We start from the raw sequence: 43,548 nt of genomic DNA, 5'->3' as shown, positions 1-43,548 counted from the left end.
GGTTGGCCGAACCGGCCAACCAGGACGCTCAGTCACGCGCCCGCATCCAACCGGGGTGTCAGACCGGTCCGGTCGGTGCGGAGCGGGCCGGAGGCCAACCCCAGCAGCCCGGTGCCGACGAGCAGGGCGGCGCAGGCGGCAGTGACGATCGTCGGACCGGCAAGGTCGGCAAGCGTGCCGAGCAGGTTGTTCATGAGGAGCAGGGCGAGACTCTGTACGAGTACGAGTACGGCCTGCACACGGGACAGGTGGCTTGCGGGAGCCGCTGTGAGGATCAGCGGTGCGATGTGCGCAGAGAACATCCCGTTTCCCACGCCAATGACCAGGGCGGCGGCTGTCGCTGCGCCCACGCCCGGTGCGAGCGCGAGTGTGAGTACTCCCAGCCCCGCCAGCGCGAGCGCGCTTGCCGAAAGGAGCCCCGGGCGGCCCATCGGCCCGCGCTTCACGACAACCGCGGTGACAGCCACCATGCCTACCCCTTGCGCTCCCACCACGAGCCCAATGGCTCCCGCGCTCCACTGCTCCTGGCGTGCGAGCAGGGGGAGGAGCAGCGGGAGTACGGGCAGGAGAAGGCCCGCCGCGGCTCCGGTGAGACACAGCCCCGGGCGCAGCACGGGGTGGGAGAACGCCACACGCACACCGTCCATGGCGTCCTTGAGGAGACTGGACGGACCCGAGGGCGGCACATGGTGTCGTGGCCGGACGGCCACCAGCACGAGCAGGGTGAGGGCGAAGGTGACGGCGTTGACCAGAGCGGCGCCTGCCAGACCGGCGAGGCCGACCAGTACACCGCCGAGTGGGCCACCTCCCATGTTGACGACCTGACCACCGATCTGCCGGAGAGACAGAGCGCGAGGAAGCTGCTCCTTTGCCACCAAGCGGCGAGGCATGGATCCGGAAGCCGGCAGGTAGAAGGCGTCGACGACACCGACGGCTATGCCCGTTGCGATGAGCAGGAGTGGTGGCGCCCCCAGGTGAAAGGCGACCGCGGCCAAGACGAGTGAGAAGACCAGCATCGCCGCGTCGCCCGTTATCAGTACGCGGCGCGCGCTGAATCGATCGCTGACCGCACCCCCGATGAGCAGGAGAAGGACGCGGGGAAGCGTGATGGCGCTCAGAGTCAGTCCTGCGACCGTGCCGCCGTGCTCGCTCGCGGCCCAGCCGAGGGCGAAGTAGAAGACCGAGTTGCCTGCCAGGGACACCAGGATTCCGGCGAGCCACAGCAGGTAGGAGCGGGGCAGCCGGTCCCGGCCCCGCACCTCGTCAGGGTCCCGCGCCTCGTCCTGGTCCCGCGCCTCGTCCTGGTCTCGCACCTTGTCAGCTGATGGGTGGGAGACGGCTTTGTGGGGCTTGGTGGAGGGGCGCGAGAGGTCGCCGTCAGGTGCTGACATCGAGCACCCCCGGCTTGGTCCGAGTGGGGATTGAGATCACGGACCGCACGGTCTCAGACGGCACTGACACTGGAGCTGTTGCTTCTGCGGCCAGTGCTCTTGGGAGAGCTGACTCCCGCCTGCCCGGCCGATGAGGTGTCTGCCGAGACAGGGGGCTTTCGCGTCGACGGCCGCCGGGACGTCACCTGGCTCGCAATGCCTCGGGGCCCCGGCCACGGGTGGGCGGTGAGCAGTACTTGGAAGCATGCTGGCTGCATGATGACCGTGCTGCTTGTAGCCGACGACGACATGATCAGGTCCTTGCGCCCGCTGATCCATCACGGCCCGCACTACCGGGTGATCTCCCACGCCTCCGGCCCCTCTGTCGCCCTGGCTCAGGCAAGGGCCCTGCTCCCGGACATCGTCGTCATCGACACCGCCGTTCCCGGTACCCCGGCAGAGCTTGCCGCGGCATTTCGCGAGCTGCGCCACTTGGACCCTCCCAGTGGCGTCATCTGGCATGTATCGGCGGAACCTTCCGTCCCATCGCGTCTGCTCGAAGAAACCGAAGGCTGCGTCCACACCGTCCGGCACGGCGACCAGGCCGCGCTACGCGCCGCACTGCGCACCATCGGCCTGCGCCGCGCCAGCTGTGACCCCGATCAGCCCGCTGTGTGAACGGGGGCCACGGGCCGATGACCTGCCGCCAGGCGGCCTGGGAGCGGCAGGAACGGGCAGCGGCACCCGGCGGCAGGTTCCAGGGGCGGGAGTGCGAAGCGCCGCTGAAGGGCAACAGGTGAGGAAAGCGTTGGTGATCAGAGTCCGAGAGGGGTGGATGAACCGCTCCCAGGCGCTTTGACACCCCGGCCCGACGTCCCATGAGAGAGAAGCCAGTGGTTCTGAAAACGTTCGGCTGGTCGTTCGCGGTCACCGCGCTCGGCCTGGTCGCGGCGGTGTTTTACGGCGGGTGGACGGCCATCGGGGTCGTTGCGATTCTGGCAGTCCTCGAGATCTCGCTGTCGTTCGACAACGCGGTGATCAACGCCGGGATCCTGAAGAAGATGAGCGCCTTCTGGCAGAAGATCTTCCTCACCATCGGTGTGCTGATCGCGGTCTTCGGGATGCGACTGGTCTTCCCCGTTCTGATCGTCTCCGTCAGCGCCAGGATCGGCCCGATCGAGGCTGTGCGTCTCGCGGTCAACGACAAGGATCAGTACCAGCAGCTGGTGACCGACGCGCATCCCTCGATCGCCGCGTTCGGTGGCATGTTCCTGCTGATGATCTTCCTCGACTTCATTTTCGCGGACCGTGACATCAAGTGGCTCGGCTGGCTTGAGCGGCCGCTGGCCAAGCTCGGCAAGATCGACATGCTGTCGGTGTGCATCGCGCTCATCGTGCTCATGATCTCCGCGATGACTGTCGCCACGCAGGCCCACCAGCACGGCGGCACACACGTGGACAAGTCCGAGACGGTGCTCCTGTCCGGTGTCGCCGGCCTCATCACCTACCTCGTCGTGGGCGGTCTCTCCGGCTTCTTCGAGCGCCGCCTGGAGGACGAGGAGGAGCGGGAACAGGAGGCCGAGAAGGAGGCCAAGAGGAGCGGCAGCGGCGCGCCCGCGGTGGTGTTGGCCGGCAAGGCCGCCTTCTTCATGTTCCTCTACTTGGAGGTCCTGGACGCGTCGTTCTCCTTCGACGGCGTCATCGGCGCCTTCGCCATCACCAACGACATCGTGCTCATGGCCCTGGGTCTTGGCACGGGCGCGATGTACGTCCGTTCGCTCACCGTCTACCTGGTCCGCCAGGGCACCCTCGACGACTACGTCTACCTGGAGCACGGCGCGCACTACGCGATCGGCGCCCTCGCCGCCATCCTCATGGTGACGATCCAGTACGAGATCAATGAGATCATCACCGGCCTCGTCGGCGTCGTACTGATCGCCTCGTCCTTCTGGTCGTCGGTCCGCCGCAACAAGAGGATCGCGGCAGCCGAGAGGGACGTCGGCAGCGAAGCGACACGAAGCGGGGACCGACAGCCATGACGGCGAGGCCCGGCCTCGCGGCCTGGCCCGCGACCCCGCCCGCGCCTTCCTGCGCCCCGGCCCTTCGGCCGACCCACGCTCAGAACCGCCGACACCGTGAGCGGGATGTGGGCTGCGGGAACCGGGGAGTCGGCAGGGCTGGTGATCCAGCAATCGCCGATCGGCTCGTCACTCGTACCGGTACTTCAGTGAATCCGCCTCCGCCTGCTCGATGTCGGCGATCGTCAGCTTGGGCATCCGCAGCTGGGCCAGTGTCACCTCGGCCGAGGTCGGCTGGGCGTCCGTCGGCAGCCACTGCTCCGGCTTCCAGGCCCCGCTGCGCAGCAGCGACTTGGGGCAGTGCGGGTAGACCTCCTCGATCCCCAGCACGAGCGCGCTGGCCGGCGGCTTGCCCACGGCTGTCAGCTGCGACAGCAGCTCCGGGCGGGTGGAGACGCAGGCCCGACCGTTCACCCTGAGCGTCGTGGTACGCCCCGGGATGAGGAACAGCAGTCCGGCTCGCCCGGTGGCGATGACGTTCTGCAGGGTGTCCAGACGCTTGTTGCCGGTCGCGTCCGGTATCGCCACCGTCCGTGCGTCCAGGACGGCGACGAACCCGGCGGGGCCGCCGCGCGGGGAAACATCACAGTTGCCCTCGGCGTCCGCGCTGGCGATCAGGACCAGCGATGAGCATTCGATCAACCGCCGGGTCTGCTCGGTGAGTTCGCTCATCTGCTTGCGCAGTGCCGCGTCCTTGGGGAGTTCGTAGGCCTGGCGCAGCGCCTCCTGGTCCTGCACGGCGTCGTGGCGAAGCGAGTCGAAGGCACTGGCCACCAAGGGTGAGGTCATGGCCCGACCCTAAGGGGCCGATCTGCGCTCGCTGTTGGCGGGGGCGGGCGGGGAGGTGAAGACTCCGGCCCGCGGCGACCCTCCGGAGCAAGGCCGTGTCAGTGCTCCTTCTCAGAGGCCGGCCGTTGGTGCCGCCGCTCGATCCGGGCGCGGGCGGCGTCGTGGGCGTCGCGCAGAAGCCGTACGACCGTGCTCGTCGTCCGCTCGTCGGGATTGACGACACAGACCCAGCCGAGGACGCCGTAGACCGGATGCGGCATCACGATGTCGGCGGCTGCGTGGTCGCGCGAGTTGTTCAAACCGCGCGGATGCTCCCCGGTGAGCTCCTGGAACGTCGCACGGTCGACGTGGATGTTCACGCGCCAGCGGCCCGGAGGGTCGAGATCGGAAGCGGTGTCGTCGGGATAGTCCTTGGTGACGATCGTTCCGTACGGCTGGATATTCGTGGGCATCTGGCCGTCGGGGCCGTAGTAGAAGAACGCGTCGCCCCATGCCTGCTCGGGAAAATCGCTGCCCGGTTTCGGGACGAACACGAACGCGCCGTCGAAGCCGCGGACGGTAGCGATGATCTGTTCCATACTCATGGTTCAAGCATCACCTTCAAGTGCTTATGTGGGGTTGCATGGTGGGTGAACCCACGAGCGGTGGACATGGACCACAAGCAGTGCTCAGAACCGTCGACGTCGCCAGAGAGTCGGGCTACTCGGTGCAGCAGGTTCGCGACCTGGAGCGCCTCGGGGTGATTCCGCCGGCAGCTCGATCGAGCAACGGCTACCGTTCCTACGCACCCGTTCACGTGCATGCCCTGCGCGCCTATCGCGGACTCGCGAGTGCCGTGGGGCCTGTCCTGGCTCGCCAGACGCTCACGGAACTGCGCACGGTGACAATCGAAGTGGCAGCCGCGGCGGTCAGTGCGGTGCATGTTCGGCTCGCGCGGGAACGGGAGGAGGTTCTGCGTGCGCAGGAAGCGCTGCGTGCGATCCGTGCCGAAGCCCACACCGGCGAGTTCGAACACGCGGGTGACGCCATGACGGTCACGGAGCTTGCCGGAGCACTTGGTGTACGTACCTCAACGCTGCGGTTCTGGGAGCAGGAAGGGCTGCTCGCCCCCGAGCGCGTGACCACACTACGGGCACGTCGCTACGGCCTCGCGGCGATCAGAGCAGCCCGCATCGTCGCGGCCCTGCGCGGCGCCGGCTACGGCATTCCCGCCGTGCGCGACATCATGGGCTCCCTGCACGAGTTCGACGGCCCCGGGGAGGCACAGATCGTCCTGCGACAGCGCCTCGACCAGATCGCCCGACGAACCGTGGCGCTGCTCCACGCGGGCACGGACCTGGCAGCCGTCGTCACATCCGCACAGAACCCGCCGCCGCCCTAGAACGGCCCGACGGACCATGTGCGGCCGAGCGCCGCCCGATCTCGTGAAGGCAGTCATGAACGAACGCGACCTCCTGCTCAACGAACTCGCTCAGGGGCTTCGTCCGATGCCTGAGGGAGTCGCATGGTTCGACGGGCTCGACCCGGCAGAACAGTCCGAGGCCCTGCTGCACCTGCGCCACCATTGCGTCCAGGCACGCGCTGTCGCCGAGGATGCCCAGGAGAGCATCCGGCGTGCCGGGCTGCGCCCCACGCACACCCCGGCCGTGCTGATCTCCTCGCCGGGCCGGATCGATCATCAGCTGGGAAAGATCGCTGGTCTCACGCCGCTCGATGAACGCCGGAAAGCGTTCAGACTCCTGATCGCGGTGCTCACGGTCGCCGACACACGGCGGCGCGAGCGCTTTTGCTCCGGCGGCTGCGGTCACTGGTGGCACAACCTGTCCGCCGCTGGCTAGGTGTGCTGTTCGGGCACGTGGGGGACGCGAGCGCGGTCGCGGATGGGGAGGCATTCTTCCCGTCCTGCTCGATCCATGCCCCGTCAGGCTCGTACAACCCTTCGACCCCTTGAGTTGTCTACGGCACCGTCTAGCACAGCTCCAAGGAGAGAACCTTCATGCCCCTTCCCTTCCGTACCGTTGTTGCCGCCGCAGCCGTCACCACGCTGACCGGCGGTCTGCTCGCCGTTGGTCCGGTGGCGCCCGCGGCCGCTGCTCCTGCCAAGCTCGCCGACGACTTCAATGGTGACGGGCACCGGGACATCGCGATCGGCGCTCCGTACAAGTCCGTCAGTGGTTCGGCGGCCGCGGGTGAGGTGGTCGTGGCTCTGGGGTCGGCCGATGGTCTGACCACCCAGAAGGTCGCTCTCACGCAGAGTTCCGCGGGGGTGCCCGGTACGCCGGAGGACAGTGATCACTTCGGCATCTCGATCGCCAGCGGTGACCTGGACGGCGACGGATACGCCGACCTCGTCGTGGGCGCCGACGGCGAGGACGTGGACACCTTTGAGGGCCAGGGCAGCGTCACCATCCTGTGGGGCGGCGCCAAGCCCTTCACCAGCAGCACCACGACCACCGTGGACAATCCGCAACAGCACCAGGCCCACGGATACGACGTCGCGGTGGGGGACTTCACCGGCGACAGCGGCGCGGACCTTGCGGTGATCGAGCCGGGCGCGGCCGTCGTGTACCAGGGCGGCTTGGCCCGGGGCAGCAAGCCAACGCCTGCGTACACGCTGTCGGTTCCGGGTTCGGGCCTTCTGTACACGGAGGCTGCCGTGGGTGACGTGAACGGGGACGGCAAGGACGACCTGGCGCTGACCGGCGACGCGGGAACCGGACGACCGGGCACGGACATCTTCACGGGCCAGGAGGGCCGTCCGAACCGGATACAGCGCGTGAACGATGGCGACACCTCCGTCGCTCTCGGGGACATCAACGGCGACGGATTCGACGACATGGCCACCTCCCTCACCTGGCCCCAGTTCTTCTCCGTCGACGACCCCAGCAACGGCTCCGGCTACGTGACTGTCCGCTACGGCAGCCAGACGGGCTTCGGAGACCCGGTCACCCTGCACCAGAACAGCACCGGCGTGCCTGGTGCCAACGAGGACGGCGACAACTGGGGAGCCTCGGTGGAGATCGGTGACATCACCGGTGACGGCAAGGCCGAACTGGTGGTGGGCGCCAACGGCGAACAGCTCGGCGACCTGGACAACGCCGGCGACGTGACAGTGTTCCGCGGCTCGGCTGCGGGTGTCTCGCAGTCCTCAGTGGTGCGCATCTCCCAGGACACCACGGGAGTTCCGGGCGCCGCCGAGGCCGGGGACCTGTTCGGTGCGCAGGTCCGGATCGCCGACTACGACAACAATGGCAAGGGAGATCTGGCGGTGACAGCCTCCTTCGAGAACGACCGCAGCGGTGGCCTGTGGACCTTGCCGGGCACGTCGTCCGGCCTCACCGGATCTGGTTCCAAGTCCCTCAGCTCAGCCGACTTCGGTCTCGCGAGCGGCTCACGTTTCGGGGAGAGCCTGCACGACTGAGCCGAGCGACCCACCGGGACCCACCTCCGTGAGGAGAGAGAAGTCCGGGGAGGATGGGCGGGGTTGGCCTTTGGGCCGACCCCGCCGCCTTGTATGTGCCCCGTGGCCCCGTGGCCCCGTGGCCCCGTGCCCCGCCGCCGGCGGCCGTCACCACCCTCGGTGTCTTCACCGGGCGGATGATGCTCGACGCCGTCCCCGGCGCCAAATTCTCGGCGCAGCCCACTTTGTGGCGTCTTTCCTGCCTCGCGGTCGGCTCGCTTTGCCAGAGGTCTTGACAACTTGATTGGTCTGGACCAGCTTTGCGCACAGTAGCGGTGGCCACCGGCTCTCATCGTTCGTCCTTCGCTTCTCCCCTGGAGGCATTCCGTGGACCGTGTACGCAAGGGCAGATCCGGCGTTCGGCAGAGAATCGGTGCGGCGATCGCCGTCGGTGCGGCAGCCGCGCTCGCCGTCACCGCGCTCGCCGCGCCTGCGCAGTCGGCGGACGCCACGGCGGCGGACACCAAGGCGGCGGACGTCAACGTTGCCAAGAACGCCGGGTTCGAGTCGGACCTGAGCAACTGGACATGCACCGCGAACAGCGGTGTTGCCGTCACTTCCCCCGTGCATGGCGGCGCCAAGGCGCTCAAGGCCACCCCGGCGGGCCAGAGCAACGCCGAGTGCTCCCAGATCGTCTCGGTCAAACCCAACTCCACGTACAAGCTCAGCAGTTGGGTGCAGGGCAGTTACGTCTATCTGGGCGCCCGCGGCACAGGTACCACCGACGTGTCGACCTGGACGCCGGGCAGCTCCACCTGGCAGCAGCTCTCCACCAGCTTCACCACCGGCGCGAACACCACATCGGTCACCGTGTACACACATGGCTGGTACGGACAGAGCGCGTACTACGCCGATGACGTGAGCGTCCTCGGCCCCGACGGGGGCGGCGGCACCGACCCGGTGGAGATACCGGCTGTGCCGGCCGGCCTCAAGGCGGGAACGGCGACGTCCACGTCGGTGGACCTGTCCTGGACCCCGGTGTCCACGGCGACCGGCTACACCATCTACCGCGACGGCACCAAGGTCGCCTCGGCCGGCGGCGCCTCCACGACCGTCACCGGCCTCACGCCGGAGACCACCTACAGCTTCCAGGTGAGTGCCTCGAACGCGGCGGGGGAGTCCGCGAAGTCGACGGCTGTGTCCGTCCGGACCGCCAAGGGCGGTGGCGGAGACGGCGGCACCGTGCCCAAGCACGCGCTGACCGGCTACTGGCAGAACTTCGACAACGGCGCGACCGTGCAGAAGCTGCGGGACGTGTCCTCGCAGTACGACATCATCGCTGTCTCCTTCGCCGACGCCACCACCACACCGGGCCAGATCACCTTCAACCTCGACCCGGCCGTCGGCTACTCCTCCACCGCCGACTTCAAGGCGGACATCGCCGCGAAGCACGCCGCGGGCAAGTCGGTCATCCTGTCGGTCGGCGGCGAGAAGGGCACCATCTCGGTCAACAGCGACGCCTCCGCGACGGCCTTCGCCAACAGCGCCTACGCGCTGATGCAGGAGTACGGCTTCGACGGCGTCGACATCGACCTGGAGAACGGCCTCAACCCCACCTACATGACGAAGGCACTGCGTCAGCTCTCCGCCAAGGCGGGCTCCAAGATGGTGCTCACGATGGCACCGCAGACCATCGACATGCAGTCCACGTCGGGCGGATACTTCCAGACGGCCCTGAACGTGAAGGACATCCTCACGGTCGTCAACATGCAGTACTACAACAGCGGTTCGATGCTGGGCTGCGACGGCAAGGTCTACAGCCAGGGCAGTGTGGACTTCCTGACCGCGCTCGCCTGCATTCAGCTGGAGGGCGGTCTCGACCCCTCGCAGGTCGGCATCGGCGTCCCGGCATCGACGCGCGGCGCGGGGAGTGGTTACGTGGCCCCGTCAGTCGTGAACAACGCCCTCGACTGCCTGACCCGTGGCACCGGCTGCGGCTCGTTCAAGCCGTCGAAGACCTACCCGGCGCTGCGCGGCGCCATGACCTGGTCCACGAACTGGGACGCCACGGCCGGCAACGCATGGTCGAACGCCGTTGGCCCGAAGGTGCACAGCCTCCCGTAGGCGATCGCGGGTGCCTGGCCGGCCGACGAGCAGCCTGGCCAGGCACACCGCGTCCGGCAGTTGTCACGGCCGCCGGGAGGCCGCCTGTAAGACTCGGCGGCCTCCCTCACCCGCACCGGCCGCTGGTCCACGGCGGCGCTGCGGCGATCCGCCGGACGAGGAGCTTTGGTGGAGCAGATTGAGTCCGTCGATAAATACCTCGACAGCGGTCGCGGCATCGGGGACGCTTCGCGCGATGACCAGAATCGACGACACGCCGCCTGCGTGGGACGAGCGCACTCAGCTCACCACGTTTCTCGACTACGCACGTGACACCGCCCGCGCCAAGTGCGACGGCGTCTCCGCGGAGAATGCCCGCAAGGCGCTCCTGCCGGGCTCACCGCTGATGACCATGAGCGGAGTGATCAACCACCTCCGCTGGGTCGAGTACTACTGGTTCCAGGTGGTCTTCCTCGGCGAGGAAGACCGGGGCCCCTGGACGGATGAGGACCCCGACCGCGAGATGCGCATCGCCGTCGACTTCCCGCTCACGCAGTTGCTCGACGAGTACGCCGAACACAGTGCCCGCCACCGCGAACTGGTCGCCGGGAACGACCTGGACGAGCAGGCCCAGCGAACCATCCGCGACGGCCTCCACGTCGACCTGCGCTGGATTCTCCTCCACCTCACCGAGGAGACGGCCCGCCACAACGGGCACCTGGACATCCTGCGCGAGATGCTCGACGGCACCACGGGCGGCTAGTTCCGGCGAACCACCGTCGGGCCACAGTCCGCTGCCCTACCATCACAGCGTTCACTTCCTGGGGCGTAAATCAGGGACATATGGGGGGCTCCGAGGCTGGTCAGCAGCTCGGATCGGCGCGATGCTCGGGGCAGTATCCCCACCAGGAGGACCCGTGAAGGCCATCGCCCAGCACTCCTACGGCACCGCTGACGGCCTGGAACTGCGCGACATCGACCGCCCTGTTCCCCGGGACAACGAAGTGCTGGTTCAGGTACGCGCCGCCGGGGTGGACCCGAGCATCCTGCACCTCATGACGGGCAAGCCCTACATAGCCCGCCTCGCCCTGGGACTGCGCAAGCCGAAGAACCCGGTGCGCGGCTGGGACCTCGCCGGAGTCATCGAGTCGGTCGGTGCGAAGGTGACACGTTTCCAGGTGGGGCAGGAGGTCTTCGGCAGTGGCGACGGCTCGTTGGCTCAATACGCCTGCGCCAGTGCCGACAAACTCGCACCGAAGCCCACCAACCTCACCTTCGCGCAAGCCGCGGCCCTCCCGGTCTCCGGCGTCACCGCCTCCCAGGCCCTCACCGGCAAGACGCGCCCAGAACCAGGGCAGAAGGTCCTCGTCATCGGCGCCTCCGGCGGCGTCGGAAGCTACGCCACCCAGCTCGCCCGCTCCTGCAAGGCCGAGGTCACCGCCGTCTGCGGCCCTGGCAAGGCGGACTTCGTACAAGCCTTGGGCGCCACCGAGGTCATCGACTACACCAGCGGCGAAATCACCGACGCCAAGCACCTGTTCGACATCATCCTCGACGCCGCCGGCAACCGCCCGCTGTCCCTGCTGCGCCGCGCTCTGGCCCCGCAGGGGGTCCTGGTGATGGTCGGAGGCGAAGGTGGCGGCGACTGGGTGGGCGGCATGGGCCGCCAGCTTGCCGGTTACGCGCTCTCACCGTTCCTCGGCCAGAGGCTGCACAGCCTGATTGCCAGGGTGCGCCACCAGGACCTGCTGACCCTCAAGAAACTCGCGGAGGACGGCACGATCACGCCGGCCATCGACCGCACCTACCCACTCGGCGAAGCCGTAGCCGCGATCAAGCACTTGGAGACGGGTCATCCCCGGGGCAAGCTCGTCGTGACCATGTGAGTCGAGAGTGACCGTGACCGTCGCGCGACTCGCCATCACTCCTTTCACAGGCGGGCGAACCCTCTGTGCGCCGAGCTCGGGCTGTCGACCGGCAAGAGCAAGGTGAACCCGAGTCCGCTCTTGTGCCCGTCCCCGGCTCGGTCTCAACCCGAGGCCCCGTCACACGCGTAGCCCCTGCACGCCCTTCCGACCGTACAGTTTCAGCCCTGTTGCTGGTGGAGTGCATCCACAAGGGGGGCGGCGGCCAGAAGGGATGGCGGAGTTCCCGCCCCCAGACCCCGGGCGGGAACTCGTCATCCGGAAACCCCACGGCGTCCTCACCGCATGGTCCGCGTGGGTCGCACGACAGAAGTCCTCCGTTCGGCTGCCCCGCCCCAAACGCCTGCACCACGTCTTAGTCTGCCCCCATGACCTCAGAGGCGTTCCCAGATGCGGCTGCGAATGTGAGCACGGACTCGGAGGCGAGCTCTGCGGTGATTCTGCCCGGGCGGCGCCGCGGTTCTGTGACTCGACTCGAACAGGGCGTTCTGATCATGCAGTCACGGGCTTCTGAAAGGCGGATACCGGTCGCCGCGATCGAGCGGGTGGACATCAAGGGGCCCAAGGGGCGCAGACTTGTGGTCGTCCTCACCGCGCCGGAGGCGGGCGACCGGCGGTCGTGGACGGTGTACAGCCGCAGCGCCCCTGCCGTACAAGCCTTGGCCCAAGCACTCCGGCGGGCCCTGCCTGTTCGCGACGCGGCCCAGCCCCGGGCCTGCGGAGCTCTGTCGGCGACGCAGGCACCGGTGGAGAGGCCAGCCACCGACCGGCAGCGTGTGGCTCAGACTTTCTTGGTCGCTCTTTACCTGCTGGCAGCAGCGGCGATGCTGCTCGCCGGCCTGTTCGGCGCGTATGAGTGGTATGCGGCGCTGGCGTGTTGGTTGATCGGCTCTGTCTCAGTTCCGCTCCGCCACGGCGTGCACGCAGGCTGGGAGATGATTCGCGAGGCATGGCGGCTGCGTACCTGCGGCATTCTCGTCGAGGGGCGCAAACTGTACTCGGGCACCTACGAGTTCACCGATGCCGAGGGTCGGAGCCGCCAACTCACCGACAGCTACGAGTCTGCGGAGCGGGTGCAGATTCTTTACGATCCGACGGCTGCCGGGCAGACAGCACAGGTCGGCCGCCGAACTGCCGGCACGCTGGTCTTCGCCTCCCTCGTCTGTTTCCTGTCTCTGGCGGTGACCGTGACGTTGACAGCCATTGCCGTACTGGGGCCACTGGCTGCCCTGCACGTCGTCTCTCTTGGTCTGTAGGGAAAGCCCAGTCGGTAACCATCCAGGTCTTGCCATGTGTCCGAGTTCGTCAGAGGAGTTGAAGGTCGGCAGGCGGCCTCCCGGGCGCGGGTGAAACCGCTCAAGTCGCAGGTCGCGGAGGCGGTTGCACGACGCGGGAGCGCGGGGGCGGGAGCAGGAGTACGGCAAGGTCACCTATACGAGTGTGCAGGGCTTGTGCCCGTCCGGCGCGCCCCGTAAATTCCGCGCGTGAGAGAAGCGGTGTCCCCAGCCAGCCCGATGGCCACGATCCTGGTCGTCGACGACCATGAGCCGAACCGCTTCGCTGTGGGCAGCGTGCTGCGCAGGGTCGGTTACCGGGTACTGGAGGCCGGTTCGGCTCTTCAGGCGCTGACCGTTCTGCACGCCGCCGAGCCCTTGCCGGACGTCGCCATCATCGACGTACGAATGCCGGGCGTAAGCGGGTTCGAACTCGTGCAGCAGATGGACGCCGATCCCAAGATCCCACGCATCCCGATCATCCACATCTCCGCACAGGCCAACGATCCAGGCGACCGTATCCGCGGTCTTGAAGCGGGCGCCAGCGCCTATCTGGCTTCCCCGGTCGCACCGGAGGAACTACTGGTCACGGTCGACACGGTGCTGCTCGCGGAGCGCGAGGCACAACAAGCGCGGGAGGAACGCCGCTTCGCCTTCGACCTGCAGCACGCCTTCTTGCCCCGGGCGGAGAAACTGGCGGCGCTGGAGGGCATCGACCTCGCCGTCGGCTACGTGCCGGCGATGGACCGCGCGCAGCTCGGCGGGGACTTCTACGCGGCCTTCGCCGTCGAGCACGGGGTGCTTCTGGCCGTGGGCGACGTGGCGGGGCATTCGCTGGCCGCGGCCACGGTCATGGTCGAGCTGCGTCACGCTCTGCGTGCCTACGCTCTCGAAGGCCACGAGCCGCACCACATCCTGGACTTGATGGACCGCCTCCTGGTGCACTTTCACCCCGGGGTCACCGCGACCATGTGCCTGGTCGTCCTCGATGTGCACTCCGGTGCCATGGACATCGCCAACGCCGGACATCTTCCGCCGCTCGTCGCCTCTCCCGGCGGACAGGCGCGCTATCTGCCCGTTCGCGGCCCCCTGCTGGGTCTGAACCTGCCCCCCGAGCGGGCCACATCGGCCCGCCTCGAGCATGATCAGGTGCTGCTGATGGTCACCGACGGTCTGATCGAGCGGCCCCGCGTCGACCTCGCCGTTTCCTTGGAAGAACTGCGCAGGCGCGCCTCGCACACCCCCTGCACCCCGGACAGCCTGCGCGACGCCCTGTTGCAGCACTACAGCGGGGACGCCGACGACGACATCGCCCTGCTTGCCGTGCGCCGACAGCCGACCGACTTACCGGATGGACCGGGCTGAGTGCGTTCTTGAGTTCCCGGTCTGCCGGTGGCAGGGTGCCGTGGCGCGTGGGTACCGGGCCCGTGCGAGGAGAAAGGCGCCTGTATGAGCTACGGATGCATTGTGTCGATGAAGGCCCGGCCTGGGTTCCGCGACGATGTGATGTCTCTTCTTCTGAGCGCCGTCGACGGGCTTCGTACGGCAGGATGCGACATCTATGTGGTGGGGGCGTCCGACGAGGACGACCAGACGATCTGGGTGACGGAGGTGTGGAAGACCAAGGAGCATCACGACGCCTCGCTGCAACTGCCCGAGGCGAAGGCTGCCGTGACCGAGGCCATGCCGATGCTGACAGGGGACTTCACCAAGCAGGAAGTCGCGGTCGCCGGCGGACTGGGCCTGTGATCCGGGCTGATGTCCGTGGGACAGACGCGTCTTGACACATCGAGGATCCGGGCAGCTCGCGGAGTGATCGACCCGGTTTTCCTCGACACGCCGCTGTACCGCTGCGAGCCACTGGAGACCGTCCTTGGCTGTGCGGTGAGCATCAAGCTGGAGACCGCGAACCCCGTGCGCAGTTTCAAGGGACGTGGCACCGAGCTGGTGGCGAGCATGCTCGCCGACCGCGGGGCGCAAGGCGTGGTGTGCGCCAGTGCGGGCAACCTTGGGCAGGCCCTTGCCTGGTCCGGCCGCGGCCGGGGGCTCGACGTCACCGTGGTGGCATCCCGTTTCGCCACCCGGGCCAAGCTCGAGCGCATCCGCGCCCTGGGTGCCCGGCTGGAACTCGTGGACGGGGACCACGAAGTGGCACGCGAACGGGCGGCGGCCATCGCACACCGCGAGGGGATCCGGCTGGTCGAGGACAGCCTGGACATCGAGACCTGCGAGGGCGCGGCGACCATCGGTCTGGAACTGGCGAACCGGTCCCCGGCGTTCGACACCGTCCTGATCGCACTCGGCGGCGGGGCACTGGCCACCGGGGTGGGGCACGTGGTCAAGACCATGGTGCCCGCAGCGGAGGTCGTCTGTGTCCAGCCGCTGGGCGCGCCGGCGATGACGCACTCGTGGCGCCGGCGACGCGTCGTCACCACCGATACGACCGACACCATCGCCGACGGTGTCGCCGGACGCAGACCGATCCAGGCCGTACTGGACGACCTCCTCCTGGTGGCGGACGACTGCGTCCTGGTCCAGGAGGCGTCGATCATCGCGGGTATGAGCCTCCTCCTGGAGCACGCCGGTCTCGTCGTCGAACCCTCCGCCGCGCTGGGTATCGCCGCCGTCCTCGAAGACCGCGACCGTTTCGCCGGCCGGCACGTCGTGACCATCCTGTGTGGCAGCAACGTAGACATGGACGCCTATCACCGGTGGCTTGGAAGTCCCCCCGCTTTCACGCCATGACACGCCGACGGCACCGGAGAGCTGATAGCAACCGCGGGCGGACCAGTCGGAACCCACGACCTCACCGCGCACCCTGAAGATCACGATGGACGCCTGGGCCGGCGAGGGAACTCGCTGCGGGCGAGCGGCGAACAGGAGATGAGAGCCCAAGCTTTCATAGCGTGTTTTCTGGGAGGAGAGGTGCCGCGATGGCCGTTGAGTCGGGCGTCTGTGCGGGGGTGGAGAGTGATGCCTCGGTGATTGCGCGATCTCGGGACGAGCCCGAGGTGTTCGCGGCCCTTTTCGATCGGTATGCGGATGCGGTGCACCGCTATCTGGCCCGCAGGCTCGGCGGCGAGCCTGCCGATGACCTCATGGCGGAGACCTTCACCACCGCCTTCCGGCAGCGACACCGCTACGACCCGTCGCGGGCCACAGGCGAGGGCGCCCGGCCCTGGCTGCTGGGCATAGCGACCAACCTGGTGAGCCGGCACCGGCGCGCCGAGGCCCGGCGCTTCAAAGCCATGGCCCGCATGCCGGCCCCGGCCGATCACGAGGAGCCGTTGGCCGACCGCGCCGCGGCCCGGGTGGGGGCGCAGGCCCTGCGCCGGGAGTTGGCGGGCGCACCGGCTGCCTTGCCCGCCCGGCACCGGGATGTGTTGCTACTGGTGGCGTGGGGTGGTCTGGGCTACGAGGAGGTCGCGGCTTTGGGCGTCGGCCCTCGGGTTGCCGGGGAGTAAAAGAGTGTCCCTTGTTCGGCCGCGAGTTCGCTGACGGTCACCTCGGGGTGAGGCCAGGAAGAGTCAGATGCCGCCTTCGGGCAACCAAGTCCAGCCGTCGCCGCCGAGTTCGTCGAACGGATCACCCTTGCTGTCCGGCCAGCCGAGTGCGCCGCTGGCATGTACGGCAGGCCGGTAACCGAAGGCTGTGCCGCCGGTGTTGAGCGCCTCCTCGATCTGCTCGACGTAGTCGACAAGAGCGCCGAACTCGAACTCCACCTGCCCGTAGTCACCCCATGTCCCAAGCTGCCCGTCCTGGGGATCGAGGAAGAAGCCGGACATCGAGGAATCGAGGGTGTCGGCGGCGAAGGGAATGAGCCGGTCGTACTCCGCCTCGATGCCCTGCTGCACCGGATGCTGCATCGTCACTTCGTCGAGAGGGAACCACGCGAAGCCGGTGTGGATGCCGGGGCCGGGCAGGAAGAGAGCGGCAGCCCACTGCGCCTCCCAGGCGCGGGTCGCGCCGTCGGCCTGTGCGGGCAGTGGTCCCTCGGCGTGCGGATGCGGCCCGAACTGCTCCTGTTCGTACCCCCGGCTGCCGTCGTGCAACAGGTAGAGCGCCCGGAGGGCCGGGGGGAGGGGGAAACCCATCGCGGCCTCCCACTGCGCGATCCGGGCAGGGGAGGCGGGCGGGTTGAGCATGGCGCGTGAGGCAGGCGCGTGGCGTTCCATCCACATCGCGATCTGCTGCCACGCCCGCTGTACGCGTATGAAATCGTCGCTATCGGTCACGCCGGGGAGCGTAGCGATGGTGGCCGGGGGTGTGCATCGCCGTATGACAGAAACGCGTACGCAGGAACTCGCTCTAGGGGGCGATGCCGACGCCGTCGATCCGGCCCCACGTCCTCTCTTGCCAAGCCGTCATGGAAGGCCACTTGGAGCCGCCGGGCCGGGGAGCGACCCGTGAGGCGTAGGGGGCAGGGGTGAAGGCAGGATCGTAGAAGCACCCGGTCCCGTAGGCGCGATCGAATGCCGGGCAGGACGCCGCGATGCCCTCCGCGGTGGGCTTCTTGCCCGTGCGGACCCAACTGTCGAGTGCCGCGATGGAGTTGGCGTACTCCGAGGCGCTCAGCCCACTGTGTTCGCTCTCCTCGGTGAACGTCTGCACCAGGTGCCGGCTCCGGTGTGCACCTTCGAGGGACGCGCGGTAGGCCGCCTCGTGTTCCACGAAGACGGTCGGGTCGTCGATGGCATGCATCGTCAGAACGGGAACGGACACCTTCCCTGTCAGATCGCTGTCGTAGGACAGGTCCCGTACGGCGGTCGGGTCGGCGCTGAACCGTGCCACGCCTGCGTTGAGCGCTTTGTCGTCATGCGATCCGGAGTACCGCACTCCCGCGTTGCCGAAGGGATTGCGGCGACCGAGGCGGTCGTGCACGATGTCGCGGAACGTGAACGTCGCGAAGCGCAGGTGCGACTCCAGGCTGCGCTCAGGGATGCCCGTGACCGCCAGGATGTCGTCCAGGTTGCGTTGCTGAAGCGCGGTCCGTTCCTCGGCAGGAGAGGCGTTCCCGGTGCACTCCTGCAGGCGGGCACGCAGACCGGCGTTCGTCATCGACGAGCCCGCGCGCAGGCCCTCCCACAGCGGATACTGCGGCTCACTCGGGCGGGGATGGTTGCGGCAGTAGTACTGGTAGACCGCCCGCAGATCGACACGGTAGTCATAGCCGCGCGACCCTCCCGCCAGCAGACCGTTGGTCATCAGGGCGCCGTCGTAGGGGCCCTTCTTCGAGGCGTAAGTCTCGACCACCTTGGCGGCCACATTTCCGCCCCAGGACTGCCCGTGCACATAGGTGTGCTCAGGTGTGCCGAACTTCCGCACGAACAGGCGTCGTACGTTCTCCGTGTCAGCGGCGGCCATACGAGCGCCATACCCGCCACGGCGGTACGACGAGCCGGCCCAGGCATAGCCCTCCTTGACCATCACCGCCCAGCGCTCCAGGTCGTCGGCGCTGCGCCCGGGGTCAGAGCCGTCGCCGAGATCGGGACCGCCGTGGGCATGTACGACGAGCGAACCGTTCCAGTCGCGGGGGACAGCGATGGAGTAGTACGCGCCGTTGGTGTCCTGGCCGGTGTAACACGTCGCCTGATCCTGCAAGCCCGTGGGGCAGGCGGTCGGGTGGGGGCGGTTCGGATCGGCGGCGGCGCCGGGAGCGCCCGTGAGGGTGCCGGCCGCGACAACGACGAGGCAGGCGACGAGTGCCGCACGCCGCCGCGTGCCGAACCGCGGCCGTCGGGGGAGGGGCAACAACACTCTCAAGCTCTTCAAGACGCGGCTCCTTGTTCCTTGCACGGTGCACGATGCGCCGCGCGGAGGATGCTAAGGACGGCATGCGCCGGATAGCTACGCCTTGGTCGTTTCGGTCATAGTGTTCGACCCGCGGGCGGGAGCGCCTGTTGATGTGGGTTCCACCGACTCTCGGCGTGCGCCGACGGTCGTGCGCCTTCAGGAGACCTGCGCGGTCGGCCGGATGGGCGTGCGCGGCCCGCCCATGTCTCGCGAACCATCGCGTTCCGCGTGCGAGCGTGTGGTCGTTGCGGAGGGCTGTTCGCCGGGAGCGTCCTCGGACTGCTGGAGCACGGTGCCGCCCGGCCGGGGGCCGGTGGGTGATGCTCCGCCGGGCGTACGGCCCACCGCAGCCAGGAGCAGGACCAATAGCGCTATGGCGCCGACGGCGCGGCCGATCTGAAGGCGGTGTTCGCGGCGCTCCGTTCCTGGCCGCGGCATGGGGCTGCGATCCCTGCGCTCTGCTCGGTGCCACGCCTCGCCGATGAACCCCCTCGTGGAGTCTTCGGCGGTGTCGGTCGCGACAGGCCGGCCTGGTCGGGCAGCCCTTTCGCGTGCGGAGAGCTCCCGCGGGGCCGTACGTCGTATGGCCTGCTCATCGTCCTCGATGAACTGCCGCCACACCTCGTCGGAAAACGGTGTCTCCCCCCGAATCATGGTCGGCCTTCCCCGGTGCTCCCCAGACCCACAATAAGCAGGGAAGCACGGCGCGGCGGTGTGCAGCCGTGGGTCGTCATGCCATCGCCTTCCTCGGGGCTGCCCGCTCCGGGTGACGGACTCGATCGAAAGAGCGGACTCAAGCCCGAGTCTCTTGTGCGGCGCAATTTTTGCATAGTCTAAACGCGGGGGAGGGGCCGATGCGCGACTACGCCGATGTGCTGCTTATGCGTCATCAGGGCCCCGGTAGAGGGAATTGCCGAGGTCTCGGAAGGGGGAGGGAATTCAAGCCTCCTCAGCGCGGTAGAAAGGGGCTATGGATGAGAGCAGGGCCCCCGCTGCGCACATGGGCGATGTCGACTCGGTGACGCGTGCGGTGCTGACGGCGTCGCGACTGCTGGTCGCGGTCTCAGCCAGGTCGCTGGCCGAGGTGGAGGACCGGGTGACACTGCCCCAGTTCCGGATGCTGGTGGTCCTCTCGACGCGCGGTGCCACGAAACTCGTCGCACTCGCCGACCTGCTCCAGGTAGCCCCGTCGACGGCGATGCGCATGGTGGATCGGCTGATCGCAGTCGGGCTCGCGGACCGGCAGACCAATCCCGACAATCGGCGAGAGACGCTGCTGCGTCTCACCGACGAGGGCCGGCTCACCGTGGAGAACGTCACCGTGCGCCGCCGCCAGGAGATCGCCGCGATCGTGGAACGGCTGGAACCCGCGCAGCGAGCCGGTCTGGTCGAGGCCCTGAACGCGTTCAATGAAGCGGGCGGGGAGCCGATGGCACCAGAGCTGCAGGACGTCGAACTGCACCCGCTGGGCTGGTCGGACGTGTCCTCCGGCCACGGTGCCTGAGCGGCCCACAGCGGATGGGTGCACCGGGCTCCGGTGGGGGCGGCGTGGTTCGGACCCATGGTCGGCGGGTCGGCTCGGTGCTGGGCGGCGGCTGACGGTGGGCTCAGTCGCCCTTCTGTGAACGGCGCGGCGTCTGGGGCGACTTGGCGGCCTCGGCCTCCGCCTTGGCGTCGTTCACTGCCGCGGCGGCTTGCCTCGCGGCCTCGTCGGTTGCCTTGGCGGCGTCGAGCGTGGCCGCCGTACTCGCCGTACCCGCCGCAAGCGCGGGGGCCCGGGTCTCGTCCGGCGTGCTGTCGGCGTCGGTGGCGGCTGCTTCCTCAGTTCCCGCGGTGCTGGGAGGGCCGGTCTTGGACTGGTCACCGAACGCAGTGGTGACGGTCCGAACCGCCTCGGTCAGTTCCCCCGGGATCACCCAGAAGGTGTTGTTGTCGCTCTGTGCCAAGTGGGGGAGCGTCTCAAGGTACTTGTAGGCCAGCACCTTGGGGTCGGCGTTGTTGCGGTGGACGGACTGGAAGACGAGCTCGACCGCCTTTGCCTCGCCGTCTGCCCGCAGGATCATGGCTTGTTGGGTGCCTTGCGCCTCCAGGATGTCCTTCTGCTTCGTGCCTTCCGCAGTGAGGATCTTGGCTTGCCGCTCACCTTCCGCGTGCAGGATGGCCGCGCGCTTGTCACGCTCGGCCCGCATCTGCTTCTCCATCGCTTCCTTGATGGTGGTCGGCGGATCGATGGCCTTGATCTCGACGCGGTTGACCCGGATGCCCCATTTGCCGGTGGCGTCGTCGAGGACGGCGCGGAGCTGGGCGTTGATCTCTTCACGCCCGGTGAGTGTCCCCTCCAGGTCCATGCTGCCGATGACGTTACGCAGCGTGGTCACGGTGAGCTGATCGATCGCCTGCAGGTAGTCGGCGACCTCGTAGGCCGCCGCCCGCGGATCGGTGATCTGGTAGTAGAGCACGGTGTCGATGTTGACCACGAGGTTGTCCTCGGTGATCACCGGTCTGGGGTCGGACGAATAGACCTGCTCGCGCACGTCGAGTTTGGTGTTGATACGGTCCGCGACCGGCAGGACCAGGTTCAGGCCCGGTTGGAGCGTGCGGCGATATCTGCCGAACCGCTCGATGTTGTAGCGGCGCGCCTGCGGAACGATCCGCACGGTGGAAGCCACGAGGAAGACGACAACAAGCGCCGCCACGAGCACGACGATGACAACTGGATCCATAACGTCTCCGTTGCTGTGCGTTCAGCCGTTCACGGAAGAAGTTGGCGGGGGTAGACGATAGCCGTGGCGCCTTCGATCTCCATGACATCCACCAGTGCTCCCACCGGGATCACAAGGCTCTCATCGAAGGCGCGGGCAGACCATTCTTCGCCGACGAGTTTGATCAGGCCGTGGGTCGCGGTGACCTCTTGCAAGACCTCCGCCCGCTTGCCGATCAGAGCGTCACTGCCGTCGCGTGTGAGGGGTTGCTGCGCCACATGCCGCATCGCGATGGGACGGAGGATGATGAGACCCGCCGCGGCTGCGGCTGCGAAGGCCACGAGCTGACCGAGGAGAGCTACGCCGACGCCGGCGACCACGGCGGCGACCAAGGCGGCGCCGGCCAGCAACCCGAAGACCAGGGTCAGAGTGAAGAATTCGGCGGCGCCGAGCGCTGCGGCGGCGAGCAGCCACGCGAACCACGGCATCGAATCGCCCTCCGTCAAGAGCCTTCTTCCCTAAGCTACCTCCTGGAACACCGACCGGAACAGACTCGGCGACTGCGGCTTCGATCGTTGAGGGGCGGGTCCGACCTCGCCTCCCTCCGGTACCGCCACTCCACCCTTGCACTATGCAAAATGCGTCTGGAGTGGGCGGCGAGGACGCCATCGCGACAGTTTTGGCCAGTCGCGTCGCCCGCCTGACGTTCGTCGTGGTGCGTCAGGCTTCGTGGCCGCGCGGGCATCGGCGTTGGCCACCGGAGGTCGAGTGCCAATGCGTGGCGCAGTAGGGGACGTCGCACTGTGGACAGAAGCCGGCGTCTCCTGGGAACCCGGCAGCGTGGACTCGTGCGTAGGTCCGGGGGAAGCGAAAGGCTGCGCGACAGCGGTGAACGTCCTGGGCGGCGACGTTCTCACCGTGGCCGTTGGAGTGCGCGTCGCTCTCGGCGATCAGCCACCAGAGGGCGGGGTCCCGCTGTTTCGCGTAGAGGTCGGAAACGGCCCGGGGCCAGGCGCCGAAGGCGATGGGGTGCAAGCCGGGTGGTGTGAACTCGAAGTGGGCGACCTGAGCCTTGCACATGGCGCAGACCGCGTGCAGGACGAGCCAGAGCGTGGGCAGTTGCTTCATGAGGCATCAGGACGTGGACGGATCATGGAGCGCTTCCGTGGAAAGGAGTGGAAAAGAGGTTGAACGTGAAGCCAATATGCTTGCACAGGGCAAGCCACCGCGTGTGGCCCTGGCCGAGTCCGTTCGGCCACCTTGGATCCAGCTCTGTGCCCGGCCGGCCTCGCGGCGGTGCAGGACGGTGACCTCCCGCCGATCGAGACAGCGGCGGTCGCCCTGATCACGGCCACACCCAGCCTTAGGTTCTCCGGTGCGGGACCGCCCGGGTACGCCCGCAGCCGGGCGGGCGTACGCAGAGGTAGGACCGGTCGAGGGGGCAGCCCGATGACCGGCAAGCAGCGGCCTACGCCTCCGGCGGCGGCTTCGGTGCGCCCGCCGGCGGAGTGATCTTCGCGTACTGCCGGGTCGTGGTCGGGGCGGACGTCTCCTGGGCATCGAGGGTCTCCCGGGCCTCTGGAGGCAGCAGCTTGTCGCGCCCGGCTCCCGGGTCCCAGCCGGTGTCGACGACCTTCTTCTGCCAGGCGATCGCGGCAACGAGGATGACGGCGCCGATCAGCAGCATGAGGACGATGCCGGCCACCGAGTCAGCCTTCGCGGCGTTGCCGATGATCAGTCCGAACCAGCCGAAGTCGGCGTCCCCGAAGGTGGTGTTGGCCGAGCCGAACGAGCCGAGCACCCCGAGCAGGAACGCCGGCAGGAGGGTGATCAGGACGCCGTTGAGGAACGCGCCGACGGCGGCGCCGCGGCGGCCGCCCGTCGCGTTGCCGAAGACGCCCGCCGCGCCACCGGTGAAGAAGTGGGGGACCAGGCCCGGCAGGACGAGGGCTGTGCCGAAGGCGGGGTTGAAGACTCCGGCCAGCAGTCCCAGGGTCACCAGGCCGCCGGTGAAGGAGCAGATGAAGCCGACGAGGACGGCGTTCTGCGCGTACGGGAAGACGATGGGTGCGTCCAGGGCGGGGATGGCGCCGGGCACGACCTTCTGAGCGATTCCCTGGAAGGCGGGGACGAGTTCACCCAGGATTGTGCGGACGCCGAAGAGGATGACGGCGACGGCGATGCCGAACTGGAGGCCCTGGCCCAGTGAGGACATCAGGTAGTTGCCGATGCCGGTCGAGCCGGGGTCGCCCTTCCCCGAGGAGTACGCCTGGAATGCCTCGGCCCTGCCAGCCTTGGCGAGGAAGACGATGGCCATGATCATGTAGATGATGACCATGGACAGGGCCGTCGCCACCATCGAGTCGCGCAGGAAGCGCAGGCCCTCGGGCAGGTTCATCTCTTCCGTGGAGCGGCTCTTCTTGCCGATGGCCTGTCCGGTCGCGCCGGAGACGATGTAGCCGGCTGTGCCGAAGTGTCCGACGGCGACGGTGTTGTTGCCGGTGACGCGTTTGGCCCAGGGGTGGGCGAAGGCCGGCATCGCGACCAGCATGATGCCGAGCAGGACGCCGCCGGCGACCACCACGATCCAGGAGGTGACTCCTGCCGTGGCGAGGACCATCGTCAGCAGGGTTGCCATGAACAGCATGTGATGGCCGGTCAGGAACACGTACGACAGTGGTGTGAAGCGTGCCAGGAGCAGGCTGACGAGGAATCCGAGGATCATCAGCCACGCCACGCGCGAGCCGTACTCGGCCTGGGCGATGCCGACGATGGCCTCGTTGGTGGGGATGACGCCGTGCGAGCCGGTCGAGCCGGTGATCATCTTGCCGAGCGGTTCGAGGGAGGCGGTGACCAGGGTGGCGCCCGCGCCGATCAACAGGAAGCCGAGCGTTGCCTTGATGGCACCGCCGACGACCTGGCCGGTCGACTTCTTCAGGGCGATGAGGCCGATGGCGGTGATGATGCCGATGAGGTAGGCAGGGACGGCGAGGATTTCATTGACGATGAATTTCGCGATGTCGACGAGGACGTTCATGAGGTTCCCGGGATGTTCTGGAGGTTCGGCGGGGACGGGCGGCGGGGCGGGGGCGGGGAGGCCGGGGGTCAGACGTCGTAGAGATCGCGCAGTGCGGCGTCCACCTCCTTGGCACTGGTGAAGTCCTCGATGACCCGCACAGGCACACCTACGTCGCCCAGAGCCCGGGCGATCTCGCGTGAGGTCAGGATGGCCACGGCCTGCGACGCCTTGCCTTTGGCGGAGATGGTGTCGGTCGCCTCGGTGTTGACGTAGCGGGACCACTTCCACCGGTCGAGCACTTTGTCGAGTGTCGACTTGAGGAACAGGCTGGTTCCGACGCCGTTGCCGCAGACGGTGAGGATCGTGTGCGTGCCGCCGGAACCGCCTGCTGCCCTGGTGACCGTGGGTTCGGCCGGCGCGGCGGGCTCCTCGGCTCTTGCAAGGATCTGACGCACCGACTCGGGGGTGGGCGCCTGGTCGAGTGCCTCCACGGTCCCGGGGTCGGCAAGCAGCCGTGCGAGAGCGCCCATCGCCTGGGTGTGCGCGGAGGCGTCCGTCGCGGCGAGGGCGACGACGAGACGGACCGGGTCATTCGTGTCGTGGCCGAACGGTACGGGCTCGACAAGACGCACCCAGGACATGCCGGTGTGACGCACAGCGGGTGACGGCCGTGCGTGAGCGAAGGCAAAGCCGGGAGCGACGACGATGTACGGCCCGTTCTCCTCCACGGAGCGGAGCATCTCCTGGGTGTAGACGTCCGTGCTGATGCCGTTCGCGACCAGGAGGTCCCCGGCGGCACGGATGGCGCCCTGCCAGTCGGGAGCGGGGGCGTCGAGGCGGATGGCCTCGACGGGGAGCAGTTCGGTGAGCTGGGGCATGAGGCAGGGATACCTCATCGAAGCGCGAAACTTATGAAGATTCAGTCGCGCTGGTGAGGTGACGTGAGGTGGGGTGAGCTGGGGGGCAGGTGACGTGACGTGTCGCGGTCCTGGTCACCTCTTCCTTGAGCAGCGCCGCCGTCACAAGGCGGCCTGGACCTGGCGGCAGATCCCGGGCAGGCTTCAACGATCATGAGTGACGGTGGACTGTCCCAGAAGGAGGGAACACTCGATGAGCATCACCTCCCGCACGACATCGAGCAGCGAGGCCGGTGAGGTCCGCCGCTTCTGGGCCGGGCTCGGCCTGCCCGGATTGATCGACGTCCACACCCACTTCATGCCCGAACGGGTCCTGCACAAGGTCTGGGACTATTTCGACACAGGCGGCCCCATGATCGGCGGTCGGCCCTGGCCCATCAACTACCGGCGGGAAGAAGCCGAGCGCGCGGCCCTGCTGCACGATTTCGGCGTGCGTGCCTTCACCTCGATGCTCTACCCCCACAAACCCGGCATGGCCCGATGGCTGAACAACTGGGCGGCAGACTTCGCCCAGCGCACCCCCCGCTGTCTGCACACCGCCACCCTCTACCCCGAACCAGACACCGGCGCCTACGTCCGCGAAGCCCTCGAAGCCGGCGCCCGGATCTTCAAGGCCCATATCCAGGTGGGCGCCTACGATCCGGCCGACGAGCAGCTCCAGACGGCATGGGGGCTGCTGGCCGAGGCCGGCACGCCCGTGGTGATGCACTGCGGTTCAGGGCCCGCGCCCGGCAAGCACACTGGCCCCGCGTCCGTCGCCCGGGTCCTGGCCCGCCACCCCGGACTGCGCCTGATCGTCGCGCACATGGGCATGCCGGAGTACGAGGAGTTCCTCGACCTCGCCGACCGCTACGAGCAGGTACGCCTCGACACCACGATGACGTTCACCGATTTCACCGAGGGCTTCATGCCCTTTCCTCCCAAAGCCCTTCCTCGCCTCGCCGACCTTGGTGAGCGCATTCTGCTCGGAACCGATTTCCCCAACATTCCCTACCCCTACCTCCATCAACTCCAGGCGTTGGAACGCCTCGAACTCGGATCCAACTGGCTGCGGGCCGTGTGCCACGACAATGCGGCAAAGCTGTTCGGCCTCTGACAACAGGCGGGGCAGCCGGGCCTGAGACCTGTCCTGACGGATCCGGCCGTCGAGCCGCCTTGGGTCGGTGCATGCTGGCCCGAAGGTTCGCAGGGCGGGTGCGTCTGGGATTCTTCTCCTCATGAGCACACCACCAGACGGACTGCCTGTGTATCGCGTCTTGACCGGCCCGGACGACGCCAGGTTCTGCCGCCGTGTGAGCGAAGCGATCGAGCTCGGGTATGAATTGCACGCAGGCCCGGCCGTGACTTACAACGGTGAGAGCGTCATCGTCGCCCAGGCGCTGATTTGGCCGCAAAGGGCATAGCGAGATCTACCCGGGCTCGTCCGCCCCGTTCCCGCCCTGCCCTGCCCTGCTTGCGCCGCCCTGCCCGAGGCCTCCCTGCGTGGGCCGGCGGCGGCTCCCGGTCAGGTCGGCGGCGTTCGCCGACGTTCCGAAGAGGCGTACGAAGCCCAGACTGGACGGGCTCCGTCTCGGGCCTGTGTTACGGCTGGTCCTCGCCCGCCGCCTCACGCAAACAGCCAGCGCCGAGTGCAGTGGCAGGGCCCTCTTGCTGGGGCCGAGCAGACCTTCCAGACTGCGCATCTGGGGCACGGGGACTGGGGGAGCGATGGCAGTACGACGGCGGCGTCGGCGGATGCGGAAGCGTACGCGCAGGCAGTTACAGGGCTGGGGCGCGGCCGCGGCGGTTGTCGTCGCGGTGTGGGTGGCGGGGAACTGGGCGCTGGTGTGGCCCGTACTGGTGACGGTGGTCGCCATAGCAGTCGGGGGCGGGACCGGCTGGGGCGTGTGGCGTGCGCACCGGCTCGCGGTCGGACGGGACCGGCAGTGGCGGGCGCAGGAGGAGGCGCGGGCCCGTGAGCTTTCGATGGCGCAGGTCGACGCGCTGTCCTGGCAGGACTTCGAGACGTACGTCGCCGATCTGTGCCGGCGTGACGGCTGCACGAAGGTCGTCGTCAGCGGGAAGAGCGGCGACCTGGGCGCCGACGTCATCGGCTATCTCCCCGACGGCCGCAAACTCGTCATCCAGTGCAAGAAGTACGCGCCGCACCGCAGCGTGTCCTCGCAGGACATGCAGAAGTTCGTCGGTACCGCCCGCCTCGAACACGGCGCGGACGTCGCCCTGTTCGTCACCACCTGCCGCACGTTCACCAGAGCCGCCCTCGGGCTGGCGCTGCGCCAGGAGATCGTGGCACTCCACCGCGACCTGCTGGGCTCCTGGGTCAAGGGTGCCCACCTCGAAACCCTGATCCCACTGAATGGAAGCGGTGGCGGCACCATGCGGCGCCCGTCAGTTTGACGGAAACGAGGCCTGCGCGCCTGATCGTGGGTGGCGCCCAGGTGTGGGCTTCACCGGCGCGGAGGAGGACCGCCGGACCATCCCCGTGGTGGTCCCGGAACGCGTCCCGGACACGCCGGACGCCGCCGGGTAGCGGGAGGCCCGTACGACGTCGGTCGTACGGGCCTCTTGCTCTGCCCTGTGCCGCTAAAAGCTGGTCATGGGCGGATGGGGTTGCGTCGTAGACCCAGCCCGTCGGGCCACGCACACGCACACATGTGGATGCCCAAGTCGCCCGTGAGTCGGGACAGTTTCCCCTCCTAGCGCCGGCCTCCACGTCTGCGTGTGGACCAACCCGACCCGACGCCGCCCGAGTGCAAGGCGAGAAGGGCAAGCCCGACGAGCATGAGACTGGTCGGGCTGAAGATCGCCTCCGTCGATGTCTCGGTCGCGTGGATGAGGAAGGCGATGACGAACAGCACGGCCGCCGCAAGTGCCAGCATCTGACTTCTCCTGTCGATGAACGGCCAACCACAGGCGATTCCGGTGACTGCGCCGACTTTCGACGAGTGCCCCGCTCGACTCCGATCACGCCTGGCGGGCGCCTTGGGTCGGCCTCCGGCCGAGCGCGAGGCCATCACGCTGGGAACGGTCACGGTCCTTCGTTGCGTGCGCCCACGGCCGGGCGACGCACCAAATAGGTGCCGGCGGCAGCGGCGAGCAGCACCATGACACCGATGAAGACAAGTCCGGCCTCTTCCAGACCGAGTGGCTCGGAGAGCACGCCGATGCCGATGACGGGGATCGAGATGCCCGTGTACGCGACGACGAAGAGCGCCGAGATGGCGCCGGCGCGGTGTGCTTGGGGGGCTGCGTCCGCGACGCCTGCCACGGCGGCCCGCAGGGCAAGCCCCTGACCCGCACCACCCATAAGCGCGCTGAGCACCACCAGCGACAGCACTTCCCAGGCCAACGCCCCCGCCAATAGGCCCAGACCTCCGATCAGCAGCAGGCAGCCGAGCGGCAGCGCCCTTGCCACACCGAGCCTGCTGACCAGTAGTTGACCGATGGTGGATGCGAAGAACGCCAGGAAGACGATCACTCCGACGAGGGCGAGGTTCGTGACGTCGAGCGTCCGCGTGAGGAAGGCGGGGGACACCGAGGTGAACACCCCCAGCAGGGAGAAGCCGACGAAGGCCGCGAGGGCGGCGGGGACGAAGACCGGCCGGACCTCGGGCGGCAGACTGGGTGACTGTGGTCGTGCCGTGTGCAGGGGCCGGGGTGCACGCACGGTCTCGGGCAAAGACCAGATCATGGCGAACGCGGCTCCCACCAGGACGAGATGGACCACGAACGGCAGGTACAGCGGCAGCGGCGCGTACTCGGCGAGCAGCCCCGCGAGCAGCGGGCCGCAGCCCAGACCTCCCATGTTGGCCGCAGTTGACGCGAAGGCGGCCCGCCCTTCCTTGCCGGGCGGGGCGCATTCCATCACGTACGCGGTCGCAGCGCCGGTGAACAATCCGGCGGACAGTCCCGACAGGAGGCGTCCGAGGTAGAGGAGCGGCAGGCCGCCCTCGGACAGGAAGCACACAGCGCTGAGCGCGGCGAGCACCAGTCCGCCGAGCAGGACCGGCCTGCGGCCCACGGTGTCCGAGACGTTGCCCGCGAGCAGCAGGACACCGATCACCCCGAATGCGTAGACGGCGAAGACGACCGTAACGATCAGTTCGGAGAAGCCGAGCTCGTTCTGGTACAGGCCGTACAGCGGGGTGGGGAGCGTGGTGCCGGCCATGCACACGGCGAAGGCCCCGGCGGCCCGCAGATAGCCACCTCGTCGACGGTCCGGCACGGTGTTCTGACGATCAGTCACACCAGAACCGTAGTCGCCGTCGGAGGAAGGTGGCTGTTGCCACCACGGTCGGGGGAGGGGTCGCGCCGGGATCTAGGCGGGGGTTGCGGCGTCCGGGTGGGTGTGGTCGGTGTCGGGCTCCTGGGGCGGGTCGCTGAGTTGCTCGCGCAGGTAGTTCCAGATCACTGCGATCAGGGCGGCTGCCGGTACGGCGAGCAGGCTGCCCACCACGCCGGCCAGGTTGGCGCCCAGCGTGACGGCCAGCAGGACCACGGCCGCGTGGATACCCAGACCGCGACTCTGGATGATCGGCTGGAACACGTTGCCTTCGAGTTGCTGCACCACGACGATGATGGCCAGCACGATCAGGGCGTCGGTCAGTCCGTTGGACACCAAGGCGATGAGTACGGCCACCAGGCCGGCGAACAGGGCACCCACGATCGGAACGAACGCCGACACGAACGTCAGAACGGCCAGCGGGAGCACGAGGGGCACCCCCACGATCCACAGGCCCAGGCCGATGAAAATCGCGTCGAGCAGGCCGACGAAGGCCTGGGAGCGTACGAACGCGCCCAGAGTGTCCCAGCTGCGAGCCGCCACGGTCGGGATGTCGGTGGCGAGCCGGCCGGGGAGCTGACGGGCGAGCCAGGGAAGGAAGCGGGGGCCGTCCTTGAGGAAGAAGAACATCAAGAAGAGCGCGAGGATCGCGGTGACCAGCCCGTTCAGGACGGTGCTCACTCCGGTGAACAGAGCGCTGACCATGCTGCCGACGCTGTCCTTGATCCGGTCGGTTGCCGAGTCGACGCCTCCTGAGATCTGCGCGTCGTCGATGTTGAGCGGCGGCCCGGCCGCCCACTCGCGCACTCTGTCGATGCCCTTCGTCACGCCGTCGGTCAGTTCGCCGGACTCGGAGGCCACCGGCACCGCGATCAGCGCGACGATGCCCGCTGCGACCACGAGGAACAGCACGGTCACCACCGAGGCGGCCAGGGCGGGGGGCCACCCGCGCCTGCGGAGGAAGTGGGCGAAAGGCCAGGTCAATGTGGTGAGCAAGAGGCCCACTATGAGCGGCCAGATCACTGACCACATCCGACCCAGAACCCACAGGGCTGCCGCGGCGGCCACAACCACCAGCAGCAACTCGGCGGAGACCCGTGCCGAACGGCGGAGGGCGGCGGCGGTTTTCGTGGAACTCAGCGTGGCAGGCATGGGGGACACCCTATGGAAACTTCCGTCTCACGGGGGCACCGCAGCCCCATGGGAGCGAACTCGAAGGGGCAGCGGCCCCGAGGGGGACGGGTGCGTGGCGCGGCAGTGCGACGGTCCTCGCCCGGCGGGTCAGCGGGTGATGAACGGTTCGGTCAAGTGCGGGGTGGCGAGGTGAAGGGTGGCGGCCGAGCTGTGGAGCACCTGTTCCCTCGAGGACCTTGCCTGCCGCGGGTTCATCTCGTGGGCGTAGGCGAGTTCGGGGTGGAGCAGCTGGATCGCGTGGACGAGGAGGTCACCGGTGACGACGACCTGCTCATGTCCGGTACTGACGAGGACGCTTTGGTGGCCGGGTGTGTGGCCGGGTGTGGCGACGATGCGTTCGCCGCCGGGCAGCGGAACGTCGCCGTCGAGCAGGCGTAGCTGGTCGGTCTTCTGGAGTGGGTCGATCAGGTGGGACCGCAGTTGGGGGTTGATCTCCTCGAGCGCGTCGAGTTCGGCCTGTTGCAAGAGGTATTGGGCACGCGGGAAGAATGGCCGCGGCTGCCGGCCACCGAGGACGGCCCAGCCCACATGGTCGGTGTGCAGGTGAGTGAGCACCACGGTGTCGACATCGGACGGTTCGATGCCCGCGGCGGCCAGCGAAGCCGGGAGAGCCCCGGGCACAGGCGCCCAGGAGGCCGCCGGGCTATCGGCCGGGCCGATGCCCGCATCAACCAGTGTCACACCCTGGTCGCTGCGGATCGCGAACGCGCGGAACTGCAGCCGCCAGCGCCCCTCGGCATCGAGCGCGCCGGGATCGAGCTGGTCGGCCGCCGCCCACTGCTGGGTGGTGGCGGCGGGGAACGCCTGCGACCTGGGGGCGAAGAACGGTCCCTCGCCGTCGTCCAGCGCGATGACGGTGTAGGGGCCGACGTGTAGGGAGGGGAGCATTGCACAGATGGTGCCACCGTCGGATGACCCAACACCAGTGGAATGATCGCCCAGTTGACCTCAGGTCCTGTGCGCCTCGGCGAGCCAGCAAGCCTCGGTGCTTGTGCGTGGTGCGGTCCTCGTACGCGGCTCGGCCCGCCGCGGATGGTGCCGTGGTTGCTCATCAGCCTCGCTTCACGTGGCGGGCCAGCCACGTCAGCAGAGGGTCCAGGTCGGCGGCGGCCGAGAGGACCCGGTCCGCTGCCTCGGGGGTATGCAGCCATTCCTCGCAACCGAGGGAGCGGGTGGCGATCAGTGAACGGTGGCGCAGCAAGTCCGTACGGGGGTGGTCGCTCGGACAGCCGCGTGGGGGGCGTTTCATCACGTCCCCGGAGACGTCGTAGCCCTTGTGCCGCACGTCCTCGACGATGGCGGACAGTTCGCGGCCGGATCCCTCGGAGACCACGGCTTTGCGGAACATGTCCACCTGGCCGGGATCGGGATACCACCAGGCGCCCTGGATCCGCAGGCCGTCCAGGGAAAACTGGAGACCGATCTCGACCTTGCGGGCGAGACGGATCACCGCGCACTGGTGCTGCCACCACCATGAGTTGGTGCGGTAGTGCCAGACGGAGAAGTCCTCGTACCGGGGGTCGGCATCCGCGACCTCGTTGAGCATGGAGATCATCGGCTGCCGGACCAGACGTTCGCGGTCCGCACGGTAGCGCTCGCGGGTGTCGTGAGTCGGTTCGCCCTGGAGCTGCCACAACACGTCCATGGCCTGTTCCGACCAGCCGGTGAACTGTCCGTACATAGGCGGAGGGTAGCTCACGATGTGATGACCCGTCCCGGCGACGACCGCATGGGGGATTGTTTCGTTGGCCCGCTCGATCGGCTTCGTCGACAAAGCCGATCGAGCGCTATGAGGCGTAAGTACTGAGTGATCTAAAGCGAAGGGTTGGCTGTCAAGACGAGTGCTTCAGCGGAAGACGGTGATGGTGCGGTCGACCCAACTCCTGAAAGGGTGAGCGGGGTTGCCGAGGACCCGTTCCACGTCCGGGCTGATCTGCACTTCGGCCGGGTTCGGGGCGGAGATGATGTCCAGGGTGTCGTCGGCGAGTTCCGCCGGCACGAACTGGGTCATGGTGGCCCTGGCCTCTTGGCGGGTGAGTTCGTGGAACCTTATGGGTGAGCCGAGCGCGGAGGCGATCGCCTCCGTCTGCTGTCGCGGCGTGATGACCTCCGGCCCGGTCAGCTCGTACACCTGGCCGGTGTGCCGGTCGTCCAAGAGGCAGGCGGCCGCGACCTCGGCGATGTCCGCCGGGTCGATGACCGGCACTCCCACGTCGCCGAAGGGTGCGTAGACCGTGCGCTGCGTGCGGACCGTCTCCGCCCAGGCCAACGCGTTGGAGGCGAAGCCGCCCGGCCGCAGGAGGGTCCAGTCCAGGCCTGATTCCCGCAGCGCGTCCTCTACTGCGCGCAGTGCGATGCGTGAGGGGCCCAGCGGCCTGGTCGCCACGCCCTGTGAAGACAGCAGGACGACACGGCGCACTCCACTGGCCGCGGCCAGACCGATGATGTCGGCCGACTCGGCGTCGAGGGCGTGCAGGTGGCCCGACAGCAGGAGGAACAGTGCTTTCGCCCCCTCCAACGCGGGCCTGAGGCCAGCTGGTTCTGCCAAGTCGGCCGCCACATGCCGTACCCCGTCCGGTGCCGCCACCGCGTGCCGCGATACCGCCGTCACCTGCTCGCCCGCCTCGGTCAGGGCCTGCGTCAAAGGCCGGCCCACATTGCCGGTAGCCCCGGTCACCACGATCATGTTCAGCTCCTTGTCGGTTGTGCGCTGCGGTCAGTGACGCTAGGAGCAGGGCTTACTTTTCGTAAGGACGTACCTGGAGGTAAGCTCCGGAGATGGGAGAAGGGTCGCAGTTGAGGCAGGCCGAGTCGGGACCTCGCTATGAGGTGTTTCACACCGACTGCCCCGCGCGGGACGTGGTCGACCACGTGACCAGCCGGTGGGGTGTGTGGGTGCTGATTGCCTTGCGGAGCCACGATCTTCGCTTCTACGAGCTGCGCAACAGCATCCACGGCATCAGCGAGAAGATGCTCGCTCAGACCCTGCGTGCGCTGGTCCAGGACGGCCTGGTCTGGCGGGAGGTGGAGCCGAGTACGCCGCCCCAGGTCACCTACGGGCTGACGGAGTTCGGCCAGGACATCGGTGAGCCGCTGACGGACATGTTCGACCGGATCACGCAGCAGCTGGCGCCGCGCAGCCCGGCATAGTGCGGTGGCGGCCGGTCGGTCCTGAAGGGCAGTTCAGCGTTTCCTGGTGATCCAGGGTGATGCGGCGGCAGTAAATCCGCGACGTCGTCCGCCCTCTGTTCGGCGGTCTTGCGCCCTCCTCTCACGAGCGCCACCGGCACGCCGCTCGCCCCGGCAGACGCCCCTGCCACTCGCAGAGGAACCCGCCGGGGCAAGGGACTTCACAGGTCGGCCGACACCACTGTGCGTGGCGTGCTGTGTCCCTCCGGGGGAGTGACGGTCACCGTCCTGCCCGTGGCCTCACGTGTCACCTGGTACGCGGCGGCAGGGTGGCCGGCGTGGTCGGGGATGGTGACCGTCACCTGGTGCGCGTCGGGAGTGACGAGCAGGGCGAGACCGTCCAGCCAGTCGCCGTCGGGGTGCTGAGTGTCCGAGCCGAGCGGGAGGACCGCTCCTGGTCGGACGTACAGGGGCAGGCTGTCGAAGCCGTGCCGCTCGCGGCGCCAGACCGGGCCCTGGACGTGTTCACCGGTCAGGAGGTGGGTCCACGTGCCCTCGGGCAGGTAGTACTCGACGACGCCGTCGGCCGAGAAGACCGGGGCGACGAGCAGGTCGGGGCCGAGCATGTACTGCCGGTCCAGGCCGCGGGCGCTGGGGTCCTCGGGGAACTCGAGGAGCATGGGCCGCATCAGCGGCACGCCGGTGTGGTGCGCTTGGGCCGCGGCGCCGTACAGGTAGGGCATCAGTCGGTGCTTGAGTCGCGTGAACTGCCGTGTCACGTCGACGGCTTCATCCCCGAACTCCCACGGCACCCGGTAGGAGCTCGAGCCGTGCAGACGGCTGTGGGAGGAGAGCAGGCCAAAGGCGAGCCAGCGCTTGAACACCGCCGGATCGGGGGTGCCCTCGAAACCGCCGATGTCGTGCGACCAGAAGCCGAAGCCCGACAACGACAGGGACAGGCCGCCGCGCAGCGACTCTGCCATCGCACCGAACGACGACCAGCAGTCGCCGCCCCAGTGCACCGGGTACTGCTGGCCGCCTGCCGTCGCCGAGCGCGCGAACAGGACGGCCTCGCCCGGGCCACGCTCCTTTTCAAGGAGCTCGAAGACGGTGCGGTTGTACAGGTGCGTGTAGTAGTTGTGCATGCGCTCCGGATCGGAGCCGTCGTGCCACACCACGTCGGTGGGGATGCGCTCGCCGAAGTCGGTCTTGAAGCAGTCGACGCCCTGGTCGAGCAGCACTTTCAGTTTCGCCTGGAACCAGGCGCAGGCCCGGGGGTTCGTGAAGTCGACCAGCGCCATGCCCGCCTGCCACAGGTCCCACTGCCAGATGTCGCCGTTGGCCCGCTTCACCAGATACCCCGCGGCGGCGGCCTCGTCGAACAGGGCGGACTTCTGCGCGATGTACGGGTTGATCCAGACGGAGATCTTCAGTCCCCGTCCCTTGAGCCGTGCCAGCATGCCCTCGGGGTCGGGGAACACATCCGGGTCCCACTCGAAGTCCGACCACTGGTATTCGCGCATCCAGAAGCAGTCGAAGTGGAAGACGCTCAGCGGGATGTCCCGCTCGGCCATGCCGTCGACGAATGACGTCACCGTCTCCTCGTCGTACTGCGTGGTGAACGAGGTGGTGAGCCACAGTCCGAACGACCACGCCGGGGGCAGCGCCGGGCGGCCGGTGAGCGCGGTGTAGCGGCGCAGGACGTCTTTGGGTGTCGGGCCCGCGATGACGTAGTACTCCAGCGTCTGGTCCTCGACGCTGAACTGCATCTGCCCGACCGATTCCGACCCGATCTCGTAGCTCACCTTGCCCGGGTGGTTGACGAAGACGCCGTACGCGCCGGCGGGGGAGAGGTGCAGGCTGAACGGGACGTTCTTGTAGGCCTGTTCGCTGCTGGTGCCGCCGTCGGCCTGCCACATGTCCACGACTTGGCCGTTCTTGACGAACGGTGTGAAGCGTTCGCCCAGGCCGTAGACCTGTTCGCCGACGCCGAGCGCCAACCCCGCGGCCATGTGGTGCGCGCCGTCGCCGGTGGTGAAGAAGGCCGTGCCCTTGCGGCCCGCCGAGGTCACTTCCCGGCCGTCTGCGTCGCAGAACGACAGGGTCCAGGGCGCGGCGTGGTCCAGGCGGGTGGTGAGGGGGCCGCTGGTCAGCTCGATCGTGTCGCCGTCGCGGCGCACTTGGCCGACTCCGGTGTCGGCGCCGGGCAGGGCGAAGTCCGGGCCAAGGTGGCGCTTGCCCGCCAGGTGGGTGGTGCGTACGCCGATGACGCCCTCGGCGGGGGAGAAGCAGTCGACGCTCAGCAGGGGGGAGTTGAGGGTGTCGCCGCGGCGCTCGACGCGCTTGGTCGCGGCGTGGGCGGTGAAGCGGTCGGCGTCGGCTCGGACACTGCGGGTCTCGGTCGCGTACGAGGCCTGGACCCCGTCGCGCATGAGCCAGAAGCCGTCGGTGAACTTCATGATCTTCCTCGGGGTGGTGCGGGTGGCAGTTCGGGTCGCAGGAGCCGTTGGACTGCCGCTGCCTATGACGACTGACGACGCTGGTCGGCGGCGTGGCGCCCCTCAACAGGCTTGCGATCTTGAAGGAGAAGTAGCTGCGCGGGCCATTTGATCGTACAGAAAACAAAACGGCAAGGGCTCGGATTCGGGGCGATCGCGGAAGCGCTTCGATTCGTGATTGCGCCAGGTAGTCGTGCTTTGGCAGGGCGTCAACTTGGTTCCGGGGTCTAGCGTCGAAGCGCTTCGTGGCGTATTAGTCATGTCAGAAAACAAACTCGCTGCAAAGGGCCGCACCATGTCCGACCGTTACACCCCCACCCCCGACGACACGTTTACGTTCGGTCCGTGGACCGTCGGTTGGCGGCGCAACGACCCCTTCGGTGCCGAAACCCGCCCGCGCCGGCAGGGCGTGTACGAGGACTACGACGTGAACGCCGCCGCCCAGCGGCCCTTGGCTTGTGAGCTCCTCGATCAGCTCGCCACGGAGCATCTGCTCGGCGTGCGCTGAGCTCCGCACCCCGCGATCGAGCCCGTACGGCCGCGGCCGGAACCGTACCGGGATCTGCGAACACCCCCGGCGGGACACGGGCGTCCCGCCGGGCCGGCCACCCCTCCCAGGCAAGGGCAAACCACCGTGACAGCAGCACACATACCGCAGCGCGCGCGTGTCAGGCGCCGCCGTGCCGGGCGGCGGGCGACGGTCCCGCTCACCGTTGTCTCCGCGCTCGTGGCCACCACCGCGCTCGCCGGCTGCGGCCAGCAACGCGACGACGGTGTCTATACCGTCCTGAACTCCTCGACCGACGACTCGTACCACGGCTGGGACGCCGCCACCCTGTCCCGCTGCAGCAAGCGGCTCGGCATCACCATCGAGCAGCAGAGCGTGCCGGCGGCACAGGTCATGACGAAGTCCCTGCGTATGGCGTCCTCGAAGTCCCTGCCGGACGTCATCCAGTTCGACGCCTCCGAGATGCCGACGTTCGCCGAGGCCGGCGGCCTCATCGACCTGCGGACACTGGGCCTGTCCACCCGGGACATACCCCGGGGCATCGTCGACTTCGGCTCCTACAGGGGCACGTACTACGGCGCTGCGCGCACGGTGAACACCCTCGCCCTGTTCTACAACAAGGACACCTTGAAGAAGGCGGGCCTCGAAGTGCCCACCACCTGGGACGAGATGCGGCAGACCGCCAGGAAGCTCACCAAGGGCAGGCAGTACGGCATCGCCCTGAGCGCGGGCGGCGCGGAGGACGGCGTCTTCCAGTTCACGCCGTTCATGTGGTCCAACGGCGGTGACGAGTCGCATCTGGCAAGCAAGCAGGTCGTCCAGGCACTCGACTACTGGAAGGGCCTGATCAAGGACGGCTCACTGTCCAAGTCGACCGTCAACTGGACCCAGGCCGATGTCAACGACCAGTTCATGGCGGGCAACGCCGCGATGATGATCAACGGCCCGTGGCAGGTCGAGACCCTCAACACCAAGAAGAACCTGGACTGGGGCATCGCCCAAATTCCCGTGCCGAAGGCGGGGGACGACTCCGTCGGCCCGCTCGGCGGCGCCGTCCTGACCGTGCCCAAGACCGGTGACACCGCACGCGAGAAGACCGCCGCGAAGATCATCGACTGCATGGCGGGCGAGAAGGAACAGATCACCTACGCGCGCAACAGCTGGATGGTCCCGGCCAACGAGAAGGCCGCCGCCGTCTGGCGCAAGGAAGTGCCCGAACTCGACGCCCTGGCCGACCAGGTGGCCACCGCGCGCTCACGCACCGCCAAGGTCGGCGCACGCTGGTCATCGGTGTCGCTGGCTTTGCAGAGCGCCTTCCAGTCCGCTCTCACCGGACAGTCGAGCGAGGCCGCGCTCCAGCGCGCCCAGCAGCGCGCCACGAGCGGGAAGTGACGTGACGAACATGGCCACCACCACAACCTCCGCGACCACGCCCGCCCACGACCGACCGACGACCACCGCCAAGAAGCCCGACCCGGCACGCGCCCGGCGCCGCCGCACACTCTCCCAGTGGGGCTTCCTCGCGCCCGCCATCGTCTTCATGGTGCTCTTCTTCGGCTACCCGCTCGTGCGCAACATCCTGATGAGCTTCCAGGACTACTCGCCCTCGACCTTCTTCGACGGCAAGGCCCCGTTCAACGGCACCGACAACTGGAGCAAGGTCTTCCAGGACGACCTGTTCGGCAAGGCGCTGTGGCACACCGTCGTCTTCACCGTCGGCTCCCTGATCGGCCAGTTCGGCATCGGCCTCGCGCTCGCCGTCTTCTTCACCAAGCGATTCCCGCTCAACGGCGTGCTGCGCTCGCTGATCCTGCTGCCCTGGCTCGTCCCGATGGTCGTCTCCGGCATCGTGTGGCGCCGCATCCTGGACCAGGACACCGGCGTCCTCAACTCCTTCCTCGACACCCTTGGCCTGGGCGGCGCCACCCCCTGGCTGACCAGCCCCGGCATGGCCCTGTTCTCCGTCATCCTGGTGAACATCTGGATCGGCATCCCCTTCAACATGGTGATCCTGTACGGAGGCCTCCAGGAGGTCCCCAAGGAGCTGTACGAGGCCGCGTCCCTCGACGGAGCGTCCGCCTGGCGCACCTTCCGCTCGATCACGCTGCCGCTGCTCAAGCCGGTCATCACCGTGGTGCTGGTCCTCGGCTTCATGTCGACGGTCAAGATCCTCGACCTGATCCTCGCCCTGACCGACGGCGGCCCCGCCGACTCCACCCAGACCCTGGGCACCCTCACCTACCAGAACTCCTTCGTGCAGCTGGACTTCGGCGCGGGTGCCGTCGTCGGCAACGTCCTGATCCTGATCTCCGCCGTCTTCGCGGTGTTCTACCTGCGGGCCAACCGCTCCGAGGGGAAGTGACCGGCATGGCCACCACCACCGTCACCGAGACACCCGTCGCCCACGCGCCTGCCATCAGGGCGAAGCGCCGCTGGGGTGCCACCGTCGTCGGCGTACTCATCCTGGGCGTGATGCTCTTCCCGCTCTACTGGATGCTCAACACGGCGCTGCAGCCCACATCCGGCCTCCTGGAGGTCTCGCCCTTCCCGCACGGGGTGGACCTGTCCGGGTTCACCTCGGCGATCCGCGAACAGGGCGGCCACCTGCTGACCTCACTCGCCGTCGCCTTCGGCGCCGTCACCATCTGTCTCGCCATCGCCGCTCCCGCGGCCTACGGGCTCGCCCAGTTCCGGCTGCGCGCCACCCGCACCATCGTCTTCGGCACGCTCATCACCCAGATGGTGCCGGGCATCGTGATCGCCAACGCGCTCTACAGCGCCTACGTCGATCTAGGCCTGGTCAACTCCTACTTCGGCCTCATGCTCGCCGACGCCTCGCTCGGCATTCCCTTCGCCATCGTCCTGATGCGCTCCTTCATGGTGGCCATCCCCAAGGAGGTCATCGAGGCCGCCGAGGTCGACGGCGCGGGCCGGCTGCGTACCTTCGTGCAGGTCGTGCTCCCCATGAGCCGCAACTCCCTGATCACCGCGGGCCTGTTCTCCTTCCTGTACGCGTGGAGCGACTTCATGTTCGCGCTCACCCTCAACACCACCGACGACGTCAAGCCGGTCACCCTCGGCATCTACCAGTACATCGGCGCGCACGTCGGCGACTGGGGCTCGGTCATGGCCGCATCCGTCCTGTCCGCGATCCCGGCGGCAGTACTGCTCGTCCTCGCCCAGAAGTACATCGCCGCCGGCATCACCGGCGGATCCGTCAAGTAACCCACGCACGCCAAGTAAGGCCATCCATGAGTGACTTGCCCCTCTTCCCCGCCGACTTCGTCTTCGGCGCGGCCACCGCCTCGTACCAGATCGAGGGCGCCGCGAACGAAGACGGCCGCGGCCCCTCCATCTGGGACACCTACTGCTACACCCCGGGCCGCGTCGACGGTGGCGACACCGGCGACGTGGCCTGCGACCACTACCACCGCTACCCGCAGGACGTGGCCCTGCTGCGAGACCTGGGCGTCGACTCCTACCGCTTCTCCATCGCCTGGCCCCGTATCCAGCCCAGCGGATCCGGCCCCGCCAACGCCAAGGGCCTCGACTTCTATTCACGGCTCGTCGACGCACTCCTCGAAGCCGGCATCGAACCGGCCGCCACCCTCTACCACTGGGACCTGCCCCAGGCATTGGAGGACCGAGGCGGCTGGCGCGTGCGCGAGACCGCCGAACGCTTCGGCGAGTACGCGCAGATCGTCGCCGACCACCTCGCCGACCGCGTACCCCGCTGGATCACCCTCAACGAGCCGTGGTGCAGCGCATTCCTCGGCTACTCCGTCGGCCGCCACGCCCCCGGCGCCCAGGAGGGCACCGGCGCCCTGGCCGCCGCACACCACCTGCTCGTCGGCCACGGCCTGGCGATGAAGGCACTGCGCGCGGCCGGTGTCCGGGAAGCCGGCATCACCCTCAACCTCGACCGCAACGTGCCCGCGAGCGACGCGCCCGCCGACCGCGCGGCTGCCGTACGCGCCGACACCCAGCACAACCTGGTGTGGACGGAGCCGATCCTTTCGGGCCGCTACCCCAAGACCGAGCAGGACACCTGGGGGGAGCTCATCACCCGCCAGGACTTCCGCCACGACGGGGACCTCGAACTGATCGCCCAGCCGCTGGACTTCCTCGGCATCAACTACTACCGGCCGATCGTCGTCGCCGACGCCCCCCACCGCGAGCCCGACCCCGCCCGTCGCGTCGCCACGGACAACCGCTACCAGGAGGTGGCCTACCCGGACGTGCGGCGCACGGCCATGAACTGGCCCGTGGTGCCCACTTCGTTCACCGACCTGCTGACCGCACTGAAGGACACCTACGGCGAGGCCCTGCCGCCGATCCACATCACCGAGAACGGCTCGGCCGAGCACGATGTGGTGGACCAGGACGGCAGCGTCCACGACCAGGACCGCGTCGCCTACCTGCACAGCCACCTCACGGCTCTGCGCGCCGCCATGGACGCGGGCGTCGACGTACGCGGCTACTACGTCTGGTCGCTGCTCGACAACTTCGAGTGGGCCCTTGGCTATGCCAAGCGCTTCGGGATCGTACGCGTCGACTACGACACTCAGCAGCGCACCCCCAAGGACAGCTACCACTGGTACCGGCAGCTGATCGCGGCACACCGCAGCTGACCCCGCCCCCAGCGCACGGCGGACCGACACCGCCAGGGGCCCAGCCCGGGCCGAGAGGTCAGTCCGCCATGCGCTGCACGTACGCCGCCGGGTCCGCGAGGACCTCGCGCACCACGCTCGCGGCCGCGCCCCGCGCCGCGTCACCGGACGAGGACGAGGCCCGCAGCCGCCCGATGCCGGGCGTCCACAGGCCCGACACCACACGGGCCGTCAGCTCCTCGTCGGCGGCCGGGGCCAGCCACGGCATGAGGTCACGGAAGACACCGCCCAGAATCACCGCATCCGGGTCGATCAGATTCACCGCGCCCGAGAGCACCCGGCCCAACCGGCGTCCGGCCTCCTCGATCGCCTGCCGGGCCCGCGGCTCACCCTCGCCCGCCCGGCGCGCCAGCTCCGCGAGCCCGGTCAGGCCCCCGTCCTCATCCAGCCCTGCGGCCCGCAGCAGCGCGGCCTGTCCGGCGTACTGCTCCAGGCAGCCCCGCGCACCACAACGGCACGCGGGACCGTCCGGCTCCACCACCACGTGCCCGATCTCACCGGCGAACCCGTGTGCGCCCCGCAGGAGTTGACCGTTGAGCACCAGGGCGCCGCCGATACCGATTTCACCGGTCAGGTAGATGAAGCTGGTCACGCGGTCGTCGCTGTCGCCGAACCACAGCTCGGCCATCGCCGCCAGATTCGCCTCGTTGTCGGCGCTCACCGGCAGGGCGCGCTGTGTGGGACGCAGCGCCGTCAACGCCTGCGCGAACAGCCCCTCCACGGCCACCCGATTCCACCCCAGGTTCGGAGCCTGCCGCACCGAACCACCGGAGACCAGGGCAGGCAGGGCCAGTTCGGCACCCACGGGCCCGAGCTTCTGCTCCGCGGCGGACGCGATGGCCCGGGACGCGAGCCGAGCCGCCTGGGCCAGGACCGTGGAAGGCGGAGCGCCCCGGTTGTCGGTGCGCTCCACCAGGCGTACGCGGTCGGTGCCGGCAAGGTCGATGACGCACACCGTCACATAGTCGACGTTGATCTCGATCCCGAGCCCGGCAGGCCCGGTCCGCGCCACCTGCAGCGCCGTGCCCGGCCGGCCCGCCTGGCCGCTGAACGTCTTGCCCCACTCGGTGAGGAACCCCTCGGTGAGGAGCTGGTCCACGAGCGAGGACACCGCGGCCCGGGTCAGCCCCACCCGCGCGGCGACCCCGGCGCGCGTCGTCTCACCCGCGTCATGAACCGTGCGCAGCACCAGGCTGAGGTTGTGCCGCCGTACGGTCGCCTTGTCGGCCTTGGACGGTGCGGCGGACGGATCGTTGCTGTTCATCGTGGGTTCGACCCTATGTGACGAGCGGCCGTGGCCTGCACTGCCGCGGGTGCGCCGAGGGCGAGGCCGACCAACAGCGAAGGGGGCCTGTCTACCCGGCCTCGCGTGCCTTTGGCGTCAGGGGCGTAACTCGTCGGCCGCCGGGCCGTGATGGGGGACACTGCTGTGGCAGCGAGCAGGGGGAGGGCCGATGACGATGCGCCGGGAACGGGTCGCGGCCAACGTGGCGACGATCGCGCCGATCGCGGTGGGCCTGGGCGTGGGCGTGGCCATGGTGACCATGTCGGGGTACAAGGGAGCTGCTCTCTGGCCGGTCTGGTCGGCGCTGGCGCTTGGACTGACCGGTGCGGCCGGAATCGTTTTCGTGCTGGGCGTCTACCAGTGGCGATGTCTGCCGATGGAGGAACGCTGCTCCCGGCGGGCGTTGATGACCATCGCGAGCCTCGTCGGAATGGGGGCCGTCCTTGACGGCCTGGCCGCGATCACCGTGGACGACCGTCCGGGAGCGTGGCGGGGCTCCATCCTGGTGGGGGCCGCTCTGATCGGCGCGACGCCCACGGTGTGCGTTTCCTACTCACTGTGGCGAGTGACCCGCAGTGATCGAGACGGCATGGCCGCCGGCGAGTTCACGGA

42 protein-coding genes (1 of these 42 running past the window's edge) are annotated in these 43,548 nt (G+C 68.4%); 24 read left to right on the top strand and 18 right to left on the bottom strand.

Going from position 1 to position 43,548, the window contains the following annotated elements:
• Positions 1 to 32: 32 nt before the first annotated feature.
• Positions 33 to 1,391, bottom strand: a complete 1,359-nt coding sequence (locus tag ACWGIH_RS10545) for an MFS transporter (RefSeq protein ID WP_453448242.1) — start codon at positions 1,389 to 1,391, stop codon at positions 33 to 35.
• Positions 1,392 to 1,646: 255 nt separating this feature from the next.
• Between ACWGIH_RS10545 and ACWGIH_RS10540 the strand changes: the two genes are divergently transcribed.
• Together ACWGIH_RS10540 and ACWGIH_RS10535 are read left to right on the top strand one after the other, a co-directional pair.
• Complete coding sequence (locus ACWGIH_RS10540; RefSeq protein ID WP_453448241.1) at positions 1,647 to 2,048, top strand: hypothetical protein; 402 nt, start codon at positions 1,647 to 1,649, stop codon at positions 2,046 to 2,048.
• A 215-nt stretch (positions 2,049 to 2,263) separates the two neighbouring features.
• Entirely contained in the window at positions 2,264 to 3,409 is a 1,146-nt protein-coding gene (locus ACWGIH_RS10535; RefSeq protein WP_453448240.1) for a DUF475 domain-containing protein, read from the top strand.
• 168 nt (positions 3,410 to 3,577) lie between these two features.
• On the opposite strand, the gene ACWGIH_RS10530 is transcribed toward ACWGIH_RS10535, so the two are convergent.
• Together ACWGIH_RS10530 and ACWGIH_RS10525 are read right to left on the bottom strand one after the other, a co-directional pair.
• Positions 3,578 to 4,237, bottom strand: a complete 660-nt coding sequence (locus ACWGIH_RS10530; protein WP_453448239.1) for an MSMEG_1061 family FMN-dependent PPOX-type flavoprotein — start codon at positions 4,235 to 4,237, stop codon at positions 3,578 to 3,580.
• Positions 4,238 to 4,335: 98 nt separating this feature from the next.
• On the bottom strand, positions 4,336 to 4,815 hold the full coding sequence (locus ACWGIH_RS10525) for a DUF6194 family protein (RefSeq protein WP_453448304.1): 480 nt from the start codon (positions 4,813 to 4,815) through the stop codon (positions 4,336 to 4,338).
• Positions 4,816 to 4,859: 44 nt separating this feature from the next.
• Between ACWGIH_RS10525 and ACWGIH_RS10520 the strand changes: the two genes are divergently transcribed.
• The 11 genes from ACWGIH_RS10520 (at position 4,860) to ACWGIH_RS10470 (ending at position 16,403) form a co-directional block, all read left to right on the top strand.
• Positions 4,860 to 5,618 carry a MerR family transcriptional regulator gene (locus ACWGIH_RS10520; protein WP_453448238.1) on the top strand — a complete coding sequence of 253 codons (759 nt, stop codon included), beginning with the start codon at positions 4,860 to 4,862 and terminating at the stop codon, positions 5,616 to 5,618.
• A gap of 55 nt (positions 5,619 to 5,673) precedes the next feature.
• The gene (locus ACWGIH_RS10515) at positions 5,674 to 6,075 is read left to right on the top strand and encodes a DUF5958 family protein (RefSeq protein ID WP_453448237.1); all 402 of its coding nucleotides are present in this window, start codon (positions 5,674 to 5,676) and stop codon (positions 6,073 to 6,075) included.
• Positions 6,076 to 6,233: 158 nt separating this feature from the next.
• Positions 6,234 to 7,658 (top strand): FG-GAP-like repeat-containing protein, encoded by a 1,425-nt coding sequence (locus tag ACWGIH_RS10510; protein ID WP_453448236.1) that lies wholly within the window; start codon positions 6,234 to 6,236, stop codon positions 7,656 to 7,658.
• A gap of 366 nt (positions 7,659 to 8,024) precedes the next feature.
• The gene (locus ACWGIH_RS10505; RefSeq protein WP_453448235.1) at positions 8,025 to 9,761 is read left to right on the top strand and encodes a chitinase; all 1,737 of its coding nucleotides are present in this window, start codon (positions 8,025 to 8,027) and stop codon (positions 9,759 to 9,761) included.
• A gap of 235 nt (positions 9,762 to 9,996) precedes the next feature.
• On the top strand, positions 9,997 to 10,503 hold the full coding sequence (locus tag ACWGIH_RS10500; protein WP_453448234.1) for a DinB family protein: 507 nt from the start codon (positions 9,997 to 9,999) through the stop codon (positions 10,501 to 10,503).
• 154 nt (positions 10,504 to 10,657) lie between these two features.
• The gene (locus tag ACWGIH_RS10495; RefSeq protein WP_453448233.1) at positions 10,658 to 11,626 is read left to right on the top strand and encodes an NAD(P)-dependent alcohol dehydrogenase; all 969 of its coding nucleotides are present in this window, start codon (positions 10,658 to 10,660) and stop codon (positions 11,624 to 11,626) included.
• A 407-nt stretch (positions 11,627 to 12,033) separates the two neighbouring features.
• Positions 12,034 to 12,921, top strand: coding sequence for a hypothetical protein (locus ACWGIH_RS10490; protein ID WP_453448232.1), 888 nt, complete (start codon positions 12,034 to 12,036; stop codon positions 12,919 to 12,921).
• Positions 12,922 to 13,161: 240 nt separating this feature from the next.
• Positions 13,162 to 14,304 (top strand): PP2C family protein-serine/threonine phosphatase, encoded by a 1,143-nt coding sequence (locus tag ACWGIH_RS10485; RefSeq protein ID WP_453448231.1) that lies wholly within the window; start codon positions 13,162 to 13,164, stop codon positions 14,302 to 14,304.
• An 84-nt stretch (positions 14,305 to 14,388) separates the two neighbouring features.
• Positions 14,389 to 14,688 carry a putative quinol monooxygenase gene (locus ACWGIH_RS10480; RefSeq protein ID WP_453448230.1) on the top strand — a complete coding sequence of 100 codons (300 nt, stop codon included), beginning with the start codon at positions 14,389 to 14,391 and terminating at the stop codon, positions 14,686 to 14,688.
• A gap of 15 nt (positions 14,689 to 14,703) precedes the next feature.
• Positions 14,704 to 15,684: a threonine ammonia-lyase gene (locus ACWGIH_RS10475; RefSeq protein ID WP_453448303.1), complete on the top strand. Its 981-nt coding sequence runs from the start codon at positions 14,704 to 14,706 to the stop codon at positions 15,682 to 15,684.
• A 188-nt stretch (positions 15,685 to 15,872) separates the two neighbouring features.
• On the top strand, positions 15,873 to 16,403 hold the full coding sequence (locus ACWGIH_RS10470) for an RNA polymerase sigma factor (protein ID WP_453448229.1): 531 nt from the start codon (positions 15,873 to 15,875) through the stop codon (positions 16,401 to 16,403).
• Positions 16,404 to 16,466: 63 nt separating this feature from the next.
• Here ACWGIH_RS10470 and ACWGIH_RS10465 read toward each other — a convergent pair whose 3' ends face one another.
• The 3 genes from ACWGIH_RS10465 to ACWGIH_RS10455 form a co-directional block, all read right to left on the bottom strand.
• Positions 16,467 to 17,174, bottom strand: coding sequence for an SMI1/KNR4 family protein (locus tag ACWGIH_RS10465; RefSeq protein WP_453448228.1), 708 nt, complete (start codon positions 17,172 to 17,174; stop codon positions 16,467 to 16,469).
• A 73-nt stretch (positions 17,175 to 17,247) separates the two neighbouring features.
• A complete protein-coding gene (locus tag ACWGIH_RS10460) occupies positions 17,248 to 18,711 on the bottom strand; it encodes a hypothetical protein (RefSeq protein WP_453448227.1) in 1,464 nt (487 codons plus the stop codon).
• Positions 18,712 to 18,888: 177 nt separating this feature from the next.
• Positions 18,889 to 19,170, bottom strand: coding sequence for a hypothetical protein (locus ACWGIH_RS10455; protein WP_453448226.1), 282 nt, complete (start codon positions 19,168 to 19,170; stop codon positions 18,889 to 18,891).
• A gap of 532 nt (positions 19,171 to 19,702) precedes the next feature.
• Between ACWGIH_RS10455 and ACWGIH_RS10450 the strand changes: the two genes are divergently transcribed.
• Positions 19,703 to 20,236, top strand: coding sequence for a MarR family winged helix-turn-helix transcriptional regulator (locus ACWGIH_RS10450; RefSeq protein ID WP_453448225.1), 534 nt, complete (start codon positions 19,703 to 19,705; stop codon positions 20,234 to 20,236).
• 103 nt (positions 20,237 to 20,339) lie between these two features.
• Here ACWGIH_RS10450 and ACWGIH_RS10445 read toward each other — a convergent pair whose 3' ends face one another.
• From ACWGIH_RS10445 to ACWGIH_RS10430, 4 genes are all read right to left on the bottom strand, one after another.
• A complete protein-coding gene (locus ACWGIH_RS10445; protein WP_453448224.1) occupies positions 20,340 to 21,455 on the bottom strand; it encodes an SPFH domain-containing protein in 1,116 nt (371 codons plus the stop codon).
• Between the two features lie 29 nt (positions 21,456 to 21,484).
• Positions 21,485 to 21,922 carry an NfeD family protein gene (locus tag ACWGIH_RS10440; protein WP_453448302.1) on the bottom strand — a complete coding sequence of 146 codons (438 nt, stop codon included), beginning with the start codon at positions 21,920 to 21,922 and terminating at the stop codon, positions 21,485 to 21,487.
• A gap of 980 nt (positions 21,923 to 22,902) precedes the next feature.
• Entirely contained in the window at positions 22,903 to 24,471 is a 1,569-nt protein-coding gene (locus tag ACWGIH_RS10435) for a PTS ascorbate transporter subunit IIC (RefSeq protein ID WP_453448223.1), read from the bottom strand.
• 68 nt (positions 24,472 to 24,539) lie between these two features.
• On the bottom strand, positions 24,540 to 25,331 hold the full coding sequence (locus ACWGIH_RS10430; RefSeq protein WP_453448222.1) for a PTS sugar transporter subunit IIA: 792 nt from the start codon (positions 25,329 to 25,331) through the stop codon (positions 24,540 to 24,542).
• Between the two features lie 232 nt (positions 25,332 to 25,563).
• Between ACWGIH_RS10430 and ACWGIH_RS10425 the strand changes: the two genes are divergently transcribed.
• The 3 genes from ACWGIH_RS10425 to ACWGIH_RS10415 all read left to right on the top strand — a co-directional run bounded on the left by ACWGIH_RS10425 (position 25,564) and on the right by ACWGIH_RS10415 (position 27,767).
• Positions 25,564 to 26,466, top strand: a complete 903-nt coding sequence (locus ACWGIH_RS10425) for an amidohydrolase family protein (RefSeq protein WP_453448221.1) — start codon at positions 25,564 to 25,566, stop codon at positions 26,464 to 26,466.
• 121 nt (positions 26,467 to 26,587) lie between these two features.
• Positions 26,588 to 26,773, top strand: a complete 186-nt coding sequence (locus ACWGIH_RS10420) for a DUF1737 domain-containing protein (RefSeq protein ID WP_453448220.1) — start codon at positions 26,588 to 26,590, stop codon at positions 26,771 to 26,773.
• Positions 26,774 to 27,104: 331 nt separating this feature from the next.
• On the top strand, positions 27,105 to 27,767 hold the full coding sequence (locus ACWGIH_RS10415; RefSeq protein ID WP_453448219.1) for a restriction endonuclease: 663 nt from the start codon (positions 27,105 to 27,107) through the stop codon (positions 27,765 to 27,767).
• Positions 27,768 to 28,066: 299 nt separating this feature from the next.
• Here the strand turns inward: ACWGIH_RS10415 and ACWGIH_RS10410 are convergent, their stop codons facing one another.
• From ACWGIH_RS10410 to ACWGIH_RS10385, 6 genes are all read right to left on the bottom strand, one after another.
• Positions 28,067 to 28,249 (bottom strand): hypothetical protein, encoded by a 183-nt coding sequence (locus ACWGIH_RS10410; protein ID WP_453448218.1) that lies wholly within the window; start codon positions 28,247 to 28,249, stop codon positions 28,067 to 28,069.
• Positions 28,250 to 28,398: 149 nt separating this feature from the next.
• Complete coding sequence (locus ACWGIH_RS10405; protein WP_453448217.1) at positions 28,399 to 29,616, bottom strand: MFS transporter; 1,218 nt, start codon at positions 29,614 to 29,616, stop codon at positions 28,399 to 28,401.
• A gap of 72 nt (positions 29,617 to 29,688) precedes the next feature.
• Positions 29,689 to 30,804, bottom strand: coding sequence for an AI-2E family transporter (locus ACWGIH_RS10400; protein WP_453448216.1), 1,116 nt, complete (start codon positions 30,802 to 30,804; stop codon positions 29,689 to 29,691).
• Between the two features lie 129 nt (positions 30,805 to 30,933).
• Positions 30,934 to 31,734, bottom strand: coding sequence for an MBL fold metallo-hydrolase (locus ACWGIH_RS10395; protein WP_453448215.1), 801 nt, complete (start codon positions 31,732 to 31,734; stop codon positions 30,934 to 30,936).
• Positions 31,735 to 31,897: 163 nt separating this feature from the next.
• Positions 31,898 to 32,527 (bottom strand): DUF2461 family protein, encoded by a 630-nt coding sequence (locus ACWGIH_RS10390; protein ID WP_453448214.1) that lies wholly within the window; start codon positions 32,525 to 32,527, stop codon positions 31,898 to 31,900.
• A gap of 165 nt (positions 32,528 to 32,692) precedes the next feature.
• The gene (locus tag ACWGIH_RS10385) at positions 32,693 to 33,532 is read right to left on the bottom strand and encodes an SDR family oxidoreductase (RefSeq protein ID WP_453448213.1); all 840 of its coding nucleotides are present in this window, start codon (positions 33,530 to 33,532) and stop codon (positions 32,693 to 32,695) included.
• Positions 33,533 to 33,624: 92 nt separating this feature from the next.
• Here ACWGIH_RS10385 and ACWGIH_RS10380 point away from each other — a divergent pair, with 92 nt between their 5' ends.
• Positions 33,625 to 33,996, top strand: a complete 372-nt coding sequence (locus tag ACWGIH_RS10380) for a winged helix-turn-helix transcriptional regulator (protein ID WP_453448212.1) — start codon at positions 33,625 to 33,627, stop codon at positions 33,994 to 33,996.
• A gap of 200 nt (positions 33,997 to 34,196) precedes the next feature.
• On the opposite strand, the gene yicI is transcribed toward ACWGIH_RS10380, so the two are convergent.
• The gene (gene yicI / locus ACWGIH_RS10375; RefSeq protein ID WP_453448211.1) at positions 34,197 to 36,434 is read right to left on the bottom strand and encodes an alpha-xylosidase; all 2,238 of its coding nucleotides are present in this window, start codon (positions 36,432 to 36,434) and stop codon (positions 34,197 to 34,199) included.
• 298 nt (positions 36,435 to 36,732) lie between these two features.
• Here yicI and ACWGIH_RS10370 point away from each other — a divergent pair, with 298 nt between their 5' ends.
• The 5 genes from ACWGIH_RS10370 to ACWGIH_RS10350 all read left to right on the top strand — a co-directional run bounded on the left by ACWGIH_RS10370 (position 36,733) and on the right by ACWGIH_RS10350 (position 41,612).
• Positions 36,733 to 36,981, top strand: a complete 249-nt coding sequence (locus ACWGIH_RS10370) for a hypothetical protein (RefSeq protein WP_453448308.1) — start codon at positions 36,733 to 36,735, stop codon at positions 36,979 to 36,981.
• A 126-nt stretch (positions 36,982 to 37,107) separates the two neighbouring features.
• Positions 37,108 to 38,373 (top strand): ABC transporter substrate-binding protein, encoded by a 1,266-nt coding sequence (locus tag ACWGIH_RS10365; RefSeq protein WP_453448210.1) that lies wholly within the window; start codon positions 37,108 to 37,110, stop codon positions 38,371 to 38,373.
• A gap of 10 nt (positions 38,374 to 38,383) precedes the next feature.
• Complete coding sequence (locus ACWGIH_RS10360) at positions 38,384 to 39,343, top strand: carbohydrate ABC transporter permease (RefSeq protein WP_453448209.1); 960 nt, start codon at positions 38,384 to 38,386, stop codon at positions 39,341 to 39,343.
• 5 nt (positions 39,344 to 39,348) lie between these two features.
• A complete protein-coding gene (locus ACWGIH_RS10355; RefSeq protein ID WP_453448208.1) occupies positions 39,349 to 40,206 on the top strand; it encodes a carbohydrate ABC transporter permease in 858 nt (285 codons plus the stop codon).
• Positions 40,207 to 40,232: 26 nt separating this feature from the next.
• Entirely contained in the window at positions 40,233 to 41,612 is a 1,380-nt protein-coding gene (locus ACWGIH_RS10350; protein WP_453448207.1) for a GH1 family beta-glucosidase, read from the top strand.
• A gap of 58 nt (positions 41,613 to 41,670) precedes the next feature.
• Here ACWGIH_RS10350 and ACWGIH_RS10345 read toward each other — a convergent pair whose 3' ends face one another.
• Positions 41,671 to 42,915: an ROK family transcriptional regulator gene (locus ACWGIH_RS10345; RefSeq protein WP_453448206.1), complete on the bottom strand. Its 1,245-nt coding sequence runs from the start codon at positions 42,913 to 42,915 to the stop codon at positions 41,671 to 41,673.
• 190 nt (positions 42,916 to 43,105) lie between these two features.
• Between ACWGIH_RS10345 and ACWGIH_RS10340 the strand changes: the two genes are divergently transcribed.
• Positions 43,106 to 43,548: the 5' portion of a hypothetical protein gene (locus ACWGIH_RS10340; protein WP_453448205.1), read on the top strand. 436 nt of this gene lie beyond the right edge of the window; 443 of the gene's 879 nt are visible here — the first part of the coding sequence; its start codon is at positions 43,106 to 43,108; its stop codon lies off the right edge, out of view.

The organism is Streptomyces sp. NPDC054872, assembly GCF_053610705.1.
The sequence above is the reverse complement of the archived record's forward strand: the minus strand, read 5'-3'. Positions and strand labels throughout refer to the sequence as shown.

Bases quoted from the DNA above. Each gene is read 5' to 3' on its own strand.
- ACWGIH_RS10520 (WP_453448238.1), top strand. From the start codon at position 4,860: ATGGTGGGTGAACCCACGAGCGGTGGACATGGACCACAAGCAGTGCTC.
- ACWGIH_RS10415 (WP_453448219.1), top strand. From the start codon at position 27,105: ATGCGGAAGCGTACGCGCAGGCAGTTACAGGGCTGGGGCGCGGCCGCG.
- ACWGIH_RS10530 (WP_453448239.1), bottom strand. From the start codon at position 4,237: ATGACCTCACCCTTGGTGGCCAGTGCCTTCGACTCGCTTCGCCACGAC.
- ACWGIH_RS10350 (WP_453448207.1), top strand. From the start codon at position 40,233: ATGAGTGACTTGCCCCTCTTCCCCGCCGACTTCGTCTTCGGCGCGGCC.
- ACWGIH_RS10390 (WP_453448214.1), bottom strand. From the start codon at position 32,527: ATGTACGGACAGTTCACCGGCTGGTCGGAACAGGCCATGGACGTGTTG.
- ACWGIH_RS10425 (WP_453448221.1), top strand. From the start codon at position 25,564: ATGAGCATCACCTCCCGCACGACATCGAGCAGCGAGGCCGGTGAGGTC.
- ACWGIH_RS10420 (WP_453448220.1), top strand. From the start codon at position 26,588: ATGAGCACACCACCAGACGGACTGCCTGTGTATCGCGTCTTGACCGGC.
- ACWGIH_RS10355 (WP_453448208.1), top strand. From the start codon at position 39,349: ATGGCCACCACCACCGTCACCGAGACACCCGTCGCCCACGCGCCTGCC.
- ACWGIH_RS10385 (WP_453448213.1), bottom strand. From the start codon at position 33,532: ATGATCGTGGTGACCGGGGCTACCGGCAATGTGGGCCGGCCTTTGACG.
- ACWGIH_RS10545 (WP_453448242.1), bottom strand. From the start codon at position 1,391: ATGTCAGCACCTGACGGCGACCTCTCGCGCCCCTCCACCAAGCCCCAC.
- ACWGIH_RS10470 (WP_453448229.1), top strand. From the start codon at position 15,873: ATGGCCGTTGAGTCGGGCGTCTGTGCGGGGGTGGAGAGTGATGCCTCG.
- ACWGIH_RS10445 (WP_453448224.1), bottom strand. From the start codon at position 21,455: ATGGATCCAGTTGTCATCGTCGTGCTCGTGGCGGCGCTTGTTGTCGTC.
- ACWGIH_RS10380 (WP_453448212.1), top strand. From the start codon at position 33,625: ATGGGAGAAGGGTCGCAGTTGAGGCAGGCCGAGTCGGGACCTCGCTAT.
- ACWGIH_RS10430 (WP_453448222.1), bottom strand. From the start codon at position 25,331: ATGCCCCAGCTCACCGAACTGCTCCCCGTCGAGGCCATCCGCCTCGAC.
- ACWGIH_RS10500 (WP_453448234.1), top strand. From the start codon at position 9,997: ATGACCAGAATCGACGACACGCCGCCTGCGTGGGACGAGCGCACTCAG.
- ACWGIH_RS10490 (WP_453448232.1), top strand. From the start codon at position 12,034: ATGACCTCAGAGGCGTTCCCAGATGCGGCTGCGAATGTGAGCACGGAC.
- ACWGIH_RS10510 (WP_453448236.1), top strand. From the start codon at position 6,234: ATGCCCCTTCCCTTCCGTACCGTTGTTGCCGCCGCAGCCGTCACCACG.
- ACWGIH_RS10345 (WP_453448206.1), bottom strand. From the start codon at position 42,915: ATGAACAGCAACGATCCGTCCGCCGCACCGTCCAAGGCCGACAAGGCG.
- ACWGIH_RS10515 (WP_453448237.1), top strand. From the start codon at position 5,674: ATGAACGAACGCGACCTCCTGCTCAACGAACTCGCTCAGGGGCTTCGT.
- ACWGIH_RS10480 (WP_453448230.1), top strand. From the start codon at position 14,389: ATGAGCTACGGATGCATTGTGTCGATGAAGGCCCGGCCTGGGTTCCGC.
- ACWGIH_RS10370 (WP_453448308.1), top strand. From the start codon at position 36,733: ATGTCAGAAAACAAACTCGCTGCAAAGGGCCGCACCATGTCCGACCGT.
- ACWGIH_RS10440 (WP_453448302.1), bottom strand. From the start codon at position 21,922: ATGCCGTGGTTCGCGTGGCTGCTCGCCGCCGCAGCGCTCGGCGCCGCC.
- ACWGIH_RS10540 (WP_453448241.1), top strand. From the start codon at position 1,647: ATGATGACCGTGCTGCTTGTAGCCGACGACGACATGATCAGGTCCTTG.
- ACWGIH_RS10395 (WP_453448215.1), bottom strand. From the start codon at position 31,734: ATGCTCCCCTCCCTACACGTCGGCCCCTACACCGTCATCGCGCTGGAC.
- ACWGIH_RS10435 (WP_453448223.1), bottom strand. From the start codon at position 24,471: ATGAACGTCCTCGTCGACATCGCGAAATTCATCGTCAATGAAATCCTC.
- yicI (WP_453448211.1), bottom strand. From the start codon at position 36,434: ATGAAGTTCACCGACGGCTTCTGGCTCATGCGCGACGGGGTCCAGGCC.
- ACWGIH_RS10360 (WP_453448209.1), top strand. From the start codon at position 38,384: ATGGCCACCACCACAACCTCCGCGACCACGCCCGCCCACGACCGACCG.
- ACWGIH_RS10410 (WP_453448218.1), bottom strand. From the start codon at position 28,249: ATGCTGGCACTTGCGGCGGCCGTGCTGTTCGTCATCGCCTTCCTCATC.
- ACWGIH_RS10525 (WP_453448304.1), bottom strand. From the start codon at position 4,815: ATGGAACAGATCATCGCTACCGTCCGCGGCTTCGACGGCGCGTTCGTG.
- ACWGIH_RS10400 (WP_453448216.1), bottom strand. From the start codon at position 30,804: ATGCCTGCCACGCTGAGTTCCACGAAAACCGCCGCCGCCCTCCGCCGT.
- ACWGIH_RS10455 (WP_453448226.1), bottom strand. From the start codon at position 19,170: ATGCCGCGGCCAGGAACGGAGCGCCGCGAACACCGCCTTCAGATCGGC.
- ACWGIH_RS10450 (WP_453448225.1), top strand. From the start codon at position 19,703: ATGGATGAGAGCAGGGCCCCCGCTGCGCACATGGGCGATGTCGACTCG.